The sequence below is a fragment of the Serratia sp. NA_13 genome, from assembly GCF_052691735.1.
In genome coordinates this window covers 399,685-456,435 of sequence record NZ_JBQZFV010000002.1, presented here as the reverse complement: position 1 = coordinate 456,435, position 56,751 = coordinate 399,685, and the positions used below count along the sequence as shown (strand labels likewise).

Sequence of the window (56,751 nt, the reverse complement as noted above, 5' to 3'; positions counted from 1 at the left end):
ATCAAACAATACCGGGTCGGCCACATGCCATTTCAGTTGACTGATCACCTGCTGTTTACGGATGTGCCGGTAATAACCGCGAATATCCGTTCGGTAGACAAAAGCGTATTCTCCGCCGGCCAGGGCTACCCGTACTTCCGCCGCCGAAACCACGCTACCGCCATGCCCGCGCAAGTGCATGCAACGAGCGGGTTTTGGCAACAGCGGCTCCACCAATAACGCGGCCCACTTCAATATCAGCGCATCCTGCGCACACCACTGCACCCAACTGCGGCCACCCCGCCGCAACACCTGCATCGGTGCCAGGCGATAACGCCCGTTTTGCAGTTGCTGCCAGAGCTGTTCCCCTTGCTGCGCCCAGTGAAAGCGCAAATGCCAGATGTCGGCATTGGGCGGCGCATGGCGGCGACGTTGGCACAGCCAGCGCCAGGCGGCTTGCCATGCCGCCGCGTGGTTATTCATATTCCAGGCTAAAGGTCGCCACCGCGCTGAACGGCCCGCGTTCGATGGCTTTATGCTTCAGCGCGTCCGGTTCACCCTGCACGTAGGCCTGCGCCGTCAGAATGTTGGCCCCGCTCACCAATGCCTGCGCCTTGCCTTGCCGGTTAATCGGCAACGGCTCGCCCTGCGGGGTCTCCATGCCGATGGCGATGCCGCTGGCCTGGCTGGCACCGTTCAGTGCCAGCAGCCCCGGCAGCGCCGCGCTTTCCGTGCCGCTGAAGGTCACCCGGACCGTTTTACCCAAACTGAGATCGCACTGCGCCAGATGCAGCTTGAACGGCTGGCCGGGGGTACGGGTGTTCATATACAGGTACTTGTCGATCACCGTGTCAAAATCCAGCACCACCGTTTCATCACCCGGCGGGATCACACAGGGTTCCGCCACCAGCGCGCCGTGCAGGCGCATATTCTCCGCCGCGAGGCTCCATTGGCTGCACAGCAGCAGTGCCGCCGTTGCGCACCAGGCCACCTTGTTAACCATGGCTATTCTCCGGCTCATTGGTACACCGCCAGCAGGGTAGCCGTCGCTTCAAACGCCCCTTCTTTCAGCGCTGCACCCGGTCGCTTGACCGGCACCGCCGCAAGCGTTGGCGGCGCGTTCAGCTTGATGGGGATCGGCTTATTGAGGGTAAATCGCTTGCCGTTTTGCAGCAGGCGGATAGCCAGGTCATCCATGTTGCTCTCAACTGCCGCCTCGTCGTAATCCGCCGGGGTACCAACCACTTCCAGCGTCATATTCCATGCCCCGGCACCGGGGCTGCAGGTGATCCGGTAGTTCACCGGTTGCAGATAGTTAACGCCATCCACTTTGGTCACCCCGACACGGTTGCCGAAATTCACATCTACCTCGCCGCCGTCGTTGATGGTGCACGGCGGCGGTTCGATCAGGGTGCCGGAAAATTTCATGTTGTCCGCCGCCACGGCCGGGCCGCCGAGGGCCATTAACAGAAAAATGCTGCCATATCGCGCCATTGCCTCAGCCCCTTTCACTGGTATTCCACCTTCATGGTCGCCCCGGCGGAGAAAGCCCCGCCGCTCAACGTCGCCCCGGCCTGTTTGACCGGCACCGCCTCAAACGTTGGCAGATTAGGGTAGGTAAAATTCACCCAGGTGTTGATCGGCTGCCGATTGCCGTTGCGCAGCAGCGCCACCCCCAGAGCGTCCTTGTTGGTTTTCAGCACCTCGGCGTCAAAGCCGGCACCGGTCCCTTGAATTTGCAGTTTCATCGCGTTTTTCGGCGCGTTTTTACACTCCACCGAGTACACCACCGGCTGTTTCTTGTAGCTGCCGTCGATGCGGGTGGTCATGACGTCGTTGCCGAAACTCACTTCAATCAGGTTATTGTTGTTAATCACGCACGGCGGTGGCGCGACGATGGTCACCGTCACCTTGATGGTGGTGCTGGCCGCCTGTGCCAGCGGACCGTACAACGACACCAACATCACCAGCCCGCAGCCAGGCAAATACCGTTTTAACCTTGCTTTCATGCCCATTCCCTTAGTCATAGCTGAGCTGGAAATCCACCACCGCCGCATAGGCGCCGGGCAGCAACGGCGCACGGGTGCGCTCTGGTGTAATGCGGTAGTTCAGCGTGTTTTGCCCCACCGCCAGCGCCAACGGCGCGCCCCGGCTGCCGAGGCGGATATCCCTGCCGCGCTCATCACTCATGCGCAACGCCAGCCCGGAAGCGCCGTGCACCTTCACCAGTTCCGGGTTGTCGGCATCCGCCGGGGCGATAAAACTGACCGATACCGCCGGCTGCTGGGCGCTCCACAGCAGGTTGCCGGTACGCTGATCCCGGTTGGCGGCCGGGCCGCGCAGGCAGTCGCGCAGTTGCAGCTGCACATTTACCGGCACGCCACGATCGCCCACCTTCGCCAGTTGCGCAGTAGCCGTATTGCCCAGTTGCACCGCCTGATACGCGCTTGCCATCTCCAGCCGGCAGGCGCTTTCGGTCAGTTCGCCGCGCACATGCAGCACGCCGTGGGCACCTTCCACCTGCCCGTTGTCCGCTGCCAGGGCTGACGGCATCAGCCACAGCATCGCGCAGACGCACAATGGCACCATCAGTGCCGCTGCGGTAATCACCAGGGCATATAACCATTCATAGCGGTGGTAACCGCCGCCGTTCCATCGCCGGGATGTTGTTCGCATCGCTTATCCACCTGTTGTGTCAGTGAGCCTTACTTGCTGCCCGCCACCGCCTGGCAGCTTGCACCGTTACAGTTAAAACTCAGTTGCGGGCGGCCGCCGTAGTCGTTGACGTAAGTCAGCACCGGCGCGTTACCCAACGCAGAGGCGGCGACCTTCAGTGGCGCACTGCCCTTGGGCGCTACCATCAGCGGTTCGAAGCCCGGTGCGCTGGCACCGCCTTTTTTGCTACTGGCGTCAACCAGCGTCACGTAATACGGCGTCGGGTTATTCACCTGGTAGCTGTCGCCCTGTTTGGTCAGGGTCAGTTTTTCCTGCCACGGCGCGCTGGCTTCCGGATTGGCTACCGCAATCGCCTTCGGCCGGTAAAACAGCTTAATGCGGGTTTGCAGCGCCAGTTGCAGCGTATTCGGCTTGTCGCTCTTCGGCGGGATCTCGCGCAGGTTGAAGTAGAACAGCGTTTCGCGATCCTGCGGCAGCGTATTGGCGGCCGGCAACCCCTGCACCTTCACCTGGCTTTTGGCCCCCGGCTCCAGGCGTTGCACCGGCGGCAATACCGTCAATGGGCTGGTGATTTTTTTGCCGTTGGCGTCTTCGATCCAGCCCTGCGCCAGGTAAGGCAGCTGCTTGTTCTCGTTGCTGATGCTCATGCTCACCGACTTGTCGCCACCGCTGAAGATCACCCGGGTGCGGTCCAGCGCGATGGCGGCCGATGCCTGTTGGGCGCACAGCAGGCCCGCCAGGCCGCCGGCAATTAATGTCACTAGATTATTGGTTTTCATTGCTCTCTACTCTTTAACAGTGTTTAACGCCTTGCCGTTGGCCATCGGGCCGCAAGGCAGTAACAGATTGGTTAATTGGCTGGGCGACAGCGTCGGCGGCAGGGTAAAGCCGCACTGCGATGCGCCGCCCCAGCTCACGCTCATGGCTTCCCCGGCGTTGATGCCGCTCAGGTACACTTCGCCGTTGTCATTGATGATGCCCACCTCCTGCCGCTTGCCGTTGCGCACCGTGGCGCCAAACGGCGGGGCAGAACCGTCCGCCAGCCGCACTACCGCCATCGCTTTCTCGCCGGCGATCACCTCGAAGTGCCGGTAGCCGATGGCGCCTTCGGTCAGGGTGGCCTGCGCCACGCTCTGGCTGACTTCGGCGTTTTCCGGCAACGTGTTCAGATCGATACTGAACTGGTTGCGGTAGTAACTGCCGACGTCCACCACCACCGCTTTGCCGAAGGCGTTGGTCAGGGTCGGTGAGCTGTAACCGCGGATCGGGATCCCCGGCACGCCGTCGGTATCCAGCAACATGCGGGTGCCGCCACTGATGCTGCTGCGGTGCAACGCCGCCCCTTTCAGGGTGGCGGTCGCGCCGCCCTGCATCGACAGCCCCAGCGAGCTGTACTGCCCGGCCTGGTAGCTGGCGCTGGCGTTCACCTGGCTGAGATCGCCGCTGTGGCTGTAGTAGCCGCTGGCGGTCGCGCCGCTGCGCGCAGTGCCGGCGCTCACCTGGTAGGTGTCGCGCTCATTGAGCCGGTCGTAATACCCCACCTGATGGCTGTTATCGTTGCGGTTGTAACTGCCGCTATAGCTCAGCGAGCCGTTGCTGCCCCACGGCAGCGACAGCGACAGGTACATGCCGTCGTCGTTGGTGCCGTTATATTTATTGCGGTAACCGGTCAGCGACAGGCTGATATTCCGGAAGCGCCCCAGGTCGAAATAGCGCGACAGCGTCAGGTTGTAACGGTCATTCGCCGGTCTGTCCCAGTAGGTCTGGTGGTTGTAGTTGAGATAGGCACTCAACCCCAGATCGCGGAACTGCTGGTTAAAGGTGATGGTGTACATCTCCTTGCTGCTGTTGGTTCGCGTACCGTCGCGGCGCGCATCCAGGTATTCGCCCATCGACATATAGTTGCGCTCCGAGAAGCGGTAGCCGGCAAAGGTCACCTGGCTGTCGTAGTCGTCAAAGCGCTTGGAATAGCTCAGGCGGTATGAGCCGCCGCTCAACGTGCCCTGTTGCGGCAGGTTGGCGCGCGACTGGGTGGCGTCGAAAGACAGTGCGCCGAACATCATCAGGTCGCGCCCCACGCCCAGCGCCAGCGCGTTGTAATCGCCGCCCGCCACGCCGCCGCCGTACAGCGACCAGCCGTTGCTCACGCCCCAGGAAAACTCGCCGGTGCCGAACATCGGCCCGTCGCTGTGGTGCTCCCAGTCCGCCGGCCGACCGGCCGCCACTTTGTAACGTACCGAGCCGGGCCGGGTCAGGTACGGGATGCTGGCGGTGTCCATCTTGAACTCCTGCACGCTGCCGTCCTGCTCTTCCACCCGCACGTCCAGCTGGCCGCTGACCGCGTCGTTGATGTCCTGAATGCGGAACGGCCCCGCCGCCACCTGGGTCTCGTACAACACGCGCCCTTGCTGGCGAATAATCACCTTGGCGTTGCTGCGCGCCACCCCGGTCACCTCCGGTGCATAGCCGCGCAGGTTGGGCGGCAGCATGTTGTCGTCGGTCACCAGGCTGGCACCGGCAAAACGCACGCTGTCGAAGATGTCGGAGTTTAAATAGTCCTCGCCCATCGTCAGCCTGGCGCCCAGCTTCGGCAGTGCGCGGTAGGCGTAGTAACGGCTCCAGTCCCAACTGGTGCGGGTCGGCTCGCCCGAGCCGCCCTGGTGATCCAGCCGCGATTGCCAGTCGGCCCGCAGGCGCCAGGCCCCCAGGTTGCCGCCCAACGTGCCGTTGCCGCTGAGGTTATAGCTCTGTGTGCCCTGCTTTTGCTGGCGCTGGCTTTGCGCATTCAGGTTGTAATCAAACAGCACACCCGGGATCCCCTCGTCCCAGCGCGAAGGCGGGTCCCAGTTTTCTGCGGTATATTCCAGATACGCCTGCGGAATATTCAGGTACAGTGCCGCCGCGCCTAAATCGCCGCGCACGTCCATCCCCTCCAGGCTATGGGGATCCAGACACTGATTTTGGTGCCACCAGGTCAATTTGAGTAATGCCGATTCTTTTAACCCCAGTTGTTCAACCAACTGCGGGGTGATGCAGGCTTCACTGCCTTTGGCATCGTCGTCCGGCGGGTAATACGCCACCGGCTGATCGGTTAATGTCTGTTTATTAATATGCACGGCAAACAGATAATCGCCGGGCATAATAAAGTTGCCGCGAGAAAACTGTTCCAGGTCAATATTGGCGCGGTCCGTCACATCCAGTACGTCAGTATTGAATTCAATATCAGCAGCTGCGGCGCAGGCAGCATTCCCCGCCAGAATAAAGGCGATCAACAGCCCCAAAATTCGCGGTCGTATTTTCCCTATACAGCCATATGACGGAGTAGTTGACATCCGCAGACCCTTATCAATAATTATTTAATTCGCAGTTACCGCATTCAGGCAGGTTTAGTAATAATCCATTTTAAAGCGCACGGTGGAATAATAACTCCCGGCCTTCATTGCCTGATTATTTCCCATCAACCGCAGGCCATAATTAAATGCCATGGTGCCGGGTTGAATTTCATTTTTTTCCATAGGTATACCCGGTGTGGCGACATTCCCTCGCGTATCGGATATTTGCAGAGCAATGCCTTTTGCGTTGCCATCAACACCAAATAACCCGGCATCTTCTCTGCCGTCAAAGGTCACGGTAAAATATCGCCAGTCATCCAGCGCAGGGTTGAATTTCTCTAACGTGCAATTCACCAGTTTAATAGTAAACTCATGCAACTCGCCCTGGCCGTCACGAATAATCTGGCTGACGGGCAATGTCGCCATAGTAATAGTTTGGTCTACACTTTCGGTATCAATGGCGCAGGCGGAGGCGATAATCCTGCCATTCAGGGTAACCTCGCCACGCCCCTGATTGGCAGAGTGCACCAAAGAGGAACACAGCAACAGATTAACGAACACCGCACTGTGCAATATCCTTTTGCCATGCTGTAAATGCATACCCTCTCCCCACATAACACGTTAATATACCCGTCATACTTCAAGTTGCAGGTGTGTTGGCTGCCTTTACTCACCCGAATCACTTACTTGAGTAAGCTCATCGGGATTCGCTCAGTTGCCGCCTTCCTGCAACTCGAACTATTTAGGGTATAAGCAGCATGCGGGTAGCCCCGCATGCAATTAACTGTGCGAATTAATCGCCGTGGGCTTATTGGTACGCCAGGGTAAAGTCAGCAACAGAGTTGAATTCGCCCGGGGTGATGGCAGCCGATGCGCCGTCGCCCTGCAGGTGTGCGCTGAAGCGCAGGGTAGCCTGGCCGTCTTCAATTTTTTGCGCCTTGCTGGCTTTGGTCAACGGCAGCAGTTTACCGTCGAGGTCGTTGATGGCGATGCTGGCACCGCGTGCAGTACCTTTCATTGCCAACAGGCCAGGCGCTGCTTCAGACTCGGTACCGCTGAAAGTGGTGGTCACGTCTTTAGCGGTTTGCACATCACAACCGACCAGCTTGATCAGGATATCCTGCGGCACAGACTTGCCACCGTTTTTCAGCTGTGCAGAGGCGATAGCGCCCAGCTTCACGGTCTGATCCAGGCTACCTGGTTCGATAGAGCAAGGTGCATCAATGATAGAACCTTTAAAGGTCACGGTACCGGAACCCTGGTTTGCGGCGTTAGCCATAGAGATAGTGCCCAGAGTCATTACGGCTGCCAGCATGATTTTGTTCAGTTTCATTGTGTTAATTCCATATATACAATTAGTTTAATAAAGAAAGAGTCCTTGTGCTTACGCAGCCACTCTTTATTTGTTCACGTTCACCACTACAGAGAATCTTGCTATCCCCCTGTTTTGGCGATGTGAAAATGATACCCCCGCCAGAAACCAAACAGCAAAATAAACTAAATAATTTAATATTTACAATATTAAAACCTACAAAAATGCTATTAATTATATTTTTGCACTGAAAATTATCAAGATAATGGAAGTAACCAGATTATTGAACCAGCATAAAAACAGTAAATTATCACCCTTGGAAAAATCTTATGACTTAAATAAGATTTTTCTTGAAAATCAAGTCATCTTCGTTAGGATGTTGGCTAACAACAACACCTGCCAATCCACATAAAACTTATAAATATGAAATACATAATAAATAAAATCGTTGTTTTTAACTCTGAAGAACTGACATTGTTTCTTTATGAGAACAACCAGGTTGTCACCAGACTGACTAAACCGGCAAGCCGGTTATTGCTGGAACTCATACAGAACAACAAGAAAAACATTACCCGGGATGATCTCCTGGAAAGGGTATGGACCACCTATGGTTTCACCGCTTCCAATGCCGGATTAAATAATTACATTAGCGAACTGCGTAAGGCATTCGCACTTTTGGGGCTAGTGAATGAAATTATCGTGACCATTCCTAAACTGGGGTTTCGCTTTGAAGCCGATATTGTTCTTGCAGAAGCCATGTTGCTGCCCTCAGAACCGATGGACAACCAGGGAGACAGCCCCAATAACGAAGTAGAAGTAGAAGTAGAAGTAGAAGTAGAAGAAAAAATGATTGAAAAAGAGGGTTCAAAAAAACGCTTTTACCTTCGCTCATTTACAAAAAGCAAAAAAATCACCGTCTTTATAGTGCTGGCCGTGGGGGCATTACTGATAGCAATACTGATATCCAGGTATAAAGAACACCATAATTACGCCCCCTACACTAAGGTGTCTGAGCTGGGTAACTGTGATATTTACGTTATTGGCCATGCTGAAACAGATGCTAGCCATACACAAAAAGTAATAGACGTGCTAAATGATAAAAATATTGATTGCGCAAGCAGTGAGAAGGACGTTTATTACTCAGAAGACAGATTTGATAGAAAATTACAAAGAGCTGAGCTGATTTCAGTTTGCAGTAAAAACAACGAAAACCATTATGATAATTGCTTAAACCTTAAAATACAGAGAGACGTATTAAAATGAAAAAGATGCTCATAGCCTTTAATGCTATTCTGTTTTTAGTATTTTTTTCATCATCTATTCGCGCCGATGAATTGTTTAAGTGCGCATCACAATACCAAATGCTGATAGAAAGAGATAACGACTTCACCTCATTTATTGGACGGGTGAATTTTTTTCTAACAGATGATACGGAAGGCTTTTTCAACATCATTGGTACGGTTAAAACGAGAGAACATAGCTACTGGCTCTCCAGAAGTAGCTACTTCTCGCTTTCGCCTAATGAAACCAATAAGGTTAAAACCGTGAAAATAACTAAAGTAGTCAAACACTCCATAGACACGACCCCAGAAGACATCTGGTCAAGGGATATCTTGATCGACTCACCTGGCGTTGATTTTCATATAGAAATAGCGCACTTGAAAGATAATGCGATTTTGATAAAAACCATTAATACCCCGCATCTTATTTGTGCAAAAAAATAATAATTCCTGCCAATGAAATAAATTATCACGGGTTATCATCAGGGTAACCCGCCGCTTTTCTCACTTCAGCGGCAAATTACCCGGGCGATATCTTTTGAATTATTCAAGGTGCGCACTTCGCCGAACAGGTCGGTGGCCTCGGCATACTCTTTGCGTAAATACCCCAGCCACTGCTTGATACGCGCCACGTGATAAAGGCCAGTGTCGCCCTGCTTTTCCAGATGAACGTATTTTTGCAGCAGCTGCACCACCTGCGGCCACGGCATGCGCGGTTCGTTGTACTTCACTACCCGGCTCAGGTTCGGCACGTTAAGCGCGCCGCGCCCCAGCATCACCGCATCACAGCCAGTGGTTTGCAAGCAATCTTGCGCGCTTTGATAGTCCCAGATTTCGCCGTTGGCGATCACCGGAATGGTCAGCCGCTTGCGGATCTCGCCAATAGCCGCCCAGTTGATGCGCTCGGCCTTGTAGCCGTCCTCTTTGGTACGGCCATGCACCGCCAGCTCGGTAGCGCCCGCCTGTTGCACCGCGTCGGCGATTTCAAAACTGCGGCTGTCGCTGTCCCAACCCAGGCGCACTTTTACCGTCACCGGCAGATGATCCGGCACCGCCGCACGCATCGCTTTCGCGCCCTGGTAAATCAGCTCCGGGTCTTTCAGCAAGGTCGCCCCGCCGCCGCTGCCGTTGACCAGCTTGGACGGGCAGCCGCAGTTGAGATCGACACCATAAGAACCCAGCTCGACCGCACGGGCGGCGTTTTCCCCCAGCCACTGCGGATGCTGGCCCAACAGCTGGATGCGCACCAGCGTGCCGGACGGGGTGCGGCTGGCGTGGTGCAGTTCGGGGCACAGGCGATAGAAAGATTTGGCCGGCAGCAGTTGGTCAACCACGCGCAGGAATTCGGTGATGCACAGGTCGTAGTCGTTCACTTCGGTGAGCAGCTCGCGCACCAAAGAATCGAGAACGCCCTCCATCGGAGCCAATAATACGCGCATGATTACCCCAGCTAAAAAAGACGCGCAATGATACGGGGGAATGCCGGTATCAGACAAGCGCACGGGGGAATAAACCCTGCATATTTGAAGCTGCATCTTTATTGGCTTCCTGCACTTACCCCGGTCACGTACTACCTGTACGCTCCCAGGGATGCGCTTAGTTGCCGCCGCGATGCAACTCCAATTATTTTGGGATTCAAACCGCGCTAGCCTAACCTGCGCAGGGGCTGCCCGGCGAGAAACGCCTCGATGTCCTCAATCGCCTCGCGGAAGTAGATACGGTAGTTGTCATCGGCCACGTAACCCAGGTGCGGCGTCGCCAGCACGTTGGGCAAACGGCGGAAGATATCGTCCATCGGCAAGGGTTCAACCTCGAACACGTCCAGCCCGGCACCGGCGATCCTTTGTTGTTGCAGAGCTTCTATCAATGCTGCCTGATCGACAATCGCCGCGCGCGAGGTGTTGATCAGATACGCGGAAGGCTTCATCGCGGCCAGTTCATCGCGCCCCACCAGCCCGCGGCTGCGTTCGCTCAGCACCAAATGGACGGAGACAAAATCGCTCTGCTCAAACAGCGCCAGTTTCGACTCGGCCAGCGCAACGCCCTGTTGCCCGGCTCTTTCCGCCGTCAGGTTCTGGCTCCAGGCCAGCACCCGCATGCCGAACGCCTGCGCCACCTTGGCCATCTGGCTGCCAATCTTGCCCAGCCCCAGCAGGCCCAGCGTTTTGCCTTGCAGGGTGACGCCAAGCGCCTGTTGCCAGGGGCCGTTATTACGCAACCCGGTGTTTTCCGCCACCGTGTGCTTTGCCAACCCCAGCAGCAGCGCCCAGGTCAGCTCCATCGGCGCGGCCGAACCGCTGGCGGTGCCGCAAACCACAATGCCACGCTGTTCGGCGGCGGCCAGATCGATAGACGCGTTACGCATACCGGAAGTGATCAGCAGTTTTAACTTCGGCAAACGGGCCAACAGCGTGGCGGTGATCGGCGTGCGCTCGCGCATGATCACCAGCATGTCGCAGTCTTGCAGGTGCACCGCCAGTTCCGCCTCATCGGTAAAGTGCTGGCTCATGGCGAACACCTCGACCCGCCCGGCTAGCGTCGACCAGTCCGCCATGGTGAGCGCCACCTGCTGATAATCATCAAGAATTGCGCACTTCAGTTTCATCACCGGCTCCAGATAAATTGAGTTACCCCGTCTATCCTAGTACGAAAATTCACTTCCGCCAGACATAAAAAAAGCCACCTATAAAGGTGGCCTGATAGCGTCTTGCAACAGGCGATATTATTCGCCCGGTTTGCGGCTGCGCGGACGGCGTGCCGGAGCACCTGAACGCGGTTTGCCATCACTCTGAGGGCGAGCACTACCGCCGCCACGGTTTTCACGTTGGCCGCTATGGCCACCGCCGTTACCGCTGCGTTGACCGCCGCCGTTGCCGCGTCCGCCACCCTGACGACCGTTGATGATCGGCTCCGCCTTGATGCTTGGGTCCGGCTCGTAGCCTGGCAGGGCAATACGCGGGATTTCACGTTTGAGCAGGCGCTCGATGTCGCGCAGCAGTTTGTGTTCATCCACACAGACCAACGAGATAGCCTCACCGGTACGCTCTGCACGGCCGGTACGGCCGATGCGGTGCACGTAATCTTCCGGCACGTTAGGCAGCTCGTAGTTCACCACGTGTGGCAGTTGGTCGATGTCCAGACCGCGCGCCGCGATATCGGTAGCCACCAGCACGCGGATTTTGCCGTCTTTAAAATCGGCCAATGCACGGGTACGTGCGCCCTGGCTTTTATTACCGTGGATCGCTGCGGCAGTGATGCCGTCTTTGTTCAGCTGCTCGGCCAGGTGGTTGGCGCCGTGCTTGGTGCGGTTGAACACCAATACTTGCTTCCAGTCACCTTCACCGATCATCTGCGACAGCAGTTCCCGCTTACGCTTCTTGTCGACGAAGTGCACGCTTTGTTCGATCTGCTCGGACGCGGTGTTGCGGCGCGCCACTTCCACCGATGCCGGGTTGTGCAGCAGCTTGTTCGCCAACGCTTTGATGTCGTCGGAGAAGGTCGCTGAGAACAGCAGGTTCTGACGCTTGGCAGGCAGCTTGGCCAGCACGCGGCGGATATCATGGATAAAGCCCATATCCAGCATGCGGTCAGCTTCGTCCAGCACCAGAATTTCAATTTTGGACAGATCAACCGCGTTCTGGTGTTCCAGATCCAGCAGGCGACCCGGTGTTGCCACCAGAATGTCGACGCCGCCGCGCAGTTTCATCATCTGCGGGTTGATGCTCACGCCGCCAAACACCACCAGCGAACGCAGGCGCAGGTGTTTGCTGTAAGCTTCGACGTTTTCGCCGATCTGCGCCGCCAGTTCACGGGTTGGCGTCAGGATCAACGCACGTACCGGGCGACGGCCTTTGATCGGATGATCATGCTTACTCAGCAGCTGTAACAGCGGCAGGGTAAAGCCAGCGGTTTTACCGGTACCGGTCTGGGCGCTGGCCATCAGGTCACGACCTTCCAATACGACAGGAATAGCCTGGCGCTGAATTGGCGTAGGTTCGCGATAGCCCTGTTCTTCAACAGCGCGCAGAATTTCAGCACTTAAGCCGAGGGTTTCAAATGACATAAAGAGAAAAACTCCAGATCCCCCCTAACCTAACAGTGTTCGGTGCAGTTTCCTGGGAGGATTATCAGACGGGACATTTTGCATGACCACGAGGGATTGGCACAAACTGCAGTGCACCAAGCGGGCGAGTGTAGCAGAAGTCGAACAAGAAAAGGCAAATTAAGTGACTCAGAGCACAATATGCCGAAAATTCAGCCGAATCCGAAAAGGTACCCTTAAATAAACCGCGGTTACTGATTGCATTTCGTGCAATCTGACATAAAGTTAATCATATGATTGATTAGCTTTTGCGAGCGCCATCAATGCCAAATAATCAGACTGCCGGCCGGGCACGGGGTGAGCAAGCGCGTCAGCAGTTGATTGCCGCCGCCATCGAAATGTTCGGTGAATACGGTATTCAGGGTGCCACCACCCGCGATATTGCCCAGCGCGCCGGGCACAATATCGCCGCCATCACCTACTACTTCAATTCCAAAGAGGGCCTGTATCTGGCAGTCGCCCAGTGGATTGCCGATTTTATCCAGCAGGCGTTTCGCCCACTGGCCGAAGAGATTGACCGCTTCTGGCAATGCCCCGAAGTTGAACGTCTGCCGGAACACTACCTCGAACACCTGAAACGCGGCCTGCTGGCGTTCAGCGACCTGATGACCCAACCGCAGACGCTGAACCTGAGCAAAATCATGTCGCGCGAGCAGCTCTCCCCCACCGATGCTTACCCGTTGATCCACCAGCAGGTGGTGGCACCGCTGCATAACAAGCTTTGCCGCCTGTTGGCGGCCTACACCGGCATCGATCCGCATTCGACCAAAATTGTGCTGCATACCCACGCGCTGATCGGCGAAGTGCTGTCGTTTCGCATCGCGCGGGAAACCGTGCGTCGGCAGGCTGGCTGGCAGCAGATAGGTGCGGCCGAAGCGGCGCAAATCAGCGATGTGCTGGCGGAACACATAGATCTTCTGGTTAATGGGCTGCGCCAGCGTTATGGCGCGTAAACCCTGCGTATTTCAAGCTACGGCGTTGTTGACTTCGTGCACTCCCCCCAGTCACTTACTTGAGCAAGCTCCTGGGGACTCACGCACTTGTCGCCTAGCCGTAACGTGAAATTCATTGGGTTTAATCTTTATAGGCAGGAGTGTTATGAACAAGAAACGCAGTGCCCTCATTGTGGCGACTATCGTGCTGATCGCCGCGGCCGGTTACGGCTTTTGGTATTACCAACAGCAACAAGACCAGCCGCTGACGCTGTACGGTAACGTGGATATTCGCACGGTGAATTTGGGCTTCCGCGTCGATGGACGGTTGGCGTCGCTGACGGTGGATGAAGGCGATATCCTGCAACCGGGACAATTGCTCGGCAAACTGGACGACGCTCCTTATCTCAACGCGCTACAGCAGGCGCAGGCTAACGTCGGTAGCGCCAAAGCCAAGCTGGCGCTGCTGATGGCCGGTTACCGCGCAGAAGAAATTGCCCAGGTACGTTCGGAAATGGCGCAACGCCTGTCCGCCTTTAGCTATGCCGAAAGTTTCCTCAAGCGCCAACAGGGCCTGTGGGCAAAGAATGCCACCTCTGCCGACGCACTGGAAGATGCCCGCACCTCACGCAATCAGGCGCAGGCCAACCTGCAGGCCTCGAAAGACAAGCTGTCACAATACCTCAGCGGCAACCGCCCGCAGGAGATAGAAGAAGCCAAAGCCAATCTGGCGCAAAATGAAGCCGCGCTGGCGCAGGCGCAGTTGAACTTGCATGACACCATTCTGGTTTCCCCCTCGGCCGGCACGGTGCTAACGCGCGCAATCGAGCCCGGCACCATGCTCAGCGCCGGCGGCACGGTGTTTACGCTTTCGCTGACTCGCCCGGTGTGGGTGCGCGCCTACGTGAACGAATCCAGCCTGGGTAAAGCTGTGCCGGGTGCCGAACTGGAAATTTATACCGATGGCAGGCCGAACAAGCCTTACCATGGCAAAATCGGCTTTGTGTCGCCGACCGCCGAATTTACGCCGAAAAGCGTCGAAACCCCGGACCTGCGCACCGATTTGGTGTACCGCCTGCGAGTGATCGTCACCAACGCCGATGACGCGTTGCGCCAGGGCATGCCGGTCACCGTTCGTTTTGCCAAACCTTGAGGGCCGGTGATGGAACAGGTCATTGAACTGGAGGCGTTGGAAAAACGTTTCCCGTCGTTGGCAAAACCCGCGGTCGCCAGCCTGACCACCCGCCTGACCAGTGGTGCGGTCACCGGGCTGGTTGGCCCGGACGGCGCCGGCAAAACCACGCTGCTGCGCATGCTGGCCGGGTTGCTGAAACCCAGTAGCGGTACGCTGCGCGTCGCCGGGTTGGAGCCGATCGCGCAAGATCGTCAACTGCACGCCATCCTCGGCTACATGCCGCAAAAGTTCGGGCTGTATGAAGATCTGACGGTCATGGAAAACCTGACGCTGTATGCCGATCTGCGCGGCGTCACCGGCGATCTGCGTAAACAGACTTTCGAGCGGCTGCTGACCTTCACCGATCTCACTCGCTTTACCACCCGCCTCGCGGGCAAACTTTCCGGCGGCATGAAGCAAAAACTCGGGCTGGCCTGCACGCTGGTGGGCCAACCGCAGGTGCTGCTGCTGGATGAGCCTGGGGTCGGTGTCGATCCGATCTCGCGCCGCGAGCTGTGGCGCATGGTGCATGAGCTGGCCAACGACGGCATGCTGATCCTGTGGAGCACCTCCTATCTTGACGAGGCCGAGCAGTGTCGCGAAGTGCTGCTGCTCAATGAAGGCGAATTGCTGTTCAGCGGCGCGCCTAAAGATCTGACTCAGCGCATGGCCGGGCGCACGGTGCTGATTGCACCCCCCGCCGGCAGCCACCGCGCCCTGCTGCAACGGGCGATCTGCCTGCCTTCGGTCACCGACTGCGCTCTCCAGGGGAAATACCTGCGGCTGATCCTCAAGCAAGGCGAAGACCATCGGCAGGTAATGCAGCAATTGGATCTGCCGGATGCCGAATTGAGCGAAGCGGATCCTCGCTTTGAAGATGCTTTTATCGACCTGCTCGGCGGCGGGCCAAACAGTAAATCGGCGCTGGCGGAGATCATGCCGACCGTCGAGGGTGAAAGCTCGCAAACGGTGATTGAAGCGCAGGGGTTGACCAAGAAATTCGGCGATTTCGCCGCCACCGACCACGTGGACTTCAAGGTGCATCGCGGGGAAATTTTCGGCCTGCTCGGCCCGAACGGCGCCGGCAAATCCACCACCTTCAAAATGATGTGCGGGTTGCTGGTACCCACCGAAGGCAAGGCGCTGGTGCTGGATATGGATCTGAAAACCAGCTCCGGCAAGGCGCGCCAGCGTCTGGGCTATATGGCGCAGAAATTCTCGCTGTACGGCAACCTGACGGTGGCGCAGAACCTGAAGTTTTTCTCCGGCGTTTATGGCCTGAGCGGCAAGGCGCAGCGCGATAAAATCAGCGAGATGTCCAACGCCTTCAACTTTGGCCCAATCCTCAGCCAAACGCCGGACTCGCTGCCACTGGGCTTCAAACAGCGGCTGGCGCTGGCCTGCGCCCTGATGCACGAGCCGGATATTCTGTTTCTCGACGAACCGACCTCGGGCGTCGATCCACTGACCCGGCGCGAGTTCTGGTTGCACATCAACGGCATGGTGGATAAAGGCGTGACGGTAATGGTCACCACCCACTTTATGGATGAGGCGGAATACTGCGACCGCATCGGGCTGGTGTATCGCGGCAAGATTATCAAAGCTGGCACGCCGGACGAGCTCAAGCACCAGGTCGCCAGCAGCGATAACCCCAACCCATCTATGGAACAGGCGTTTATCGAACTGGTGCAGAGTTACGATCAGGAGGAGCAGCCATGAGCGAAAAAATAGCCACCCGCGACGACAGTGGTTTTTCCTGGCGGCGGTTGCGCGCACTGTGCCTGAAAGAGACGCGGCAAATCCTGCGCGATCCGAGCAGCGGGCTGATCGCCTTTGTCATTCCACTGATGCTGCTGTTTATCTTTGGCTACGGCATCAATCTGGACTCCAGCAAGCTGCGGCTGGGCATCCTGATGGAACAACAGAGCGAAGAGGCGCGTGATTTGGCCAATGCTTTTGCTGGTTCGCCCTATATCGAACCAACCATCAGCGACAACCGTCAGCAGCTGATCCAACTGATGCAGGCCGGACGCATTCGCGGGCTGGTGGTGATCCCCAACGATTTTGCCCAACGTATGGCGCGGCCGCACGACAGCGCACCGATTCAAATTATTACCGACGGCAGCGAGCCAAACACCGCCAACTTTGTTCAGGGCTATACCCAGGGGGTATGGCAAGTCTGGCAGCAGCAACGCGCCACCGATCGCGGACACGAGGAAAAACCCTTAATCGACGTGCAAATGCGCTATTGGTTCAACCCGGCGGCCATCAGCCGACACTACATCATTCCTGGTGCCATCACCATTATCATGACGGTGATCGGCGCTATCCTCACCTCCCTGGTAATTGCCCGCGAGTGGGAACGCGGCACCATGGAGGCACTGCTTTCCACCCAGGTAACACGCGCCGAGCTGCTGCTGTCCAAACTGGTGCCCTACTATTTCCTCGGCATGATCGCCATGGTGTTGTGCATGGCAGTGTCGGTGTGGGTACTCGGCGTGCCCTATCGCGGTTCGCTGCTGATTTTATTCGTCATTAGCAGCCTGTTCCTGGCCAGTACGCTCGGCATGGGGCTGCTGATTTCCACCATTACCCGCAACCAGTTCAACGCGGCGATGGTGGCGCTGAACGCCGCCTTTCTGCCATCAATCATGCTGTCCGGTTTTATCTTCCAGATCGACAGCATGCCGGCCATCGTGCGCGCCGTAACCTATATCATTCCGGCACGCTATTTCGTCAGCACGCTGCAAACGCTGTTCCTGGCGGGCAATATCGGCACGGTGCTGATGATTAACCTGCTGTTCCTGATCGCTTCGGCGGTGGTGTTTATCGGCCTGACGGCCTGGAAAACCCAGCGGCGGCTGGATTAAGAGGAAAGACGATGTTTCACCGTCTCTGGACGTTAATCATAAAAGAAATGCAGTCGCTGCTGCGCGATCCGCAGACCCGTGCCATCCTGATTATGCCGGTTATCCTACAGGTGCTGCTGTTCCCGTTCGCCGCCACGCTGGAGGTGACCAACGCCACCATCGCGGTCTACAGCGAAGACAGCGGCCACGCCTCGGTCGAACTGACCCAGCGCTTTGCCAAAGCGAAAGCCTTCTCGCATGTGCTGCTGTTGCGCAGCCCGCAAGAAATACAAACCACCATCGACAACCAAAAAGCGCTGCTGGTGATCCGCTTCCCGGCCCAGTTCTCGCGTGATATCGCGAGCGGCAATACGGCCCCGCTGCAACTGTTGCTCGACGGACGCAACTCCAACAGCGCACAAATCGCCGCCAACTATGTGCAGCAAATTGTGCAGGACTATCAAAATGAGCTGATCGGTAACCGTGCCAAACCCAACAACAGCGAACTGGTGGTGCGCAACTGGTATAACCCGAATCTGGATTACAAATGGTTCGTGGTGCCGTCGCTGATCGCCATGATCACCACCATCGGCGTGTTGATTGTCACCGCGTTGTCGGTAGCGCGTGAACGCGAACAGGGTACGCTGGAGCAGCTGCTGGTGTCACCGTTGACCACCTGGCAGATTTTTATCGGTAAAGCGGTTCCGGCGCTGATTGTCGCCACTTTCCAGGCCAGCGTCGTGTTGCTGATCGGTATCTTTATCTATCAGATCCCATTCGCCGGTTCGCTGCTGCTGTTCTACGGCACCATGCTAATTTACGGATTGTCTTTGGTGGGGTTCGGCCTGCTGATTTCGTCGCTGTGCGCCACCCAGCAGCAGGCGTTTATCGGCGTATTCGTATTTATGATGCCGGCGATCCTGCTTTCCGGTTATGTCTCGCCGGTGGAGAACATGCCGGTGTGGCTGCAAAACCTCACCTGGGCCAATCCCATTCGCCACTTCACCGACATCACCAAACAGATCTACCTGAAGGACGCCAGTTTCAGCATCATCTGGCATAGCCTGTGGCCGCTACTGGCGATCACCGCCACCACCGGCAGCGCCGCTTACGCCATGTTCCGCCGCAAAATTGCATAAAAAAAGGGGTTCAGTACATTTGAACTGAACCCCCATTGTCTAACACTGAGTTTAACCGTCGCGAGACCAAGCTATTGGTCAACGCCCGCAGCGCAGAAAGCGCAGTTGACACAGAGTCAATGAGCATTTCGAGCAGCGTACGGTGGGCAAGAGCGCCGTGTCGCAGCCCGGTTAAAACAGTGTTAGCGGCGGTTGCCGAAAATGCGCAGTAACATCAGGAACAGGTTGATGAAATCAAGATACAGCGTCAGCGCGCCGACAATGGCGTACTTGCGGAAGCTGTCTTTGTCATCGGCGTTCAACTGTTCGCCCATCGCTTTCAGTTTTTGGGTGTCGTACGCCGTCAGGCCAACAAACACCACCACCCCGATGTAGGTAATCGCCCACATCAGCGCGGAGCTTTTCAGCCAGATATTGACCAGCGAAGCCAGTACGATACCGATCAGCGCCATAAACAGCATGCTGCCGAAACCGCTCAAATCACGCTTGGTGGTATAACCGTACAGGCTCATCGCACCGAACATACCGGCGGTGACCACAAAGGTGCTGGCAATCGAGCTGTAGGTATAGGCGATGAAAATACTGGAAAGCGTCAATCCGGTCAGCGCCGAATACAACATAAACAGCGCGGTAGCTACCGTACCGTTGAGGCGGTTGACCATGCCGGAAATCACAAACACCAACCCCAACTGCACGATAATCAGACCGAAGAAAGTGATCTGGCTGGAGAAGATAAAGTTAAGGATCGCGGGCGTGTTGGCAGCGTACCAGGATACAAACGCCGTCAAGAGCATGCCACAGGTCATCCAGCCATATACCTGCGCCATATAAGCCTGAATGCCGCTGTTGGCACGTTCGACGATTGAACCATTAGAGCGTGGATATCGGTCCATGACGGTTACCTTTTATATGTGAAACAAGATTTGAATCCCCGTATACCCGTCGCCTTTCAAGCAACAGCGTTGTTACCTGCTTACAAGGCCCATCCATGGACCTTGCCCTTTCAGGGCCGCTTCAAGCAGCGTTCAAATCTGTTCCCGACAGATTTGTCGCTCACCTCAGTTACTTACTGAATAAGCGCCTGAGGATGAGCGAGCTGGGTGCCTAGCCGTAACGTGAAACTCATAGGGTATCCAAGGGATCTACCTGCTGTAAGCGTACCACAGAAAGTCTAAGTCGGAAGTTGCAAAGGTATTGATTTGTTTCTGCTGTTTACCGGTTATTTAACCGCTTTATGCCAGCGTTCCGCCGCCTGACGATCGCTATCGCGTGCGTCAACCCAGCGGTCGCCCTGCCCAACGGCTTCGCGTTTCCAGAACGGGGCGCGGGTTTTCAGGTAGTCCATGATGAACTCGCTGGCTTCAAATGCCATGCTGCGATGGGCGCTGGTTACGCCGACAAACACAATCTCATCACCAGGAAACAGCTCACCCACGCGGTGGATCACCGTCGCGCGCTGCAATGGCCAGCGGCTGCGTGCTTCGTCCACGATTTCCGCCAGCGCTTTTTCGGTCATGCCTGGGTAGTGTTCCAGCGTCAGCGCACTGACGTTATCACCCAGATTATGGTTACGCACCTTGCCGGTAAAGGTCACCACGGCACCGTCGTCGTCGCACTGCGCCAGCCACTGGTATTCTTCGCCAACGTTGAACGGCGCTTCCCCCACGCGGATACGGGTATTTTCCACCATTAACCTCCGGTTACCGGTGGAAAGAAAGCGACTTCATCACCGGCACGCAGCGGATGTTCGGCCGCCACCAGGGATTGGTTCACCGCCGTCAGCAACTTGCCAGACTCCAGTGCCAGCGCCCAGCGATCGCCGCGTTCGCACAGCGCCTTACGCAGCGCCTCTACCGTTGGGTAGTCCGCCGGCATTGACAGATCGCCAGTGCCGACCAACTCGCGCACCTGGGCAAAAAACAGAATGTTAATCATAGCTCCACCTTAAAATCACCGGATTTACCACCGCTTTTCGCCAGCAGCCGCACCGGGCCGATCACCATGTCTTTTTGTACCGCCTTGCACATGTCGTAAATGGTTAACGCGGCCACCGAAGCGGCGGTCAGCGCTTCCATTTCGACGCCGGTCTTGCCGGTCAACCGGCAGCAGGTTTCAATCCGCACCCGGCTGTGTTCCGGCTGCGCCTCCAACTGCACTTCAACCTTGCTCAGCATCAGCGGGTGACACAGCGGGATCAGCTCCCAGGTGCGTTTCGCCGCCTGAATACCGGCAATGCGCGCCGTAGCAAACACATCGCCCTTGTGATGGCTGCCATCGATAATCATCGCCAGCGTGGTCGGCAACATCTCAACGAAGGCCTCGGCGCGCGCCTCGCGCACCGTCTCTGCCTTGGCGGAAACGTCAACCATATGGGCTTCGCCCGCGGCGTTAATGTGAGTCAGCTGCGTCATAGTTTCTATTTCTTCAAATGTGGCAGGAAGTTGCACGGGCGGTGACGCGCGTCCAACTGCTCTTCAATAATGCGTTCCCAGGCGGTGCGGCAGGCGCGAGTCGAGCCCGGCATGGCAAAAATCACAGTCTGGTTGGCCATGCCGGCCAATGCGCGCGACTGGAGAGTGGCGGTGCCAATCTCTTCGTAGGACACCATGCGGAACAGTTCACCGAACCCTTCCACTTCACGATCGAACAGCGGCAACAGCGCTTCCGGGGTGTTGTCCCTGGCGGTAAAACCGGTGCCCCCGGTGATCAGCACGGCCTGAACCTGTTCGTCGGCGATCCACGCGGAGAGGCGTGCACGGATTTGATATTTATCGTCTTTGACGATGGCGCGATCCACCACCTGATGCCCGGCTTCAAGCGCCGCTTCCTGCAGATACTGGCCCGAGGTGTCTTCCGCTTCACCGCGACTGTCCGAAACGGTCAGAATAGCGATATGCGCCGGAATGAATTCACTGCTGGCATGACTCATTGCTTACTCCCGTGCAATTGGAAAAATTTATCCGCCGATAAACGACAGATTCTGCGTGATGCCACTGTTGCCCTGGTGCAGGAAGTGGGTTTGCTTTTTGGTCCGCAGTCCACCCTGAATGCGATCTTTCAACTCTTCAAGCTGGCCGTCATTCACCAGCAGATCGCGCAGGTTAATACCCTGCTCACCGAACAGGCACAGGTGCAGATTACCGATGGCGGAAACCCGCAGTCGGTTGCAGCTGGCGCAGAAATCTTTTTCGTACGGCATGATTAAACCCACTTCGCCCTGGTAATCCGGGTGGCTGAACACCTGCGCCGGGCCGTCGCTGCGGCCGCGCGGTTGCAGTTGCCAACCTTGCTGTTCCAGTTGCGAACGGATCACTTCGCCAGACACGTGGTGTTTGCGGAACAGGTCGCCACCCTCGCCGGTTTCCATCAGTTCGATAAAACGCAGTTGGATCGGACGGTCTTTTATCCAGTGCAGGAAAGCGCCCAGTTGCTGATGGTTAACGTCACGCATCAGCACCGCATTGACCTTGACCTTGCTGAACCCGGCGGTAAAGGCGGCATCGATGCCCTCCATCACCTGGCGGAATTTGTCCTGGCCGGTAATGGCGTGAAATTGACGGGGGTCCAGACTGTCGACGCTGACGTTAATCGCCGTCAGGCCGGCGTCACGCCAGGCGGCAACGTCGCGCGCCAGACGGTAGCCATTGGTGGTCACGGCAAGCTGGCGAACGGCCGGGTTTTCACGCACGGCGGCAATGATCTCGGTAAAATCGCGACGCAGCGAAGGCTCACCGCCGGTCAGGCGCACCTTTTCGGTGCCCAGCTCGGCGAAGGCACGGCTAACCCGGCGGATCTCATCGAGTGACAAGAAGGTTTTCGGACTGCCGTTAGGGCGATAGCCATCCGGCAGGCAATAGGTGCAACGAAAGTTACACACGTCGGTGATCGACAGGCGCAAGTAATAGAACTTGCGCTCATAAGCATCAATGAGTTGCGGCACCATAACACCTTCCAAAGTCGGGAGATGCGAGCGTTTCCACTCTGCACCCTGGTGGCTGACTTCGCCACGGCCCAAGCGCCATATTGTTCTCAAGAACAACGTAGGCCCAGAGGCTAGGAGTTTTGGTTTCAGTTCCCGCAGACTGAGTAGCCGGAACGAAACCGTGGTTTTCATCAGAATTCTAGCGCTAAACAAAGGCGATAGCCAACGCCCAATCTCGCTATATATTTTTGTATACAGCGTTTTTACGCGCTTCCAAATCAGGTAAACCATGATAAACGTCCTTTACGCAGACGAATTGACCAGAATCACGCAAATCACACTCTTTTTCGCGTTTTTACGCCAAATCCGCTACTTTATGCGGGCAGTTAAGCCCCTTTGTAAGGAAATTTATGCGTAATCGTACCCTGGCCGATCTCGATCGGGTGGTGGCATTAGGTGGTGGCCATGGTCTTGGCCGCGTGATGTCTTCCCTGTCGTCTTTAGGATCCCGTTTAACCGGTATTGTCACCACCACCGATAACGGCGGTTCCACTGGCCGTATTCGCCGCTCGGAAGGCGGCATTGCCTGGGGCGATACCCGTAACTGTTTGAATCAGTTGATCACCGAACCGAGCGTGGCCTCGGCGATGTTCGAGTACCGCTTTAGCGGCAATGGCGAACTCTCGGGGCATAACCTCGGTAACCTGATGCTGAAGGCGTTGGATCATCTCAGCGTGCGCCCACTGGAAGCGATCAATTTGGTACGCAGCTTGCTGAAGGTCGACGCGGCGCTGATCCCAATGTCTGAGCAGCCGGTGGATCTGATGGCACACGACCATGAAGGCAACCACGTCTATGGTGAAGTGAACGTCGATCAACTGACTGACATGCCGCAGGAACTGATGCTGTCACCGCGCGTCAACGCCACGCGAGAGGCGCTGGATGCCATTGCGCAGGCCGATGTGATCCTGATTGGGCCAGGCAGCTTCCTGACCAGCCTCATGCCGCTGCTGCTGCTCGATGACCTGACGCAGGCCTTGCGCCGCAGCAGCGCCAATATGATTTATATCGGCAATCTGGGGCGCGAACTGAGCGTCGCGGCAGCCGCCTTGACGCTGAAGAACAAGCTGGAGCTGATGGAGGAGAAAATTGGCCGCCAGATGATCGACGCGCTGATTGTTGGTCCGGCGGTCGATGCCAGCGAAGTACAGGATCGGGTAGTGATTAAACAACCGCTGGAAGCGGCGGATATCCCTTACCGCCACGACCGTCAGTTGCTACGCCAGGCGCTGGATCAGGCATTGATCGAGCTGGGTGCCCGCGGTTAAGGCTTTACTGGCCGCCGCGCAACCACGGATTATCGCTGGCGGCCTTCTCGACCATATCGATATAAAGATCTTCTACCTGCTTGCGCGCCCACGGCGTGCGGCGCAGAAATTTCAGGCTGGATTTAATGCTGGGATCGCTGCTGAAGCAGTTGATGCGAATGCGTTCGGCCAGCCCTGACCAGCCGTAGTTCTCCACCAGTTTATTCAAAAGTTGTTCCAGAGTGACGCCGTGCATCGGGTCTTTGGACTGGTGTTGGGTCATGTGTGGCTCGCAGTAGTCAAATGGCCACACACCATAATCAGCTTTGGCGGAGGCGACAAGAAATTTATACCCTTTGTCTTTCAAACTGCAGCGTTGTTGGCTGCAACTCGAAATCCATTGGGTATTTCCTTGAAACACCCTCTGGTGTCTCTGTGCCTTAAGAAATGGCGATAAACTGCTCACGCAACTGGTGTATCTCGTCACGCAAGCCCGCCGCCAACTCGAACTCCAGGTTCTGTGCGTGGGTATACATCTGCGCTTCCAGCTCGCGGATTTTTTGATCCAGGGCTTTTGGCGTGAGGTTTTGGTATTGCCCGACGTTTTCCGCCGCCTTGCCCTTCCCTCGGCCCTTGCCGCGATTGCCCGGTTTGCCCAACTGCAGAACATCGGAAACTTTCTTGTTCAGGCCCTGCGGTACAATGCCATTTTCTTCGTTGAACGCCTGCTGTTTGGCGCGACGGCGTTCGGTCTCGCTAATCGCCCTGGCCATAGAGTCGGTAATTCTGTCACCGTAGAGGATCGCTTTACCATTGAGATTACGTGCCGCACGGCCAATGGTCTGGATTAACGAACGTTCGGAGCGCAGGAAGCCTTCTTTATCCGCGTCCAGAATCGCCACCAGCGACACCTCAGGCATGTCCAGCCCCTCACGCAACAGGTTGATACCCACCAGCACGTCAAACTCGCCCAGGCGCAGATCACGAATGATTTCGACCCGTTCCACGGTATCGATGTCCGAGTGCAGATAACGTACCCGTTCGCCGTGCTCTTCGAGATATTCGGTCAGGTCTTCCGCCATGCGTTTGGTCAGGGTAGTGACCAGTACGCGCTCGTTGATTGCCACCCGCTTGCGAATTTCAGACAGCAGGTCATCCACCTGAGTGGTCACCGGCCTGACTTCTATTAGTGGATCCAGCAAGCCGGTAGGGCGCACCACCTGATCGATAATATCGTCGCCGGACTTCTCCAGCTCATATTTGCCCGGCGTGGCAGACACGTAGATCGTCTGTGGTGCTAATGCCTCGAACTCTTCAAAACGCATCGGACGGTTGTCCAGCGCCGACGGCAGGCGGAAACCGTATTCCACCAGCGTCTCTTTACGCGAACGGTCGCCCTTGTACATAGCGCCGATTTGCGGAATGGTGACGTGGGATTCATCTACCACCAGCAGGCCATCCGCCGGTAAATAATCAAACAGCGTCGGCGGTGGCTCACCCTCTTTACGTCCGGACAGGTAGCGCGAGTAGTTTTCAATGCCGGAGCAGTAGCCCAGTTCGTTCATCATCTCCAGATCAAACTGGGTGCGCTGCGTCAGACGCTGTTCTTCCAGCAGCTTGTTATTGGCCAACAGCACCTTGCGCCGTTCGGCCAGATCCACTTTGATCTCTTCCATCGCCTGCAGGATCCGCTCACGCGGCGTCACGTAGTGCGACTTCGGATAAATAGTGAAGCGCTGCACCACCTGCTCGATCTGCCCAGTCAAAGGATCAAACAGCGAAAGCCGCTCGACCTCTTCATCAAACAGTTCAATGCGCAGCGCCAGTTCGTCAGACTCAGCCGGGAAGACGTCGATCACCTCGCCACGCACGCGGAAGGTCGCTCGCTGGAAGGCCTGATCGTTACGGGCATATTGCAGCTCCGCCAAACGGCGCAGGATCGAACGCTGATCGATGATCATGCCCTTGGTCAGGTGCAGCATCATCTTCAGATACAGATCAGGATCGCCCAGACCGTAGATCGCCGATACCGATGCCACCACGATCACATCGCGGCGCTCCAGCAAGGCTTTCGTCGCGGAAAGACGCATTTGTTCGATGTGTTCGTTCACCGCGGCGTCTTTTTCGATAAAGGTGTCGGAGCTGGGTACGTAGGCTTCCGGTTGGTAGTAGTCGTAGTAAGAAACAAAATACTCGACCGCATTCTCGGGAAAGAACTCTTTCATTTCGCCGTACAACTGCGCCGCCAGCGTTTTGTTAGGTGCCAGCACCATAGTGGGCCGGTTCAGATCGGCTATCACATTGGCGACGGTAAATGTCTTGCCCGAACCGGTGACGCCCAGCAGCGTCTGGTGTGCCAGACCGTCTTCCAGGCCCTCTTCCAGTTTGCTGATGGCCTGCGGCTGATCGCCGGCCGGCTTGAATTCGGAATGCAGTTTGAAAACTTTACTCATGGACTTGGCTACCCTGTGGAGATGTGCGCGCTCAGGCGGCCATAGAGCTAATGCTCGATGAATGGCCTCTAATTATGGAAAGCCCCGGCGATTTTTGCCAGTGCCCATGATACTGGATATAAAACCAGCTTCAAGCGATTCGTCGCTTTAGCGTGCGTCAAATCAGGCTGAATGCACCGTAGGGGTTACAGCCGCGTGACATTTTTATTGTCAATAACAGATTTATCCCCAAAATCCGTCACGAATTAACTTATTGATAGCACTGCGGCCAAAAATCATACATAGAAACTTCATCGATACATCAGCCGCTTGATTTTAGTTAATATATTGATAATTAATAATTTTATAAAAAAGACGAGATTGCGGACAAAGCGAACACAACCCGCGTCCGCTCTCGCTTTAAACCGGTTTTCTAAATCTAATGCACAAGGTTATCCACAGGAATAGTGGATAACTCTCACCACCCCGCCCCGGCTGGGAGTTGCAGAAAGAACGCTTTTTGCCGTTTCTGCCCGCCAAGATGGCTTTTTTAGTTATTTTTTCACAATAATATCGCTTTGGTTATGCCGATTAATGCTAAAAAGCCCCATTGCCAAAAACGGATTTATCTCATTGTTGCCGTCACCTGATGCATCTTGCTGCAACCGGCGAAATAGTTTGCACCATAAGCATTCTTCGCAGCACTGGAAGAGTGCAAAAATTGTCCGCGTTAACTTTCCCCGCTATTTTCACTTGGTCCGCCATACCTGCCCTGGCGCGCAAAACCGTTAACAAGGCAATAACAATCCTGTTTTCCGCGGTTTTATAAAGTTGGCCCAAGGGTTGCATTACCTTTGGGCGGCAAAAGTACGTTCGGGATAAATATCCGGGCCGTAATGGCGGAATGATCCGCTGTCATTTCGCGGCACGACGGGAGTAACACAACCGCTCTTTACTCGATAAAGACTAAAGAGCGCGGACAAGCCGAAAATAACTGCGATTTTTGCCTATGTGTCACTTGTTTTACCCGAATTTAAACTGCCTGGTAAAAGGCAGTCATTCAGCACTTTATTCTGGACATTAAAACACTCGGGAAAGAAACCGCTACTGCGAAAACGGTAGTAAGGAGTGGAATACGATTCTTTGAGGAGAATGCTAGATGTTGAGTTTAAGGTCAGTGAATCAGTTTTACGGGCAAACCCATACCCTGTGGGACATCAATCTGGAGTTGCCGCGCGGCCAGTGCACAGTGCTGATCGGTCGTAACGGCGTGGGCAAGACCACGCTGGTGAACTGCATCATGGGCCATTTGCCGGTGGTCAGTGGCAGCATGACCTGGCAGTTGGCGGATGAACCACCACAAAACCTGCTGCAACAACCGGTGGAAACCCGCACCGCGCTAGGGATCAGCTATGTGCCGCAAGGGCGGCAAATCTTTTCGCAGCTCAGCGTAGAGGAAAACCTGCAGGTAGCGCTGATGGCCGGCCGCGATAAAAACCGCCGCATTCCGCCTTTAATTTATCACCTGTTCCCCAACCTGAGAGAGATGCGCAGCCGCAGAGCCGGGGATTTGTGTGACGGCGAACAACAACAACTAGCGATTGGTCGCGCCCTGGTGTTGGAGCCTGAGTTGTTGATCCTCGATGAACCCACCAGCGGTGTACAGCCAACGATCGCCGCAGATATCGGCAACGTGATCCGCAAGCTTAACCGCGAGCTGGGTATGACCATCCTGCTGGTGGAGCACAAGCTGCCGTTTGTTCGTCGGGTGGCGGACCGTTTCTGTCTGATGGATCAGGGACGCAGCGTAGCAGATGGCACGCTGGAACAGTTGGACGAGGAATTGATTAATGCCTATCTGGCAGTTTGAGGCTGTGAACTGGGGGACAATGCTTCCCCCCGTTCATTTATAAAACGCTTAAATCCAGATAGTGCCCCAAAGTCTGCCGTTCGGGTTCGGCCAGATGGGGGATTTCACCGAGCAAAGGCGCAGGCAGCATACGGCGCAGCGTGGCCAGATATTCCTGATGGCGACGGCCCGGAAGGCTGACGTCATTGGCGATCCAACCAACCAACGACAATCCCGCCTGTTTGATAGCCTGTGCAGTCAGCAGCGCATGGTTAATGCAACCCAGCTTGATGCCCACCACCAAAATCACCGGCAGTTGCTCCTGCTGTACCCAGTCGGCAAAAGTATGCTGTTCCGAAAGCGGCGTAAACCACCCCCCGGCGCCTTCGACCAGCAGCCAATCGGCCTTTTGCTCCAGATGGCGTAGCCCGGCGGAAAGCTGGGCCAGTTCTATCGGCAGCCCTTCATCGGCGCTGACAATATGCGGTGAAGTCGGTTCGGCGAAAACGTAAGGGTTTACCTCCTGGTAACTTAGCGCAACCGAGCCGTTAGCCTGGAGCGCCAGCGCATCGCCGTTGCGCAAGCCTTCGGCGGTCATCTCGCTGCCGGAAGCCACCGGTTTATAACCTACAGTACGGTAGCCTGCCAGATTGGCGGCCTGCAACAAGGCACTGCTGGCCACGGTTTTACCCACTTCGGTATCGGTGCCGGTGACAAACCAACGCTTAATCACGATAAATCACTCCATAAACCAAATGATAACTGAGCGGAAACTGCCCGCGCTGGCGGGGGTAAGCCGCCTGCAAGGCCGCAAGCCGTCGGCGTGACAGCAGCCCGGCATCACGCCCTTGGTGCAAATGGGTCGCCCCAATCCCCTTGAGCGATCGCATCAGCGCCATCACATCCGGGTAATTCAGAGTTTGCCACTCCACTTCCAACTGGTGACGGTAGTCGGCGCAGGCGGCGCTAATCTGCGTCAGCGGCAGAAAATCATTCACATGACGCTCGCCGTCCACCTGCTGCCAGGCGTCGCCCAGTTCGCCCAGCGATCCTTGTGCCAACGTAGAAAACAGGATCACCCCGCCGGGCCGGGTGACCCGATATAGCTCCGACAGCGCTCGCGGCAGGTCGCTGCACCATTGCACCACCAGGCTGCTGAAGCTGATATCCACGGCGGCGTCGGGCAAGGGCACATTCTCAATATCCCCCAGCAGATAATGATCCGCCGCCTGCTGCTGACGGGCAAATGCCAGCATGCCCGGTGCCAGATCCAGTGCAGTAACCTGTTTGCCAAGTTCACGCCAGCAGCGGCTAAAGTGACCAGTACCACAGCCCGCATCCAGCAGTTGCGCGCCAGGGTGCTCCAATCCGATCCCCAGCAAGCGCTCACCAACATCCCGCTGCAGTACCGCAGCCGCGTCATAGCTGCTCGCGGCACGGCTGAAGGCCGAGGCCACCGCCTGCTTATTAACTGATTCATACGCTGACATCATGCAATACCTCCAGCAGACGATCGATATCCTGCGGCTGATGCGTCGCCGTCAGGGTAATACGCAAGCGCGCACCGCCCGGCGGCACCGTTGGCGGGCGGATAGCGCTCACCCACAGGCCCTGTTCGCGCAGGCTTTGCGCCAGATCAAGAGCTCGTTGGTTATCGCCCACCAGCAAAGGTTGAATGGCGGTAACCGACTCCGTCAGGGTCAGCGACAACTGGGCCGCCCCCTGGCGGAAACGCTGAATGTTATCCTGCAGTCGGGCGCGCAATTCATCGCCCTGCCGGATGCAATGCAACGCCGCCTGCAATGCACAGGCCTGCGCCGGTGGCATCGCGGTGCTGTAAATCAAATGGCGGGCAAACTGCAGCAAATATTCAGCGAGGGATTCATCGCACAGTACCGCCGCGCCGCTGAGGCCAAAAGCTTTGCCAAAAGTAACCACCAACAGTTCAGGCCGGACGCCCTGCTGCCAGCAACTGCCGCGCCCCTGCTCACCGTGCACGCCAATGCCGTGCGCGTCATCAACCATCAACCAGGCACCCGCCGCGCGGGTCAAACGGTGCAGCTCCGCCAGTGGCGCACTGTCACCGTCCATGCTGAACACCCCTTCGGTCACCGCCAACATTTGGCCGTCGCAGGGTTTGGCCAGTAAATCAGCCAGCGCCTGTGGCTGATTATGACGAAAACGACGCAGTTGGGCCGGTGAGTGAGCTGCGGCCTCCAGCAAAGAAGCATGGCTGAGTCGATCGGCTAAAATGCGATCCTCTGCCTGCATCAGGGCCGCCAGCAGCGCCTGGTTGGCGGCATAGCCAGAGATAAACAGTAATGCACGCGGGTAGCCAAGCCAGTCTGCCAGTTGCTGTTCCAGCACCTGATGTGCCGTAGAAAAACCGGTAACATGGCCAGAGCCACCACTACCGACACCGTACTGCTGCGCGCCCTGCTGCCAGGCCGCAATCACCTGGGCATTCTGACTCAGGCCCAAGTAGTCATTGCCGGAAAAATTCAGGTACTGCTCGCCATTAAGCTGAATATGGCGACCATTGCCGCCCTGATTCACCTGGCGACGGCGGTAAGCGGCGCTCTGCTGCCGCTCCTCCAGCGCTTGTTCAATGCGTTGTTGCCAGCTCATTACAGTGCCGCGTTGTAAAACTCAGCGGTATCCGCCTGCATCAACTGCGCAGCCAGCGCCTGTTGCTGCTGGTTGTCGCCGTGTTCGGTTTCGGTCTGCTGCGGGTTCAGGCCCAGTTTGCGGAACAGTTGCAGATCTTTGTCTTCTTCCGGGTTTGGCGTAGTCAGCAGTTTGCAGCCATAGAAGATGGAGTTGGCACCGGCCATAAAGCACATCGCCTGAGTTTGCTCGTTCATCTGCTCACGGCCGGCGGACAGGCGCACGTAAGAAGCCGGCATCATGATGCGTGCCACCGCAATGGTGCGGATGAAATCAAAGGGATCGACGTCTTCGTTATCTGCCAGCGGCGTGCCTTTGACCTTCACCAGCATGTTGATCGGTACGCTCTCCGGCGGCGTCGGCAGATTGGCCAACTGCACCAGCAGCCCGGCGCGGTCACGCACCGTTTCACCCAGCCCGACAATGCCGCCGGAACAGACTTTAATGCCCGCTCCGCGCACCTTACCCAGGGTATCCAGACGCTCCTGATAGCTACGGGTGGTGATGATGTTGCCGTAGAATTCCGGCGAAGTATCCAGGTTGTGGTTGTAGTAATCCAGCCCGGCATCCGCCAGCCGTTCCGCCTGCGTGCCATCAAGCGTGCCCAGCGTCATGCAGGTTTCCATGCCCATCGCCTTCACCCCTTGCACCATCTGCTGCAGGTAAGGCATATCGCGCTCGTGCGGGTTTTTCCACGCCGCCCCCATGCAGAAACGGGTCGATCCATTCGCCTTGGCCTTACGCGCCGACTCCAGCACCTGCTCCACCTGCATCAATCGCTCCGACTCCAGGCCGGTTTTATAGCGCGAACTTTGCGGGCAGTACTTGCAGTCTTCCGGGCATGCGCCGGTTTTGATTGATAACAGCGTGCTCACCTGCACCTGACGCGGGTCAAAGTGGCGGCGGTGAACCGTCTGGGCTTCAAACAACAGTTCAAGCAAAGGTTTATCAAACAGGGTCTGGGCAAGACCCACCGTCCAGTGAATGCGATCGGCCATCACGGCGTCTCCAAAAATGAAAAAAGTGTCGTCAGTTTAGATATTGTGGATATACTGTCAACCATTACGAATATGATTTGGTTTACAATTATGTCTATCACTGCCTCTGACCTTGAATTCGATCAGCGCCATATCTGGCACCCATACACTTCCATGAGCCACCCGTTGCCCTGCTACCCGGTAGAAGCCGCCTGCGGGGTTGAATTACAACTGGCCGATGGTCGGCGTCTGATTGACGGCATGTCCTCCTGGTGGGCGGCCATTCACGGTTATAACCACCCGCAACTGAACCAGGCCGCCACGCAACAGTTGGAAAAGATGTCGCACGTGATGTTTGGGGGCATTACCCATCCCGCCGCCATCGCTCTGTGCCGTAAACTGATAGCGATGACACCGGAGGCGCTGCAATGCGTATTCCTGGCAGATTCCGGCTCCGTGGCTGTAGAGGTGTCGCTGAAGATGGCGCTGCAATACTGGCAGGCACGCGGGGAGCGGCGGCAACGGATCCTGACCCTGCGGCACGGCTATCACGGTGATACCTTCGGTGCCATGTCAGTGTGCGACCCGGACAACTCGATGCATAGCCTGTATCAGGGTTACCTGGCACCGCACCTGTTCGCTACCGCGCCGCAGTGCGGTTTCGAGCAGGCCTGGGATGAAAGCGATGTCGCGCCGTTCGCCGCGCTGCTGGAACAGCATGCCGGGGAAGTGGCGGCGGTGATCCTCGAACCGGTGGTTCAGGGGGCGGGCGGCATGCGCATTTACCACCCGACCTATCTCAAGCGGGTGCGTGAACTCTGCGATCGTCATCAGGTGCTGCTGATTGCCGATGAAATTGCCACCGGCTTTGGTCGCACCGGCAAGCTTTTTGCCTGTGAACATGCCGACATGGTGCCGGATATTCTGTGCCTGGGCAAGGCGCTGACCGGCGGTTATATGACGCTGTCTGCCACCCTGACCACGCGCCACGTGGCGGAAACCATCAGCAACGGTGCCGCCGGTTGCTTTATGCATGGGCCTACCTTTATGGGCAACCCGTTGGCCTGCGCGGTGGCCAACGCCAGCCTGTCGCTGTTGGCAGAAAACCGCTGGCAACAGCAGGTCGCCGCTATCGAAAGCCAGTTGAAACAGCAACTGTTGCCGCTGAAGGCACTGCCAAAGGTGGCTGATGTGCGGGTGTTAGGGGCGATCGGCGTAGTCGAAATGCGCGAGCCGGTAGATGTGGCGCAACTACAGCGTGGTTTTGTCGAGCGCGGCGTGTGGATCCGGCCCTTCGGCAAACTGATTTATTTAATGCCGCCGTACATCATTGAAGCCGAGCAGCTCAGCCGTTTGACCGCCGCCGTAACGGCCGCGGTAGAGTAATAGCTTACCAATGCTGGTCCAGATAACGGGCCAGCCACACCAGGCATCCCACCCACAGCAAAATAATCATCGCCGCCGCCATCCGGCCGGTTGGATTATCAATGCGTCGTTGTGCTTTCTCGCGAAACTCCACCATCAACGGTTTGGGGATCAGCCACACCGCCAGCATAATGCCCAGCGGCACGATAATCACATCGTCCAGATAGCCCAATACCGGAACAAAATCCGGGATCAAATCTATCGGCGATACCGCATAACCCGCAACCAGCAGAGCGACCAATTTGGCATACCAGGGTGTGCGCCGGTCGCGAGCAGCCAGCCACAATGCATAAATGTCGCGCTTGACACCCCTGGCCCACCGGCGCAGCCAGCCAAACCACGGCGTGCGTTTTTTGAATGAAATCATGATTACTTTATATCGAACTGTGAATGATAATTATCGCGAATGTAGCTTCGCAGTTAATTATGGTAACTCATAGATCAGGCTACTGGCGAGATACAATGCAGCTTGTGTTGTTCCGGCAAAACAGTCTAGCTTAGGGGCTCTGCTTTTACCGACAACAGGGAATCACCATGACTTTTCGTTTGTACAGCAATGAGTTGCAGGACGGCGCAAAAATGCCGGAGCGTCAGGTGTTTAACGGCATGGGCTATCACGGTAATAATCTGTCACCCCATCTGGCCTGGGATGGCGTGCCGGAAGGCACCAAGAGTTTCGTGATTTCGGTATACGATCCCGATGCCCCAACCGGCTCCGGCTGGTGGCACTGGGTGGTGGCCAATATCCCGGCGGCAACGCGTGAACTGCCGGCCGGTGCAGGCTCCGGCAAAGGCGGTTTACCGGCCGGTGCTATTGAGACCCGCACCGACTTTGGTTCTGCCGGTTACGGCGGCGCGGCCCCACCGCAGGGCGAAAGTCACCGCTATCACTTCACCGTGCATGCGCTGGACGTAGAGAGCATTGAGGTGGATGAAGGCTCCAGCGGCGCACTGGTTGGTTTTAACGTGCACTTCCATAGCCTCGGCAGCGCTACGCTGACGGTGAAATACAGCTGATTTTTTGGCAAAAAAAGGGGCGAATGTCTTCGCCCCCAAGTTTTACTTAGCCAAAATACTTACCCACATCGGGCCCTTGCCTACCGGGTACCGTGCCAATGTGGTCAGCTTGCCGCTGGCCTGATCAATCTCATACACCCCAATATGACCGGACTTCTGGCCGGATGAAATCAGGAAGCGACCACTGTGGTCGATATTGAAGCCGCGCGGCTGCTCTTCGGTCGGATGATAACCCACCACCGATAAGGTGCTGCCATCTTCGGACACGCTGAAAATAGTCAGGATACTCGCGGTGCGGTCACTGGTGTACAGGTAGCGGCCGTTCGGCGTGATATGAATATCCGCCGCCCAGCGGGTGCCATTGAAATCAGCCGGCATGATATCCAGCGTTTGCACCAGAGTATATTTGCCGCCGTTTTCGCTGATGGCAAGCACGTCTACCGTTCCATCCAACTCATTGACGCAGTACGCATATTTGTCGTTATGGTGGAATGCCATATGACGTGGGCCGGCACCACTGGCAGTCGCCACCGCTTCCTGGCTGTGTGGCGTCAGTTCGCCTTGCAAGTCCAGATTAAACAGGCGGATGCGATCTTCTTTCAGACAGGGGACTAGCAACAGTTGATTGGTCGGGTCGATATTGGCCGAGTGCGGAGCGGTCAAACCGTCGATCTGCTGGATAGGCGCTACCACCACGCCGTCATGGCCGATAGGGCTGACGCTGGCGCAGTTGCCGCTGTAAGAAGCGGAAAACAGATAGCGCCCCTGCAAATCGGTAGAAATATGGGTCGGACTGCCAGGCAAGGGAGCCATACCGGCCTGTTGCAATCTGCCGTCCAACTCAATGCGATAGCTGACAATACCGAAAGCCGGGCGCACACCCACGTACAGATGCGTTCTGTCCGGGTGGATCGCCATCGGTTGCACCTGGCCCGGGGCCTCGACGGTTTGCAGCAGCTCTAACGCACCCGCGTCGCTTAACTGCCACACGTGAATTTGTTGGCTTTCCGGGCTGGCGACATAAACGATTTGCTTCATGTATTCTCCTTGAACAGGGTAAAAGAGAAACCGGTTTCAGGTTTTTCGGTTTCCCCTAGCTTACCTCACATCCGTGACGCGTTGCAGATGAAATCTGTGCGGTTTTATCCGTCGCTTATCCGGTGTACTATCGGTTTAATTTTGTTGCTAACGATAATGAGATCCCTATGAGCTACCGCGTCATTGCCCTCGATCTGGATGGCACCTTGCTGGACAACCAAAAACGCATTTTACCGCAGTCGCTGGCAGCCCTGGCCCAGGCGCGCGCCGCCGGCATCAAGGTAGTGGTAGTCACCGGTCGCCATCATGTGGCGATCCACCCGTTCTATCAGGCGCTGGAGATAGACACTCCGGCAATCTGCTGTAACGGCACCTATTTGTATGACTTCCAGCAGAAAAAAGTGCTGGCGGCCGATCCGCTGGAAAAAGATCAGGCCAAGCTGGTGTTGCAGATGCTGAAACAAAGCGGCATTCATGGCCTGATGTACGTAGACGACGCCATGCTGTATCAGGAGCCGAGCGGTCACGTCACCCGTTCATTGGCCTGGTCCGAAACCCTGCCGCCGGCGCAACGCCCAACGCTGTTGCAGGTTAACAGCCTGGTTCAGGCGGCCGATGATGCGCAGTCGATCTGGAAGTTCGCCACCTCGCACGCCGATATTCCTGCGCTGCGTAGCTTCGCCGAAACGGTAGAAAAAGAGCTGGGGCTGGCCTGCGAATGGTCGTGGCACGATCAGGTCGATATTGCCAAAGGCGGTAACAGCAAAGGAAAACGCCTGCAGCAATGGGTAGAGTCGCAGGGTTTAAGCATGAGCCAGGTGGTGGCCTTCGGGGATAACTACAACGATCTCAGCATGCTGGAAGCGGTAGGCCTGGGCGTCGCGATGGGCAATGCCGATGACGCCATCAAACAACGTGCCGATCTGGTGATTGCCGATCACCTGCAGCCGGGTATTGCCGAAGTCATCCGCACTCGAGTTTTGGGTCAGTAATGCCATTGCCCTCCCCACCGGGAGGGCCGAATTCAACGCGCTTCGCGGCTGATCGACACGCTTTTCACCTGCGCATACAGCCACTGCCCCGGCCGGATCGCCAGTTCGTCTCGCGCCCACGGCGTAATCCGCGCCCACAGTACGCTTTCTCCTACCGCCAGCTTCACCTCCACCTGCCCGTCAACCTCCAGGCACTCGGTCACCCTGGCCGGCAAGACGTTGCGGATACTGCTGTTGACCGGCGGTTGCAACGCCAGCGAAACATCGGCGGCGTTGATACGGATACGCAGTTGGGCACCCAGGGCGGCGTCGACACCGCTGACCCACAAACGTTGATCACCCAGTGCCAGCGCCGTCATCGCATAACGCGTGTGATGTTCAATCACGCTGACGCGTAACACGCTGCTCTGATCCTCTCGCTGCAACCAGGGCCGCAATGCGCTGCTGGCCCACACTTCTTCCAGCCCGCCGAACGCTCTCACCTGGCCGCTATCGAGCACCACCACCTGTTCCGCCAGGCGCAGAATTTCGTCCATGCTGTGGCTGACGTAGAGAATGGGGATATTAACGTCCTGCGCCAAGCGTTCCAGATAGGGCAACAGTTCGCGCTTGCGTGGCATGTCCAGCGAGGCCAGCGGCTCGTCCATTAACAGCAACTCCGGCGCGGTCAGCAAGGCGCGACCAATCGCCACCCGCTGTTTTTCACCGCCAGACAGCGTCAACGGTAGACGATTAAGCAACGGACCGATGCCCAGCAGCTCGACAATACTGTCGAACTGCGCGCGCATACCGGCCGCCATACCGTATTGCAGGTTGCCGCGCACCCGGTAATGCGGGAACAGACGCGCGTCCTGAAACACGTAGCCAATGCGGCGTTTTTCCGGCGGCAGGCACAGGCCACGCTCGGTATCCACCAGCGTGCGGCCATTGAGCACGATACGCCCCTGCTGTAAGCGGGTCAGGCCACCGATGGCATTGATTAGTGAGGTTTTACCGGCGCCGGACAGGCCAAAAATCGCGGTAATGCCCTGAGCAGGCAGCTCGGCGCGCACGTTGAGGTTCAGATCGCCAAGGCGTTGGGAAAAATCCAGCTCCAGCATTTATACACCCATCCGTTTGCGTCCCCAGCGGGCCAGCCACTCGGAAACCATCAGTGAAACCAGTGACAGCACAATGGCAATCACGCACAGGCGTGCGGCGGCAGATTCCGCCCCCGGCGTTTCAATCAGGGTATACATTGCCGACGGGATGGTACGCGTCTCGCCGGGAATATTGGAAACAAAGGTAATGGTAGCGCCGAACTCACCCAGCGAACGGGCAAAACCCAGCACTACGCCAACGATCAATCCCGGTAGCGAGAGCGGCAAGGTAATGGTAAAAAATACCCGCCATGGGTTGGCACCAAGACTACGGGCCGCCTGTTCCAGACGAGTATCTACCGCCTCCAGCGCCAGCCGGATGGCGCGTACCATCAACGGAAACGCCATCACTGCGGAAGCCAGTGCGGCACCGCGCCAGCTAAAGCTGAAACTGAAACCGAACAAGTGGTACAGCCATTCACCGACCGCCCCGCGCCGCCCCATGGAGATCAGCAATAAATAGCCCACCACCACCGGCGGCAGCACCAGCGGCAGGTGAATAATACCGTCCAGGAGCGACTTGCCGGGAAACTGACAGCGGACCAACACCCAGGCCATCAGAATGCCAAAAGGTAAACTGAACACCACTGCAACGGAGGACACTTTCAGGCTCAGCTCAACCGCCTGCCACTCGTACTCACTCAAAATCATTTACGCGGGGAGAATCCATAATGTTTGAAAATAGCCGCCGCTTCCGGGCTCTTCAGGTAGCTGTAGAACGCGCTGGCGGCCGGTGTTTGATGACCTTTCACGATGGCCATCGGGTATTCAACCGGTTTGTGACTGTCTTCCGGGAAGATGGCCACTACGCTGACTTTATCACTGGCTACCGCGTCTGAGCCATAAACAATGCCCAGCGGCGCTTCACCACGCTCCACCAACGTCATGGCACTGCGTACGTTGTTGGCACGTGCCAGTTTAGGCTCCAGGGCAGTCCAGGCCCCCAGATTTTGCAGTGCTTCCTTGGCATAGATACCGGCCGGTACGTGATCCGGGTCGCCTACCGACAGGCGGCCACCATTGAGCAGCTTCGTCCAGTCAGTCTGCTTATCGAGCGTAATTTTAGCCTGTTTGGCATCTTTGGCAGCGATCAGCACCAATTCGTTACCCAGTAAGGTATAGCGGGTGTCTTTGACCATCTGCTGTTTGTCGATGGCATAATCCATCCACTGCTGATCGGCGGAGATGAACAAATCGGCCGGAGCGCCCTGCTCTATCTGGCGTGCCAGCGTGGAAGAAGAAGCGAATGAGGAGACGACCTGAACATCCTTGCCCTTCTGGTACTCCGTTGCGATGTCCTGCAAGGCGTTAGTCAACGACGCCGCTGCAAAAACGGTCACTTTTTCCGCCGCAGAAGCCTGCATAACCATACCGGACATCAATACGATACCGCCGACCCACTTGGTCCATTGCTGTTTCATTGTTTTCTCCGCAAGTTAACGTGCATTATCACCCTTCGTTATATAAAAAATAATATAACGTCACACAGAAGCTTGTCATGCGGTTTATCGGCACAGTGGGAGATAACTTGAGAAATACCCGCCGAACCACGCCGGCGGGTATATACCCGTCATCTTTCAAGCTGCAGCGTTGTTATCTGCACTTGCTCACCCCAGGGACGATCTCGAGTAAGTACCTGGAGATGGGCAAGCTGGCCGCCTAGCTGCAACTTGAAAGCTATAGAGTATAGAAGAGAGGTGGTACTAGGTGCGGTTCTCTTTAGCATGGCCCGCTTTGGAGAAGACGTTGAACACCTCGCCCAAACCGTAGATCAAACCGAGAATGATGGCCATGACAATTGGCACCATCACTACGGCAAACAGCAAACTTATCAATAAATCCATCATGATAGCCTCACTTAACTGCCATTGAGCGGTAATTAACACCGCTATCTGTGTTTTACTTTAAACCAAAATACACACTAAAACGTGGTTATTTTAAAGACAGGGCGAAATTTGTAACCGGCCAAACGTGCCATTTGGCGCTTTGCCCACAAATCAGCGACAATAACCCTTTTGCAGCCGACAGGACGTGTTATGCAGGCCGAAATTCTTCTTACTCTAAAACTCCAGCAAAAACTGTTCGCCGATCCGCGCCGTATCGCGCTGCTTAAGCAGGTCCGACACACCGGCTCCATCAGTCAGGGGGCTAAATTGGCAGGCATCAGCTATAAGAGTGCCTGGGACGCGATTAACGAAATGAACCAATTGGCAGAGCAGACAGTGGTGGAACGCGCTACCGGCGGCAAAGGCGGCGGCGGTGCCCAGGTAACCCATTATGGTGAGCGGCTGATCCAGCTTTACGATCTGCTGGGGCAGATTCAGCAAAAAGCCTTCGACGTACTGCAGCAAGACAACCTGCCTCTCGACAGCCTGCTGGCGGCCATCTCACGTTTTTCGCTGCAAACCAGCGCGCGCAACCAATTTTTCGGTACGGTGATCGAACGCGACCATCAGCAAGTGCAGCAACATCTGGATATTTTACTTAATGACGGCAAAACCCGCCTCAGCGCAGCCATTACCCAACAAAGCGCCGATCGGCTGCAGCTCTCGCCCGGCAAGGAAGTGCTGGCGCTGATTAAAGCGCCGTGGGTAAAGCTGAGCACCGATCCGGCACTGGCCGGCGCGGCAGACAACTCACTGTCAGGCATGGTGGCCAGTATCCAGCCAGGTGCCGATCACAGCGAAGTTTTGGTCAGGCTAACCGGGGGCGAAATCCTGTGCTCCACCCTGACCACCCCGGAGTTACAGCAGCTTAAACTGCAGCCCGGCAGCGCGGTATACGCCTTGTTTAACGCCGATCGGGTGATTGTCGCCACGTTGTGTTAAACGCAACGTAACGTTGCATTTTTGCCGATTGACATCACCCCGCAATGCGCCTATTTCTAAACAAAATAATTGCATAAAAAGGAACAGGTGATGTCGTCGTTGCACATTTCGCAAGGTTCATTCCGCTTAAGCGATACCCGCACCCTGACGCTGGATACGCTGGATATTCAGGCTGGCGACAGCTGGGCCTTTGTCGGCGCCAACGGCAGCGGTAAATCAGCCCTGGCTCGCGCACTGGCCGATGAGCTGGTGTTATTGAGCGGCGAGCGGCGCAGCGATTTCCGCCATGCGGTGCGTATATCTTTCGAGCAGTTGCAAAAACTGGTCAGCGACGAATGGCAACGCAACAACACCGACCTGCTTAGCCCTGGCGAAGAAGATACCGGCCGCACCGTGGCGGAAATCATTCAGGAAGAACTCAAGGACCCAGCCCGCTGCGCGCAGTTGGCCGAACAGTTCGGTATTACCCCGCTGCTGTCACGCCGCTTCAAATATCTTTCTACCGGCGAAACCCGCAAAACCTTGCTGTGTCGGGCGCTGATGCCGCAACCCGACCTGCTGATCCTTGATGAGCCTTTTGACGGGCTGGATGTCAATTCGCGTGCGCAATTGGCGGCGCTATTGAGCGACCTTTCGGGGCATGGCTATACCCTGGTGCTGGTACTCAACCGTTTTGACGAAGTACCGGATTTTATCCGTCAGGTGGGCGTCTTGGCAGACTGTACTTTGGCAAGCCAGGGAACGCGGCAGCAGGTGATGGCAGACGCACTGGTCGCTCAACTGGCACACAGTGAAAACCTGGATGGCCTGTCGCTGCCGGAAACCGAGGATCCGGCGCAAAAAACCACGCTGCCAGCAGACCAACCATTAATCACCCTGCGCGATGGCGTGGTCAGCTATAACGATCAACAGATCCTCAATCATCTCGACTGGCAGGTTAACCCCGGTGAGCACTGGCAGATCGTCGGCCCGAACGGCGCCGGTAAATCCACCCTGCTCAGCCTGATCACCGGCGATCATCCTCAAGGATACAGTAACGATCTCACCCTGTTCGGCCGCCGTCGCGGCAGCGGGGAAACCATCTGGGATATCAAACGCCATATCGGCTACGTCAGCAGCAGCCTGCACCTGGACTACCGCGTCAGCGCCAGCGTGCGTACCGTCATCCTGTCCGGTTTCTTCGATTCGATTGGCATTTATCAGGCAGTGTCCGATCGCCAGCGGCAATTGGCCGACCAATGGTTGGCACTGCTGGGACTGGGCGGCTCAAAGAGTGAAGTCCCGTTCCACAGCCTGTCCTGGGGCCAGCAGCGGTTAGCATTGATTGCCCGCGCGCTGGTCAAGCACCCGGCGCTGCTGATACTCGACGAACCGCTACAGGGGTTGGATCCGCTCAATCGCCAGTTGGTGCGCCGTTTTGTCGACGTGTTGATCGGCCAGGGCGCAACCCAGCTGTTGTTTGTTTCGCACCATGCAGAGGACGCGCCACAGAGTATTACCCACCGCCTGAGCTTTGTGCCTGACGGCGACGGCTACCGCTACCAACGCGATACACTAATCTGAAAAATCCGGATGGGTGGCTTTACCACTCATCCGACGACATATCCGGCAACACTTCCCCGGTAACACATCACATTTGGCCTTTTATCATAAGGGGAAAGGATTCGTTTCTGGAGACACTATGTCCGCCGCACTGATTATTATCGATCTTATCGACGATCTGATTGGCCCCAAAGGACGTGCAAATCATTGCCGTGAACAGGCGATCGCGCAAAATCTGATCGCCAACACCAATGCCGCGGCGGCTTACGCTCGGGTACGAAAAATTCCGGTGATTTGGGTGCGCATCGGCTTTGCCGATGACTATCACGATATTCCCGCCCACTCTCCGCTGTTCAACCACCTAAAACAGATCGGTGCGCTGCGTTTAAGCAACCCGGGTTGCCAGTGGGATAAGGATTTGCAGGTCTTACCGGCAGATTTTCAGTTCGAAAAGAACGGAGTTTGCGCCTTTGCCGGTAACAATTTGTTAGCCTGGCTGCAGCAGCATCACTGCCATCATTTGTTGCTGGGCGGCGTCAGTACCCCGTTGGCAATAGAGAGTACCGCCAGACAGGCGCACGACGCGGGTTTTCAGGTCAGCATCTTGCAGGACTTGTGCGCCGCACCGACTCTGGAGATGCACCAGCAGAGTCTGGATATTCTGCAAAATCTGGCGGAAATCACTCGTTCATCGGCCTGGATGAAGGGCTGAACGCACTATTTGACCCACTGCCCAGACCACCAGGTTGTATCTCCCCCTTGTGCGTGGCGCCGTCGCAGACCCGAAGGGCTGAGGCCATTTGAACGCGCACCTGTGTTACGAGTTGCTTATTTGGCCCACCAAACCTCACGACTCGGGCCTTGCTGCGCGTTTAAATGACCGCCAGCGGCGCTCACGCTCAAAGGGGTGATGCAACCTATTGTCATTTCACTATGCTACTATCCAAAATAGTGCCCAACTCACCGATCATTAGCACACCGATAAAGCAATGATTGCCTTCGGTAATGGGCACCGTGTACATTTTTTTAAGGGACATAGTTATGTGGGGCGTACTGGCTACGGCGTTATTCTTTTTGCCATTTAACCGGCTTATTGCCTGGGTAATTCTGGCAGCATCGGCAGGAATGGGGATGTACCATGGGGTACTGACCCCACTCAGCCTGGCGTGTTTATTAGGTATTGTCGCTCTTGCAGGATTGCGACACCATTTTCGTGCTCAGCGTAATCTGGCGGTTGCACTCGAAGTGCTGGTGGTCGCAAGCTGTGTGGCGCTATTCCTGCATTGGGTGCCTGGGTTCCATAACCAGTTGATGATTGACGGTGATAAAGCCGGCCCATTGAGCGCGCCGTTTACCATGTATTACAACTTCGACAAGGCGCTGGTACCTTTCCTGCTGTTTGCCTGTTTGCCTACGTTGTTTACCGCGCAAACCGGTAAAAGCGCGAGCAAATCCGGTTGGATCGCGCTGATTATCAGCGTCCCGGCCTTGCTGCTGTTGGCGGTGGCGCTCGGCGGCCTGAAGGTTGAACTGCATGCCCCAGCCTGGATCCTGGCGTTTGTCATGGCCAACCTGTTCTTTGTCTGTATGGCCGAAGAAGCCCTGTTCCGTGGCTATCTGCAGCAACGTCTTAGCCAATGGCTGGGTGCCTGGCCGGCATTGATTATCGCGGCACTGATCTTCGGCGCAGCGCATCTGGCCGGCGGTATGCTGATGGTGGCTTTCGCTACGCTTGCCGGACTGATTTACGGGATTGCGTGGATGTGGAGCGGCCGTCTGTGGGTGCCGATTCTGTTCCACTTCGGGCTTAATCTGACCCATCTGCTGCTGTTCACTTATCCGCTGTACCAGCATCCCTGATCCTCAGAACCGGCAGGTCACCCCCTGCCGGTGAAAACGCTATCACTTCTTTCTGACTGTTATTTCACTCCCCTATTGTTCCTACTGTATTGGTGGTACTTCTGGTTGTGCCATGCTGTGTAAACGATTCCATTTTTCGCTCTGGATCACCTTTTTACTCCAAAGGGCATGCTATATTTTTGGCCATAGTTATCCATTTACCTGAGTTAAAGGTGCGTTAGCGGTATATGAAAGCGATTACAATCAGCCGTAGCGACCAAGAAAAAGGAACCGTCATGACGGATTTTAATCCCATCGATCATCCCCATCGCCGCTACAACCCGCTGACCGGTCAATGGGTATTGGTATCACCGCACCGCGCCAAACGTCCCTGGCAGGGCCAGCAGGAAGCCGCACAGCTTGAAACACTGCCCCAGCACGATCCGAACTGCTTCCTCTGCCCGGGGAATACCCGCGTCACCGGTGATAAAAACCCGGATTATCAAAACACCTATGTGTTCACCAATGACTTTGCCGCGCTGATGACGGACACCCCGCTAGCGCCGGAGAGTCAGGATCCGTTAATGCGTTGCCAAAGTGCGCGCGGCACCAGTCGGGTGCTCTGCTTCTCCCCCGATCATAGCAAAACCCTGCCGGAGCTAACGCTGCCAGCCCTGGAAAGCGTGATCGCCGCCTGGCAGGAACAGACCGCCGATTTGGGACGCAGCTATCCGTGGGTGCAGGTATTTGAAAATAAAGGCGCGGCGATGGGCTGCTCCAACCCACATCCGCATGGTCAGGTTTGGGCCAACAGTTTCCTGCCCAATGAAGCTGAACATGAGGATCGCCTGCAGCGCGAGTATTTCCAGCAGCACCAATCCCCAATGCTGTTGGACTACGTGCAGCGCGAGCAGGCTGACGGCAGCCGCACGATGGTGGAAACCGAGCACTGGCTGGCGGTCGTTCCTTACTGGGCCGCCTGGCCGTTTGAGACGCTGTTATTGCCAAAAACCGCAGTGCAACGCATTACCGATCTCAGCGCCGCACAGAGCAGCGATTTGGCGCTGGCGCTGAAAAAGCTCACCAGCCGCTACGACAACCTTTTCCAATGTTCCTTCCCCTACTCCATGGGCTGGCACGGCGCGCCGTTCAATGATGCGGATAACCGCCACTGGCAGCTGCATGCCCACTTCTATCCGCCACTGCTGCGTTCCGCCACGGTGCGTAAATTTATGGTGGGGTATGAGTTGCTGGCGGAAACCCAGCGTGATCTGACTGCAGAACAGGCCGCAGAACGTCTGCGTGCCGTTAGCGATATTCATTACCGTGAAGCCGGAGCCAAAAAATGAGTTTGAAGAACCTTACCCATACCCTGTTTACCGAACGTTTTGGCTACGCGCCCACGCTGACTATTCAGGCCCCTGGCCGGGTGAATTTGATCGGCGAACACACCGACTATAACGACGGTTTTGTGCTGCCGTGCGCCATTGACTATCAGACGGTGATCGCCTGCGCCAAACGCGACGATCGTCAGATCCGGGTAATCGCTGCCGATTACGAAGGCCAGCAGGATCAATTCTCGCTCGACAGCCCGATCGTCAGCCATCCGAATCAACGTTGGTCCGATTATGTACGCGGAGTAATCAAACACCTGCAGCAGCGTAACGCCGATTTTGGCGGCGCGGATCTGGTGATTTCCGGCAATGTGCCACAGGGCGCCGGCCTCAGTTCTTCCGCCTCACTGGAAGTTGCCGTTGGCCAGGCCATGCAGGCGCTGTATGCCCTGCAGCTCGATGGCGTAGCACTGGCGCTCAATGGTCAGGAAGCGGAGAACCAGTTCGTCGGCTGTAACTGCGGGATTATGGATCAGTTGATTTCCGCTCTCGGCGAGAAAGACCATGCGTTGCTGATCGATTGCCGCTCACTGGAGACCCGGGCGGTATCGGTGCCGGAAGATATTGCCGTGGTGATTATCAATTCCAATGTGAAACGCGGATTGGTGGACAGCGAATACAACACTCGTCGCGAGCAGTGTGAAGAGGCCGCACGCTTCTTCGGCGTCAAGGCGCTGCGCGACGTCAGCCCGGATCTGTTTTTCCGGATCCAGCATGAACTGGATCCGATCGTTGCCAAACGAGCGCGCCACGTGATCAGCGAAAACGATCGAACCCTGGCCGCAGCCGATGCGCTGGCCGCCGGTGATATGAAACTGATGGGCAAATTGATGGCGGAGTCACACGCCTCAATGCGCGATGACTTTGAAATTACCGTACCACCGATTGATCGGCTGGTAGAGATCGTTAAAGCGGTTATTGGCGATCGCGGCGGTGTACGCATGACCGGCGGCGGCTTTGGCGGCTGTATCGTGGCCTTGATGCCGCTGGCGCTGGTGGAGTCGGTCCGCGAAACCGTGGCGCACGAATATCCGTTGCAGACCAACGGGCTGAAAGAAACCTTTTATGTCTGCAAAGCATCAGAAGGGGCCGGAACATGCTAAGCGACAGCCAGACGCTGGCTCCGGACGGCCAGCCTTACCAGTTGACCCAATTGAAAAACGCCGGCGGAATGACGGTCACGCTGATGGATTGGGGCGCTACCTGGCTTTCCGCCGTGCTACCGCTGAAATCAGGCAAAACGCGTGAACTGCTGCTGGGTTGCCAGACACCGGCGGATTACCTGCAGCAGGCAGCCTATCTGGGGGCTACCGTCGGCCGCTATGCCAACCGTATAGCTAACGCCAGCCTGTTGATTGATGGCAAGCCGCATCCGCTGGCGGCCAATCAGGGGGAACACCAATTACACGGCGGGCCGGAAGGCTTCAACACCCGTCGCTGGCGGATTGTTCAACAGGATGAACAGCAGGTGAGCTACGCGCTGCATTCGCCAGACGGCGACCAGGGTTTTCCCGGTAACCTCGACGTGCAGGTCAACTACCGCCTCACCGCCGATAATCGCCTGGAAATCAGCTATCAGGCACGCACCGACTGCGCCTGTCCGGTTAATCTGACCAACCACGCCTACTTCAACCTGGACGGTGCCGGCACCGATGCCCGCCACCAGCGGCTGCAGCTGTTTGCCAACCGCTATCTGCCGGTCGACAGCGAGGGTATCCCCAGCGCCTCCCTTACTCCGGTGGAAGGCAGTGGTATGGACTTCCGTCGCCCGAAAACCCTGCTGCAGGATTTTTTGAGCGATCGCGACCAGCAACGGGTAAAAGGCTACGACCACGCCTATCTGCTACACCGTACCTGTGGCGCACTCGATTGCCCGGCAGCCCACCTGTGGTCGGCCGATGGCCAGGTGCAAATGAGCGTGTTCACCAGCGCACCGGCGTTGCAGCTCTACAGCGGCAATTATCTGGGCGGTACTCCGGCGCGTGACGGCGGCAGCTATGCCAATTACGCCGGTGTGGCGCTGGAAAGCGAGTTTTTGCCGGACAGCCCAAACCATCCGGAGTGGCCGCAACCCAACTGTTGGTTGCAGCCAGGGCAGCAATATCTCAGTGCCACCCATTATCAGTTTTATCCTATTTGACCCGCTACGCCCCTTGCCACGCGGCCAGGGGCCGTTTGTTATAAATGCTTACCTTTTTACCCTTCCGCCCCACAGGCGACTGCCTTTCCTTATTCCAAAGTGAGCACTAGAATCAGGCTACGGTGATAAGCACAACACCTTGTGCAAGGTCACAATTTTCGGCCACCCCGGCCGGTCAATAGCTGAAGGAACACCTATGCGTCTGATTACTGCACTTCCATTACTGGCAGGTTTACTGCTGAGCACCAACCTGATGGCTGCCGACACTGCGGCAAAAACGCCATCCCCGGCGCAGGCTGCACAACAGAAACGCATGACCGATTGTAATCAACAGGCCACCAGCAAAACGCTGAAAGGTGCAGACCGCTCTACCTTTATGAGCACCTGCCTGAAATCTGAAGGCACCACTGCGACCAAAACCCTGACCCCGCAGCAGCAGAAAATGAAAAACTGTAACGCCGACGCCAAGACCAAAAGCCTGACGGGCGACGCACGTAAAACCTTTATGAGCAATTGCCTGAAAAAATCGGCCTGATCCCCCTGCTCCTATGGCACGGCTGAATTCCCTTTAGCCGTGCTGCACTCCCAACCGGCGTCCGCCTGATCGATTCAGCTTTTCCTCGGCACAGCACTTACTTTGCGGCAAGAAATTGGCTATGGTTAAACACTATCGATTGCCGAGCCACCGGCCGCGGCAATATAATGATTTTCGTTATCATTGAAATGTCAGATTATTAAGGAGTTAAGCTATGGCTGTAACTAAGCTGGTTCTGGTGCGTCACGGCGAAAGCCAGTGGAACAACGAAAACCGCTTCACCGGTTGGTATGATGTTGATTTGTCCGAGAAAGGCCGCACCGAAGCGAAAGCTGCAGGCGAACTGTTGAAAAACGAAGGTTTCGCTTTTGACTTTGCTTACACTTCCGTACTCAAGCGTGCTATCCACACCCTGTGGAACATTCTGGACGAACTGGATCAAGCCTGGCTGCCGACTGAAAAATCCTGGAAGCTGAACGAACGTCACTACGGCGCGTTGCAGGGTCTGAACAAGGCTGAAACCGCAGAAAAATACGGTGACGAGCAGGTTAAGCAATGGCGTCGCGGCTTCGCCGTTACCCCACCAGAGCTGACCAAAGATGACGAGCGCTACCCAGGCCACGACCCACGTTACTCCGCGCTGACCGAGCAAGAGCTGCCACTGACCGAAAGCCTGGCGCTGACCATCGATCGCGTGATCCCTTACTGGGATGAAGAAATCCTGCCACGCATCAAAAGTGGCGAGCGCGTTATCGTTGCTGCTCACGGCAACTCCCTGCGTGCGCTGGTGAAATACCTGGATAACCTGAGCGAAGACGAGATCCTCGAACTGAACATCCCAACCGGCGTGCCGTTGGTGTATGAGTTCGACGAGAACTTCAAGCCAATCAAACGTTACTATCTGGGCAATGCCGACGAGATCGCTGCTAAAGCGGCCGCCGTGGCAAACCAGGGTAAAGCGAAGTAATTTTCGCCCGTTGATCCCGGTTTGGCCGGTAATGCAGATCGCTTAAGAATGTTTGAACGATCCCGGCAGTAAAAGACAATCCGGAGTCAGCCCCCTGACTCCGGATTTTTTTATGTCTGAATTCGATGCAGTTACAGGGGCTAGCCCCCTATTCGGAGCAATGACCAGTAATTCAATCCGGCAAGTTTCGCAGCCTATAAACATGCGGATCGAGAGTATCAAGCACAGATAGCCAATATGAAAAACATAAGTTTGATGGCATTCTGCTGAGAGGTTAAGAGAATAGCGATTATAAACGTTATGGCCTTCTGTCCGGAAACGGCCAAAAATCCGAATCTACGCATGGAGAATTGAACAACATTTACACTGCAGTCGGTCATGACCTATTATCCATGGATAAAAGGATCGCAATGGACGACGTACAAGGAATGTATCACCATGTCAGCACTAGAGTTTCCCTGCACTATATTCAAAACCCAAAAACGAATGGACGACTATGGCGCGGAGGATATGCGCTGCGGTGATTTAAGCGAATCACAGTTAAAAAATACATTTAATCTGGCCGATATCTCGGCCAGGGTTAATCCGTTCACCTTGACGAAAATCACCCCATTCAGTCAGCCACAATCGCTGGCGCGTGGTTCCCATGGAGAGGACGAGAAAATTACCCGTGAGGCATTCTGTTTGATGAATTCCGTCACCTCTCGCAGCCTTTCTCCGTATACGGTCCCTATAAACCGCTGATCGAAAAGATGATCACCCATATGCAGAATGGCAAGGGTTCACCCTTCACCAGTACGCATCTGGATGCGGCTTTGAAGGAGCATATTCTTAGTGACAATTCTAAAAATAGTACACGACTTTTGTTAGGAACTGCTTTTGACAGAAATATAGACTGGGAGAATAGATGTTATCCGTTAGATAATAATGGTAGATTAACGGATGCTGTATCCTTTGGACGATTACCTAAATTTGACAGATTCCAGGATAATTTTAATTGCATGAGAATTACTGTCCACGACACCTGGGCAACACATATCACCATAAAATCACTACAGATTGATAATGACCGCTACCGAGCCATGGTTCATTACAAGGTACAGGATCATTTCGGCCTGGACGGTGATGACATTTCAAAATCGAAATTTAACCGGCTTCGTTTTTTCCGTATCTGGTTTGTACTCCAGCGATATCGTCAATTTGGTTTTAAACCCTTTATGACCAATATGGAAGCCACTGTAGAAATTACCGGGGGACGGAATGAAGGAAAAAAATAAAAAAATCCTAGCGGTGCTATCACTGATTGGTTTCGTTCTGCTTAGTTATTTATTCTGGTTATCATCACGTCCAGTAGAAATCATATCCATCCATCAGAGAAATAACTATAGTTCTGTTTTAGTAAGAAACTTTCCTTTTACCGATAAAGGAAAGATAAACTGGTGGCTAAAAAATAAAGGGATATTGAAAGAGAAATATAACATACCCAAACCTGCTTCGGATGGTTTTTACACAGTAATATTTTGGGACTTTGGTGAAGGGTATCAGGAAGAAGATAAGTATGACAGGTTATGTTTTGAGGATATGAAAACACAGAAAAATTGCATTGATAAAAATGCAATTTTCTCTGTGGATCATAGTAGAAACATGGGTACTACCTTTGTTGTATATGATGGCAGCGATTATCGTTTAAACCACAATGATGAAATAGTAAAAATACAACACAAATAAAATTTAATTTATCGTATAGAGGCAGTAAGAGAATTCTCATTTTTCCCGTTTACGCCAGGCGCTACTCCGCCGGAGAGAAAAATGGCACAGCCTGCCCTCCCTTTCGGTACGCCGACAGGGAGAATTGCTCAACATTTACACTGCAGTCGGTCATGACCTAGTATCCATGGATAAGGACTGCAATGGACGACGACACAAGGAATGTATCACCATGTCAGCACTAGAGTTTCCCTGCACTATATTCAAAACCCAAAAACGAATGGACGACTATGGCGCGGAGGATATGCGCTGCGGTGATTTAAACGAATCACAGTTAAAAAATACATTTAATCTAGCCGACATCTCAGCCAGGGTTAATCCGTTCACCTTGACGAAAATCACCCCGTTCAGCCAGCCGCAATCGCTGGCGCGTGGTTCCCGTGGAGAGGACGAGAAAATTACCCGTGAGGCGTGCGCCAAAATTCTGTTTGATGAATTCCGTCACCTCTCGCAGCCTTTCTCCGTATACGGTCCCTACAAGCCGCTGATCGAAAAGATGATCACCCATATGCAGAATGGCAAGGGTTCACCCTTCACCAGTACGCATCTGGATGCGGCTTTGAAGGAGCATATTTTGAGTGACAGATCGCCAGATAATAGCTCACGCTTATTATTGGGTAAATCTTTAAGCCAAAATATAGACTGGGAAAATAAATGTTATCCAATAGAAAATAAAAATGAACTAAACAATGCTATCCTTGGAGGAAAGTTACCTAAATTTGATAGATTCCAGGATAATTTTAACGGCATGGGCATCACTGTTCACGACACTTGGGCAACACATATCACCATAAAGTCACTACAGATTGATAATGACCGCTACCGTGCGATTGTGCATTACAAAGTACAGGATCACTTCGGCCTGGACGGTGACGATATTTCAAACTCTAAATTTAACCGGCTTCGTTTTTTCCGCATCTGGTTTGTGCTTCAGCGATACAATATGTTTGGATTTAAACCCTTTATGACCAATATGGAAGCCACTGTAGAGATTACCGGAGCGAGCAATGAAAGTTAAAAATAAGAAAACTATCTGCACACTACTCCTGATCGGCTTCGCTCTGATTTTTTATTTTATCTGGTTATCTAATCGTAAAATTGAAATAGTAGATATCCATCAGAGGAACAATTACAGTGATGTGCTAGTAACAAATTTCCCTTTCACTGACAAAGGTAAAATAAACTGGTGGATAGAAAATAAAGATAGATTAAACACCATGTATAACATACCAAAAGCAGCACCTTATGGTTTATTCACTATAGTATTTTGGGACTTCGGCGAAGGTTATAAAGAAGAAGGAAAGTATGACCGAATGTGTTTCGATGATATGAAAACCAAATTTAACTGCATTGATAAAAATAGAGTCTTCTCAGTTGAGAATAACCTAAGCAATGATACTTTATTTACCGTACATGATGGAATATATCGCATGAAAAAAGATGGGAGAATTATGAAAATTTATCATAAATAAGTCTGTTATCCTCCCGAAGTGAAGGAGGAGAAATTCCCTTCACTTCTGTAATGCCACCATAGCCAAGTATGATAAATATGTAAACCACTGTAGATATTACCGGAGCGCGCAATGAAAGTTCAAAATAAGAAAACTCTTTGTACACTACTCCTGATTATCTGCACATTGCTCGGTTACGTCCTCTGGTTGTCACTGCGTCCTGTAAAAATTGTGGCTGTCCATAAAGATGGGGAATTCAGCTCAGTTTTAGTTAAAAACTTCCCTTTTACCGATAAAGGAAAGATAAACTGGTGGTTAAATAACAAAGAAATGTTAAAAGAGAAATATAAAACCCCAGAACCTGCATCAGATGGATTCTTTTCTATCACCTTTTGGGATTTTGGTGAAGGTTATAAAGAAGAAGGCAAGTATGACGGACGATGTTTTGATGATATGAAAAAATTTAAATGTATTGGTGAGAATTTTATTATCATGGTGAGATAAAATAAAAATACTGGTATGTCTTTTATCCTGGATAGCGGAAAATACCATATAAAAGAAAATGAGGAAATAATAAAGAGCAAACCTGAATAAAAACCATCTCTGACATAGTAATAGCAAGAAAATACCCTTCACTCCCGACTTGCGTCAATTATCCATGCGCCCATAGCCAAGTATCAAGAAGGCTATCACGCTTTACCCCCTGACCTCCTTCCGGTAACCCGCCAATGGAAAATTGCAGAAGTGCATGGGTGGTAGTAAGTTACCGACGCCGGGTTTATCAAGTAACAGTGGGTTAACGCATAAATCGCTAACCCACTGTTTATTTGAATAATATGCAAATTATACGCTGTTTGGCAAAAACCGCGTATTGATGACGCAAGCGGCTTTCATCGGATAAAGGAAGCACTTCCCGACAGACATCGGGTCGACTTAAGCAAAACCGCCGGCCCCTCAAAATTCGTCTTGCAAAACAGGTGGCCCATAGATTCCATAGAGATTCCGCAAACTGAGCCCTGTTTTATCAGGCGCGACGCGCCTTAACCGCTTCCGCCAGTTCGCGCAGAACGGTTTCCGTGTCTTCCCAGCCGATGCAGGCGTCGGTGACGCTCTTGCCGTAGACCAGCGGATCGCCGCTTTCCAGGTTCTGGTTGCCTTCCACCAGATGGCTTTCAATCATCACGCCCATAATCGCCTTCTCACCACCGGCAATCTGTTGGCAGACGTCTGCGTTCACTTCCAGCTGCTTTTTGAACTGCTTGCTGCTGTTGGCGTGGCTGAAGTCGATCATCACCTGTGCAGACAGACCCGCTTTGACCAGGCCTTCTTTGACTTCTTTCACGTGTGCCGCGCTGTAGTTCGGCTCTTTGCCGCCGCGCAGAATGATGTGACAGTCGCCGTTACCACTGGTGTTAACAATGGCCGAATGGCCCCATTTGGTAACCGACAAGAAACAGTGCGGCGCGCTGGCGGCATTGATGGCATCAATCGCCACCTTGATGGTGCCGTCGGTGCCATTTTTGAAGCCAACCGGGCAAGACAGGCCGGAAGACAGCTCACGGTGCACCTGGGATTCGGTAGTACGTGCGCCGATCGCGCCCCAGCTCATCAGATCCGCCAGATACTGCGGGGTGATCATGTCGAGGAATTCACCGGCAGCCGGCAGGCCAGAGTCATTGATATCCAGCAGCAGCTTACGAGCCAAACGCAGGCCGTCGTTGATCTGGAAGCTGTTATCCATCTGCGGATCGTTAATCAGACCTTTCCAGCCAACGGTAGTACGCGGTTTTTCAAAATAAACGCGCATTACCACTTCCAGCTCGCCGCTCAGTTCCTGACGCAACGCCAGTAAACGACCAGCGTACTCTTTGGCGGCCTTGGTATCGTGGATCGAGCAAGGGCCGATCACCACCAGCAGGCGATCGTCGCTGCCACGTAGGATCTGATGAATGGCATTGCGTGCCTGTGACACCGTCTCTGCTGCACGTTCAGTGGCTGGAAACTTTTCTAACAGGGCCACCGGTGGCAGGAGTTCCTTAATTTCTTTAATGCGTAAATCGTCATTTAGGTAGTTCATCACTTTTCCATTCGGTATCGAGAGGCGTTATTTCGCAGAGCGTAGATCAGACCAATTTAGCCTGTGAGGATAACGCTGTAAATCACCTTTGCCGCCTGCAGAATGAACGTCCGGATTAACAGTAGATTATGCTGTTTCATCGGGAGAGCACAGTGGCTCCTTTTTGGTTATGCTAGCGGCCAGGATCCGTTACCCGAGCCAAACCATGCCCTCATTGTTATTAGTTGATGACCACCCGGTGGTTCATGTCGCACTGGAAGCGGCGCTAATCAAGTCCTCCCGCCCTTACCACCTGCAGGCGGTCCAGGATGACGTACAGGCGTTGACCCAGTTGGCCGCAGCCGACTTTGCACTGGTGATCCTCGATATCGGCCTGCCGCAAGTGGACGGCCTGCAGTTGCTGAAAAAAATTCGCCGCCATTACCCACAGCAGTCGATCCTGATTTATACCGCCCAGGAAGAAGAGATTTATGCCCGTATGGCCTATGCGGCCGGCGCCAACGGCTTTGTCCACAAGGGCAACCGACTGGAACAGCTGGTGCAGGCCATTGAAACCGTGCTGGGCGGCGAGTTGAGCTTTCCTGCTGCGGCGATAGCGGAAGACACCCAGCCGACAGAAGGTTCGTTGCTGACGCCAAAAGAACTGCAGGTTCTCGGGTTGCTCAGCAAAGGGTTATCCAATCTGCAAATTGCCGAGATGCTGAGCATCAGCAACAAGACCGTCAGCACCCACAAAAAGAATATTTTGCGCAAGACTGGCGCCAGCAACCTGCTGGAGCTGGTGGCGGTATTTAAAGAGCTGACGCCATGATGCGTGGGCTGCTGTTGCTGTTAACCCTGCTGCTCAGCCTCGGCAACGTCGCACAGGCGGCGCAGCCGGTACGTTATCAGTTGGTCAGCAACCTGAATATCCCGCTCGATATGCTGATCGCCAGTGAGAAAAACCCCTGGCGCGATACCACCTTGCATGTCGGCATTATCAGTGAAAACACCAGTCCCTATAACATCATTGTGGATGACGATTTTTACGGTTTGAACGCCGACTATCTTTTTTACGTTCAGCAGGTTACCGGCATTCACTTTCAGATTTACGGCTTTGCCGATCTGGCCCAGCTTGAGCAGGCGCTGCATGACGGTACTATCGATCTGGTGTATGGCATTCCGCAGAATGAAGCGCTGCACAGCCTGAAGATTTCGCAGCCTTATTACGTCAGTAATTTGCGTGTGCTGCGGGACCGCAGCAACGATCGTCAGGTGATGCTCAACTCCAGCAATGCTCGGGTGGCGATCAGCACCCTGACCGATATGCAGGCTGGTCATGCGTTGCAGGCGGTGTCCTCGCACGTGCAGCGGTACGACAACAATCTGCAGGCGGTGTATGCCTTGCTCAACGGCAGCAGCGACTACTTTATTGCCGACGAAGCCAGCGCCAGTTTTATTATTGACCAGTTACAGCTCGGTCAGCTTTATCAGATTGAAAGTACCGTTAACCTCGGAAATTTGTCATTCGTATTTGCCTCCGCCAACCCGACGCTGATCGAGACGCTCAACCTGGCCATCGCCGATACCCCGATGGAGTATATGAACGCCCTTCAGAGCCGCTGGAGCAAAAAGATCCCCAGTTATCTCGATACCGGCAATGCCGATCTGACCCAGATGGAAAAAAACTGGGTAGCGACCCATCCCACCGTTTATTACGCCGCCATCGAGAATAATTTTCCGTTCGCCTACCGCGGTTCCGGCGGACAGGCGCGCGGATACGCCATCGATATTCTGAATATCGTCGCGCAGAACACCGGGCTACGCTTTATGCCACTTTGGGCACGCAACGCCGAGCAGGCCGACCAACTGGTGCAATCCGGGCAGGCCAGTTTCCGAACCGCCCTGCCGTTGGCACGCAGTGTTAAAGCACACTACAGCGCCAGTATGCCGATCCACCGTTCGCTGTGGGGAGTTTATGTTGGTCAGCAGGCCAACGGCATTTCCACCTGGAGCGATTTGGCCGGTAAACGCATCGGCGTGCTGCAGGGTGATCTGGCGCAAAGCCTGGTTCCGGCCAACAAAGAGTTGATCCGTTTTGCCGACAGCAAGACCATGTATGACGCCCTGGCCAACGGCCAACTGGATGCGCTGGTGGATAATGTGATCTCGGCAAACTTCGTCGCCCTGTCACGTTATTCCGGCGCGATAAAGCTGGCGTTCGCGGCCAATAACATCGCCTATCCGGTGGCATTCGGCGTACGGCAGGATCAGCCGCTGCTGTTGGCTATTCTCGATAAAAATCTGATGCAAATCCCGTCTGAAACGCTGCAATCGCTGCGTGATGAATGGATTGTCGATCGCAGCAACCTGATTGATGCCGTAAATGAAAACCGCATGCAGCCGCAAACCACCTGGCTGCTGGCGCTGTTGGCGGCGGCGATCCTGCTGCTGCTGGGGCTGACCCTGCGCCGCTTCATCCTGCAACGTCGGGAAAAACGTGAGCGTGAGGTCATCGAACAGGCTCGTCAGCATGCCGAAGCCGAGAACCGGATGAAGAGCAAGTTTCTGGCCACCGTCAGCCATGAACTGCGCACGCCAATGCACGCCATTCTCGGCCTGCTGGAACTGGAGCTCAAACGCCAGCCTACGCCGGAGGGCTTGCCGGTGATTTACAGTTCGGCGTCGTCTT

At 55.3% G+C, this 56,751-nt stretch carries 57 protein-coding genes, 2 pseudogenes and 1 riboswitch (2 of these 60 cut by a window edge); of the genes and pseudogenes, 28 read left to right on the top strand and 31 right to left on the bottom strand.

Annotation, left to right across the window (positions count from 1 at the left end; all coding sequences use genetic code 11):
- The 9 genes from ACUTSU_RS05745 to ACUTSU_RS05705 form a co-directional block, all read right to left on the bottom strand.
- Positions 1–462, bottom strand: the start of a protein-coding gene (locus tag ACUTSU_RS05745; protein WP_445649896.1) for a reverse transcriptase domain-containing protein. 516 nt of this gene lie to the left of the window's left edge; the window shows 462 of its 978 coding nt (coding positions 1–462); it begins with the start codon at positions 460–462; its stop codon lies off the left edge, out of view.
- Positions 455–982, bottom strand: a complete 528-nt coding sequence (locus ACUTSU_RS05740) for a fimbrial protein (RefSeq protein ID WP_445649895.1) — start codon at positions 980–982, stop codon at positions 455–457. Before ACUTSU_RS05740 ends, ACUTSU_RS05745 begins: the two co-directional genes overlap by 8 nt.
- 14 nt (positions 983–996) lie before the next feature.
- Positions 997–1,473, bottom strand: a complete 477-nt coding sequence (locus ACUTSU_RS05735; protein WP_445649894.1) for a fimbrial protein — start codon at positions 1,471–1,473, stop codon at positions 997–999.
- A gap of 14 nt (positions 1,474–1,487) precedes the next feature.
- Entirely contained in the window at positions 1,488–1,988 is a 501-nt protein-coding gene (locus ACUTSU_RS05730; RefSeq protein WP_445649893.1) for a fimbrial protein, read from the bottom strand.
- A 10-nt stretch (positions 1,989–1,998) separates the two neighbouring features.
- Positions 1,999–2,655, bottom strand: coding sequence for a fimbrial protein (locus tag ACUTSU_RS05725; RefSeq protein ID WP_445649892.1), 657 nt, complete (start codon positions 2,653–2,655; stop codon positions 1,999–2,001).
- A gap of 29 nt (positions 2,656–2,684) precedes the next feature.
- Complete coding sequence (locus tag ACUTSU_RS05720; RefSeq protein ID WP_445653868.1) at positions 2,685–3,434, bottom strand: fimbria/pilus periplasmic chaperone; 750 nt, start codon at positions 3,432–3,434, stop codon at positions 2,685–2,687.
- A gap of 6 nt (positions 3,435–3,440) precedes the next feature.
- Positions 3,441–5,987 carry an outer membrane usher protein gene (locus ACUTSU_RS05715; protein ID WP_445649890.1) on the bottom strand — a complete coding sequence of 849 codons (2,547 nt, stop codon included), beginning with the start codon at positions 5,985–5,987 and terminating at the stop codon, positions 3,441–3,443.
- A 54-nt stretch (positions 5,988–6,041) separates the two neighbouring features.
- Positions 6,042–6,587, bottom strand: a complete 546-nt coding sequence (locus ACUTSU_RS05710; protein ID WP_445649889.1) for a fimbrial protein — start codon at positions 6,585–6,587, stop codon at positions 6,042–6,044.
- Positions 6,588–6,795: 208 nt separating this feature from the next.
- Positions 6,796–7,320, bottom strand: coding sequence for a fimbrial protein (locus ACUTSU_RS05705; protein WP_445649888.1), 525 nt, complete (start codon positions 7,318–7,320; stop codon positions 6,796–6,798).
- A 402-nt stretch (positions 7,321–7,722) separates the two neighbouring features.
- Between ACUTSU_RS05705 and ACUTSU_RS05700 the strand changes: the two genes are divergently transcribed.
- Positions 7,723–8,562: a winged helix-turn-helix domain-containing protein gene (locus ACUTSU_RS05700; RefSeq protein WP_445653867.1), complete on the top strand. Its 840-nt coding sequence runs from the start codon at positions 7,723–7,725 to the stop codon at positions 8,560–8,562.
- Entirely contained in the window at positions 8,559–9,023 is a 465-nt protein-coding gene (locus ACUTSU_RS05695) for a FidL-like protein (protein ID WP_445649886.1), read from the top strand. Before ACUTSU_RS05700 ends, ACUTSU_RS05695 begins: the two co-directional genes overlap by 4 nt.
- A gap of 65 nt (positions 9,024–9,088) precedes the next feature.
- Here ACUTSU_RS05695 and dusC read toward each other — a convergent pair whose 3' ends face one another.
- From dusC to rhlE, 3 genes are all read right to left on the bottom strand, one after another.
- Positions 9,089–10,018 carry a tRNA dihydrouridine(16) synthase DusC gene (gene dusC / locus ACUTSU_RS05690; RefSeq protein ID WP_445653866.1) on the bottom strand — a complete coding sequence of 310 codons (930 nt, stop codon included), beginning with the start codon at positions 10,016–10,018 and terminating at the stop codon, positions 9,089–9,091.
- A gap of 206 nt (positions 10,019–10,224) precedes the next feature.
- The gene (locus ACUTSU_RS05685) at positions 10,225–11,184 is read right to left on the bottom strand and encodes a D-2-hydroxyacid dehydrogenase family protein (protein ID WP_445653865.1); all 960 of its coding nucleotides are present in this window, start codon (positions 11,182–11,184) and stop codon (positions 10,225–10,227) included.
- Positions 11,185–11,301: 117 nt separating this feature from the next.
- Positions 11,302–12,642 (bottom strand): ATP-dependent RNA helicase RhlE, encoded by a 1,341-nt coding sequence (rhlE, locus tag ACUTSU_RS05680; RefSeq protein ID WP_445649883.1) that lies wholly within the window; start codon positions 12,640–12,642, stop codon positions 11,302–11,304.
- Between the two features lie 302 nt (positions 12,643–12,944).
- On the opposite strand from rhlE, the gene cecR reads away from it, so the two are divergent.
- From cecR to ACUTSU_RS05655, 5 genes are all read left to right on the top strand, one after another.
- A complete protein-coding gene (gene cecR / locus ACUTSU_RS05675) occupies positions 12,945–13,634 on the top strand; it encodes a transcriptional regulator CecR (RefSeq protein ID WP_445649882.1) in 690 nt (229 codons plus the stop codon).
- Between the two features lie 145 nt (positions 13,635–13,779).
- Entirely contained in the window at positions 13,780–14,766 is a 987-nt protein-coding gene (gene hlyD / locus ACUTSU_RS05670; protein WP_445653864.1) for a secretion protein HlyD, read from the top strand.
- Positions 14,767–14,775: 9 nt separating this feature from the next.
- Positions 14,776–16,506, top strand: a complete 1,731-nt coding sequence (locus tag ACUTSU_RS05665; RefSeq protein WP_445653863.1) for an ATP-binding cassette domain-containing protein — start codon at positions 14,776–14,778, stop codon at positions 16,504–16,506.
- The gene (locus ACUTSU_RS05660; RefSeq protein WP_261412655.1) at positions 16,503–17,657 is read left to right on the top strand and encodes an ABC transporter permease; all 1,155 of its coding nucleotides are present in this window, start codon (positions 16,503–16,505) and stop codon (positions 17,655–17,657) included. Before ACUTSU_RS05665 ends, ACUTSU_RS05660 begins: the two co-directional genes overlap by 4 nt.
- Positions 17,658–17,668: 11 nt before the next feature.
- Complete coding sequence (locus ACUTSU_RS05655; RefSeq protein ID WP_445649879.1) at positions 17,669–18,775, top strand: ABC transporter permease; 1,107 nt, start codon at positions 17,669–17,671, stop codon at positions 18,773–18,775.
- Between the two features lie 182 nt (positions 18,776–18,957).
- Here ACUTSU_RS05655 and ACUTSU_RS05650 read toward each other — a convergent pair whose 3' ends face one another.
- The 6 genes from ACUTSU_RS05650 to moaA all read right to left on the bottom strand — a co-directional run bounded on the left by ACUTSU_RS05650 (position 18,958) and on the right by moaA (position 22,715).
- Positions 18,958–19,668: a Bax inhibitor-1/YccA family protein gene (locus ACUTSU_RS05650; protein WP_153857640.1), complete on the bottom strand. Its 711-nt coding sequence runs from the start codon at positions 19,666–19,668 to the stop codon at positions 18,958–18,960.
- A 326-nt stretch (positions 19,669–19,994) separates the two neighbouring features.
- Complete coding sequence (moaE, locus tag ACUTSU_RS05645; protein ID WP_174353495.1) at positions 19,995–20,462, bottom strand: molybdopterin synthase catalytic subunit MoaE; 468 nt, start codon at positions 20,460–20,462, stop codon at positions 19,995–19,997.
- A 2-nt stretch (positions 20,463–20,464) separates the two neighbouring features.
- Positions 20,465–20,710 carry a molybdopterin synthase sulfur carrier subunit gene (gene moaD, locus ACUTSU_RS05640; protein ID WP_012005757.1) on the bottom strand — a complete coding sequence of 82 codons (246 nt, stop codon included), beginning with the start codon at positions 20,708–20,710 and terminating at the stop codon, positions 20,465–20,467.
- Complete coding sequence (gene moaC / locus ACUTSU_RS05635) at positions 20,707–21,186, bottom strand: cyclic pyranopterin monophosphate synthase MoaC (RefSeq protein ID WP_126481028.1); 480 nt, start codon at positions 21,184–21,186, stop codon at positions 20,707–20,709. Before moaC ends, moaD begins: the two co-directional genes overlap by 4 nt.
- A 5-nt stretch (positions 21,187–21,191) precedes the next feature.
- Positions 21,192–21,704 carry a molybdenum cofactor biosynthesis protein B gene (moaB, locus tag ACUTSU_RS05630; RefSeq protein ID WP_445649877.1) on the bottom strand — a complete coding sequence of 171 codons (513 nt, stop codon included), beginning with the start codon at positions 21,702–21,704 and terminating at the stop codon, positions 21,192–21,194.
- Between the two features lie 27 nt (positions 21,705–21,731).
- A complete protein-coding gene (gene moaA, locus ACUTSU_RS05625; protein WP_012005754.1) occupies positions 21,732–22,715 on the bottom strand; it encodes a GTP 3',8-cyclase MoaA in 984 nt (327 codons plus the stop codon).
- A riboswitch (molybdenum cofactor riboswitch) is annotated at positions 22,705–22,847 on the bottom strand. It overlaps the preceding gene by 11 nt.
- A gap of 260 nt (positions 22,848–23,107) precedes the next feature.
- Here moaA and yvcK point away from each other — a divergent pair.
- Positions 23,108–24,025, top strand: a complete 918-nt coding sequence (gene yvcK / locus ACUTSU_RS05620; RefSeq protein ID WP_445649876.1) for a uridine diphosphate-N-acetylglucosamine-binding protein YvcK — start codon at positions 23,108–23,110, stop codon at positions 24,023–24,025.
- A gap of 4 nt (positions 24,026–24,029) precedes the next feature.
- Here the strand turns inward: yvcK and ACUTSU_RS05615 are convergent, their stop codons facing one another.
- Together ACUTSU_RS05615 and uvrB are read right to left on the bottom strand one after the other, a co-directional pair.
- Positions 24,030–24,287 carry a VF530 family protein gene (locus ACUTSU_RS05615; RefSeq protein WP_445649875.1) on the bottom strand — a complete coding sequence of 86 codons (258 nt, stop codon included), beginning with the start codon at positions 24,285–24,287 and terminating at the stop codon, positions 24,030–24,032.
- A gap of 157 nt (positions 24,288–24,444) precedes the next feature.
- Positions 24,445–26,457 (bottom strand): excinuclease ABC subunit UvrB, encoded by a 2,013-nt coding sequence (gene uvrB / locus ACUTSU_RS05610; protein WP_445649874.1) that lies wholly within the window; start codon positions 26,455–26,457, stop codon positions 24,445–24,447.
- A 1,138-nt stretch (positions 26,458–27,595) separates the two neighbouring features.
- Between uvrB and ACUTSU_RS05605 the strand changes: the two genes are divergently transcribed.
- Entirely contained in the window at positions 27,596–28,306 is a 711-nt protein-coding gene (locus ACUTSU_RS05605) for an ATP-binding cassette domain-containing protein (RefSeq protein WP_261107629.1), read from the top strand.
- Between the two features lie 37 nt (positions 28,307–28,343).
- On the opposite strand, the gene bioD is transcribed toward ACUTSU_RS05605, so the two are convergent.
- Genes bioD through bioB form a run of 4 tightly spaced genes read right to left on the bottom strand, consistent with a single transcriptional unit; the run spans position 28,344 to position 31,950 of the window.
- Positions 28,344–29,018, bottom strand: a complete 675-nt coding sequence (bioD, locus tag ACUTSU_RS05600) for a dethiobiotin synthase (RefSeq protein WP_445653862.1) — start codon at positions 29,016–29,018, stop codon at positions 28,344–28,346.
- Complete coding sequence (gene bioC, locus ACUTSU_RS05595) at positions 29,011–29,778, bottom strand: malonyl-ACP O-methyltransferase BioC (RefSeq protein WP_445653861.1); 768 nt, start codon at positions 29,776–29,778, stop codon at positions 29,011–29,013. The genes bioD and bioC overlap by 8 nt, the downstream gene beginning before the upstream one ends.
- Positions 29,762–30,913, bottom strand: coding sequence for an 8-amino-7-oxononanoate synthase (gene bioF, locus ACUTSU_RS05590; protein WP_445649871.1), 1,152 nt, complete (start codon positions 30,911–30,913; stop codon positions 29,762–29,764). The genes bioC and bioF overlap by 17 nt, the downstream gene beginning before the upstream one ends.
- The gene (gene bioB / locus ACUTSU_RS05585) at positions 30,913–31,950 is read right to left on the bottom strand and encodes a biotin synthase BioB (protein WP_445649870.1); all 1,038 of its coding nucleotides are present in this window, start codon (positions 31,948–31,950) and stop codon (positions 30,913–30,915) included. Before bioB ends, bioF begins: the two co-directional genes overlap by 1 nt.
- Positions 31,951–32,040: 90 nt before the next feature.
- Between bioB and bioA the strand changes: the two genes are divergently transcribed.
- Positions 32,041–33,315, top strand: coding sequence for an adenosylmethionine--8-amino-7-oxononanoate transaminase (bioA, locus tag ACUTSU_RS05580; RefSeq protein WP_445653860.1), 1,275 nt, complete (start codon positions 32,041–32,043; stop codon positions 33,313–33,315).
- A 4-nt stretch (positions 33,316–33,319) separates the two neighbouring features.
- Here bioA and ACUTSU_RS05575 read toward each other — a convergent pair whose 3' ends face one another.
- Positions 33,320–33,721 (bottom strand): YkvA family protein, encoded by a 402-nt coding sequence (locus ACUTSU_RS05575; protein ID WP_445649868.1) that lies wholly within the window; start codon positions 33,719–33,721, stop codon positions 33,320–33,322.
- A gap of 167 nt (positions 33,722–33,888) precedes the next feature.
- Here ACUTSU_RS05575 and ACUTSU_RS05570 point away from each other — a divergent pair, with 167 nt between their 5' ends.
- Entirely contained in the window at positions 33,889–34,371 is a 483-nt protein-coding gene (locus ACUTSU_RS05570; RefSeq protein ID WP_445649867.1) for a kinase inhibitor, read from the top strand.
- Positions 34,372–34,413: 42 nt separating this feature from the next.
- Here ACUTSU_RS05570 and pgl read toward each other — a convergent pair whose 3' ends face one another.
- Positions 34,414–35,409 (bottom strand): 6-phosphogluconolactonase, encoded by a 996-nt coding sequence (gene pgl / locus ACUTSU_RS05565; RefSeq protein WP_445649866.1) that lies wholly within the window; start codon positions 35,407–35,409, stop codon positions 34,414–34,416.
- Positions 35,410–35,576: 167 nt separating this feature from the next.
- Here pgl and ACUTSU_RS05560 point away from each other — a divergent pair, with 167 nt between their 5' ends.
- Positions 35,577–36,401: a pyridoxal phosphatase gene (locus tag ACUTSU_RS05560; RefSeq protein WP_445653859.1), complete on the top strand. Its 825-nt coding sequence runs from the start codon at positions 35,577–35,579 to the stop codon at positions 36,399–36,401.
- 32 nt (positions 36,402–36,433) lie between these two features.
- On the opposite strand, the gene modC is transcribed toward ACUTSU_RS05560, so the two are convergent.
- From modC to ACUTSU_RS05540, 4 genes are all read right to left on the bottom strand, one after another.
- Complete coding sequence (modC, locus tag ACUTSU_RS05555) at positions 36,434–37,501, bottom strand: molybdenum ABC transporter ATP-binding protein ModC (protein WP_445649864.1); 1,068 nt, start codon at positions 37,499–37,501, stop codon at positions 36,434–36,436.
- The gene (gene modB, locus ACUTSU_RS05550) at positions 37,502–38,191 is read right to left on the bottom strand and encodes a molybdate ABC transporter permease subunit (RefSeq protein ID WP_445653858.1); all 690 of its coding nucleotides are present in this window, start codon (positions 38,189–38,191) and stop codon (positions 37,502–37,504) included.
- Entirely contained in the window at positions 38,188–38,961 is a 774-nt protein-coding gene (gene modA / locus ACUTSU_RS05545) for a molybdate ABC transporter substrate-binding protein (protein WP_445649862.1), read from the bottom strand. Before modA ends, modB begins: the two co-directional genes overlap by 4 nt.
- 282 nt (positions 38,962–39,243) lie before the next feature.
- Entirely contained in the window at positions 39,244–39,387 is a 144-nt protein-coding gene (locus ACUTSU_RS05540) for an AcrZ family multidrug efflux pump-associated protein (protein WP_445649861.1), read from the bottom strand.
- A 189-nt stretch (positions 39,388–39,576) separates the two neighbouring features.
- Between ACUTSU_RS05540 and modE the strand changes: the two genes are divergently transcribed.
- The 14 genes and pseudogenes from modE to ACUTSU_RS05470 all read left to right on the top strand — a co-directional run bounded on the left by modE (position 39,577) and on the right by ACUTSU_RS05470 (position 52,597).
- Positions 39,577–40,368 carry a molybdenum-dependent transcriptional regulator gene (gene modE, locus ACUTSU_RS05535; RefSeq protein WP_445649860.1) on the top strand — a complete coding sequence of 264 codons (792 nt, stop codon included), beginning with the start codon at positions 39,577–39,579 and terminating at the stop codon, positions 40,366–40,368.
- Positions 40,369–40,458: 90 nt separating this feature from the next.
- Positions 40,459–41,931 (top strand): molybdate ABC transporter ATP-binding protein ModF, encoded by a 1,473-nt coding sequence (gene modF, locus ACUTSU_RS05530; protein ID WP_445653857.1) that lies wholly within the window; start codon positions 40,459–40,461, stop codon positions 41,929–41,931.
- Positions 41,932–42,049: 118 nt separating this feature from the next.
- Positions 42,050–42,622 (top strand): cysteine hydrolase family protein, encoded by a 573-nt coding sequence (locus tag ACUTSU_RS05525; protein ID WP_445653856.1) that lies wholly within the window; start codon positions 42,050–42,052, stop codon positions 42,620–42,622.
- Between the two features lie 329 nt (positions 42,623–42,951).
- Positions 42,952–43,770, top strand: coding sequence for a CPBP family intramembrane glutamic endopeptidase (locus tag ACUTSU_RS05520; RefSeq protein ID WP_261090049.1), 819 nt, complete (start codon positions 42,952–42,954; stop codon positions 43,768–43,770).
- A gap of 275 nt (positions 43,771–44,045) precedes the next feature.
- On the top strand, positions 44,046–45,098 hold the full coding sequence (galT, locus tag ACUTSU_RS05515; RefSeq protein ID WP_445649857.1) for a galactose-1-phosphate uridylyltransferase: 1,053 nt from the start codon (positions 44,046–44,048) through the stop codon (positions 45,096–45,098).
- Positions 45,095–46,246, top strand: coding sequence for a galactokinase (gene galK, locus ACUTSU_RS05510; RefSeq protein WP_445649856.1), 1,152 nt, complete (start codon positions 45,095–45,097; stop codon positions 46,244–46,246). Before galT ends, galK begins: the two co-directional genes overlap by 4 nt.
- The gene (galM, locus tag ACUTSU_RS05505) at positions 46,240–47,283 is read left to right on the top strand and encodes a galactose-1-epimerase (RefSeq protein ID WP_445649855.1); all 1,044 of its coding nucleotides are present in this window, start codon (positions 46,240–46,242) and stop codon (positions 47,281–47,283) included. Before galK ends, galM begins: the two co-directional genes overlap by 7 nt.
- 196 nt (positions 47,284–47,479) lie before the next feature.
- Entirely contained in the window at positions 47,480–47,818 is a 339-nt protein-coding gene (locus ACUTSU_RS05500; protein ID WP_445649854.1) for a PsiF family protein, read from the top strand.
- 214 nt (positions 47,819–48,032) lie between these two features.
- On the top strand, positions 48,033–48,785 hold the full coding sequence (gpmA, locus tag ACUTSU_RS05495; protein ID WP_012005722.1) for a 2,3-diphosphoglycerate-dependent phosphoglycerate mutase: 753 nt from the start codon (positions 48,033–48,035) through the stop codon (positions 48,783–48,785).
- 438 nt (positions 48,786–49,223) lie between these two features.
- Positions 49,224–50,062 (top strand): annotated as a pseudogene (locus ACUTSU_RS05490) (YPO3983 family protein).
- Entirely contained in the window at positions 50,046–50,513 is a 468-nt protein-coding gene (locus tag ACUTSU_RS05485) for a DUF943 family protein (RefSeq protein ID WP_445653855.1), read from the top strand. The pseudogene ACUTSU_RS05490 and the gene ACUTSU_RS05485 overlap by 17 nt, the downstream one beginning before the upstream one ends.
- 211 nt (positions 50,514–50,724) lie before the next feature.
- A complete protein-coding gene (locus tag ACUTSU_RS05480; protein ID WP_445653854.1) occupies positions 50,725–51,570 on the top strand; it encodes a YPO3983 family protein in 846 nt (281 codons plus the stop codon).
- Complete coding sequence (locus ACUTSU_RS05475) at positions 51,560–52,024, top strand: DUF943 family protein (RefSeq protein WP_445649853.1); 465 nt, start codon at positions 51,560–51,562, stop codon at positions 52,022–52,024. Before ACUTSU_RS05480 ends, ACUTSU_RS05475 begins: the two co-directional genes overlap by 11 nt.
- A 111-nt stretch (positions 52,025–52,135) precedes the next feature.
- Positions 52,136–52,597 (top strand): annotated as a pseudogene (locus ACUTSU_RS05470) (DUF943 family protein).
- 430 nt (positions 52,598–53,027) lie between these two features.
- On the opposite strand, the gene aroG reads toward ACUTSU_RS05470, so the two are convergent.
- Positions 53,028–54,080 (bottom strand): 3-deoxy-7-phosphoheptulonate synthase AroG, encoded by a 1,053-nt coding sequence (aroG, locus tag ACUTSU_RS05465; protein ID WP_445649851.1) that lies wholly within the window; start codon positions 54,078–54,080, stop codon positions 53,028–53,030.
- A 205-nt stretch (positions 54,081–54,285) separates the two neighbouring features.
- Between aroG and ACUTSU_RS05460 the strand changes: the two genes are divergently transcribed.
- Both ACUTSU_RS05460 and ACUTSU_RS05455 read left to right on the top strand, forming a co-directional pair.
- Complete coding sequence (locus ACUTSU_RS05460; protein ID WP_445649850.1) at positions 54,286–54,891, top strand: response regulator; 606 nt, start codon at positions 54,286–54,288, stop codon at positions 54,889–54,891.
- A protein-coding gene (locus ACUTSU_RS05455) for an ATP-binding protein (protein ID WP_445653853.1) crosses the window boundary here: on the top strand, positions 54,888–56,751 show its 5' portion. 1,349 nt of this gene lie beyond the right edge of the window; only the first 1,864 of its 3,213 coding nucleotides appear in the window; it begins with the start codon at positions 54,888–54,890; its stop codon lies beyond the right edge, outside the window. The genes ACUTSU_RS05460 and ACUTSU_RS05455 overlap by 4 nt, the downstream gene beginning before the upstream one ends.

Coding starts and splice junctions, on each gene's coding strand:
- galK (WP_445649856.1), top strand. CDS start 45,095: ATGAGTTTGAAGAACCTTACCCATACCCTGTTTACCGAACGTTTTGGC.
- ACUTSU_RS05570 (WP_445649867.1), top strand. CDS start 33,889: ATGACTTTTCGTTTGTACAGCAATGAGTTGCAGGACGGCGCAAAAATG.
- ACUTSU_RS05710 (WP_445649889.1), bottom strand. CDS start 6,587: ATGCATTTACAGCATGGCAAAAGGATATTGCACAGTGCGGTGTTCGTT.
- cecR (WP_445649882.1), top strand. CDS start 12,945: ATGCCAAATAATCAGACTGCCGGCCGGGCACGGGGTGAGCAAGCGCGT.
- ACUTSU_RS05500 (WP_445649854.1), top strand. CDS start 47,480: ATGCGTCTGATTACTGCACTTCCATTACTGGCAGGTTTACTGCTGAGC.
- hlyD (WP_445653864.1), top strand. CDS start 13,780: ATGAACAAGAAACGCAGTGCCCTCATTGTGGCGACTATCGTGCTGATC.
- ACUTSU_RS05485 (WP_445653855.1), top strand. CDS start 50,046: ATGAAGGAAAAAAATAAAAAAATCCTAGCGGTGCTATCACTGATTGGT.
- bioA (WP_445653860.1), top strand. CDS start 32,041: ATGTCTATCACTGCCTCTGACCTTGAATTCGATCAGCGCCATATCTGG.
- pgl (WP_445649866.1), bottom strand. CDS start 35,409: ATGAAGCAAATCGTTTATGTCGCCAGCCCGGAAAGCCAACAAATTCAC.
- ACUTSU_RS05720 (WP_445653868.1), bottom strand. CDS start 3,434: ATGAAAACCAATAATCTAGTGACATTAATTGCCGGCGGCCTGGCGGGC.
- ACUTSU_RS05725 (WP_445649892.1), bottom strand. CDS start 2,655: ATGCGAACAACATCCCGGCGATGGAACGGCGGCGGTTACCACCGCTAT.
- ACUTSU_RS05665 (WP_445653863.1), top strand. CDS start 14,776: ATGGAACAGGTCATTGAACTGGAGGCGTTGGAAAAACGTTTCCCGTCG.
- galT (WP_445649857.1), top strand. CDS start 44,046: ATGACGGATTTTAATCCCATCGATCATCCCCATCGCCGCTACAACCCG.
- modB (WP_445653858.1), bottom strand. CDS start 38,191: ATGATTTTGAGTGAGTACGAGTGGCAGGCGGTTGAGCTGAGCCTGAAA.
- ACUTSU_RS05715 (WP_445649890.1), bottom strand. CDS start 5,987: ATGTCAACTACTCCGTCATATGGCTGTATAGGGAAAATACGACCGCGA.
- rhlE (WP_445649883.1), bottom strand. CDS start 12,642: ATGTCATTTGAAACCCTCGGCTTAAGTGCTGAAATTCTGCGCGCTGTT.
- modC (WP_445649864.1), bottom strand. CDS start 37,501: ATGCTGGAGCTGGATTTTTCCCAACGCCTTGGCGATCTGAACCTCAAC.
- bioB (WP_445649870.1), bottom strand. CDS start 31,950: ATGGCCGATCGCATTCACTGGACGGTGGGTCTTGCCCAGACCCTGTTT.
- ACUTSU_RS05705 (WP_445649888.1), bottom strand. CDS start 7,320: ATGAAACTGAACAAAATCATGCTGGCAGCCGTAATGACTCTGGGCACT.
- ACUTSU_RS05685 (WP_445653865.1), bottom strand. CDS start 11,184: ATGAAACTGAAGTGCGCAATTCTTGATGATTATCAGCAGGTGGCGCTC.
- moaC (WP_126481028.1), bottom strand. CDS start 21,186: ATGACGCAGCTGACTCACATTAACGCCGCGGGCGAAGCCCATATGGTT.
- moaB (WP_445649877.1), bottom strand. CDS start 21,704: ATGAGTCATGCCAGCAGTGAATTCATTCCGGCGCATATCGCTATTCTG.
- ACUTSU_RS05730 (WP_445649893.1), bottom strand. CDS start 1,988: ATGAAAGCAAGGTTAAAACGGTATTTGCCTGGCTGCGGGCTGGTGATG.
- ACUTSU_RS05480 (WP_445653854.1), top strand. CDS start 50,725: ATGTCAGCACTAGAGTTTCCCTGCACTATATTCAAAACCCAAAAACGA.
- moaD (WP_012005757.1), bottom strand. CDS start 20,710: ATGATTAACATTCTGTTTTTTGCCCAGGTGCGCGAGTTGGTCGGCACT.
- ACUTSU_RS05655 (WP_445649879.1), top strand. CDS start 17,669: ATGTTTCACCGTCTCTGGACGTTAATCATAAAAGAAATGCAGTCGCTG.
- modF (WP_445653857.1), top strand. CDS start 40,459: ATGTCGTCGTTGCACATTTCGCAAGGTTCATTCCGCTTAAGCGATACC.
- ACUTSU_RS05615 (WP_445649875.1), bottom strand. CDS start 24,287: ATGACCCAACACCAGTCCAAAGACCCGATGCACGGCGTCACTCTGGAA.
- ACUTSU_RS05650 (WP_153857640.1), bottom strand. CDS start 19,668: ATGGACCGATATCCACGCTCTAATGGTTCAATCGTCGAACGTGCCAAC.
- ACUTSU_RS05560 (WP_445653859.1), top strand. CDS start 35,577: ATGAGCTACCGCGTCATTGCCCTCGATCTGGATGGCACCTTGCTGGAC.
- ACUTSU_RS05540 (WP_445649861.1), bottom strand. CDS start 39,387: ATGATGGATTTATTGATAAGTTTGCTGTTTGCCGTAGTGATGGTGCCA.
- ACUTSU_RS05740 (WP_445649895.1), bottom strand. CDS start 982: ATGGTTAACAAGGTGGCCTGGTGCGCAACGGCGGCACTGCTGCTGTGC.
- yvcK (WP_445649876.1), top strand. CDS start 23,108: ATGCGTAATCGTACCCTGGCCGATCTCGATCGGGTGGTGGCATTAGGT.
- bioC (WP_445653861.1), bottom strand. CDS start 29,778: ATGATGTCAGCGTATGAATCAGTTAATAAGCAGGCGGTGGCCTCGGCC.
- bioF (WP_445649871.1), bottom strand. CDS start 30,913: ATGAGCTGGCAACAACGCATTGAACAAGCGCTGGAGGAGCGGCAGCAG.
- ACUTSU_RS05525 (WP_445653856.1), top strand. CDS start 42,050: ATGTCCGCCGCACTGATTATTATCGATCTTATCGACGATCTGATTGGC.
- ACUTSU_RS05660 (WP_261412655.1), top strand. CDS start 16,503: ATGAGCGAAAAAATAGCCACCCGCGACGACAGTGGTTTTTCCTGGCGG.
- ACUTSU_RS05460 (WP_445649850.1), top strand. CDS start 54,286: ATGCCCTCATTGTTATTAGTTGATGACCACCCGGTGGTTCATGTCGCA.
- uvrB (WP_445649874.1), bottom strand. CDS start 26,457: ATGAGTAAAGTTTTCAAACTGCATTCCGAATTCAAGCCGGCCGGCGAT.
- modA (WP_445649862.1), bottom strand. CDS start 38,961: ATGAAACAGCAATGGACCAAGTGGGTCGGCGGTATCGTATTGATGTCC.
- ACUTSU_RS05735 (WP_445649894.1), bottom strand. CDS start 1,473: ATGGCGCGATATGGCAGCATTTTTCTGTTAATGGCCCTCGGCGGCCCG.
- ACUTSU_RS05475 (WP_445649853.1), top strand. CDS start 51,560: ATGAAAGTTAAAAATAAGAAAACTATCTGCACACTACTCCTGATCGGC.
- ACUTSU_RS05700 (WP_445653867.1), top strand. CDS start 7,723: ATGAAATACATAATAAATAAAATCGTTGTTTTTAACTCTGAAGAACTG.
- galM (WP_445649855.1), top strand. CDS start 46,240: ATGCTAAGCGACAGCCAGACGCTGGCTCCGGACGGCCAGCCTTACCAG.
- dusC (WP_445653866.1), bottom strand. CDS start 10,018: ATGCGCGTATTATTGGCTCCGATGGAGGGCGTTCTCGATTCTTTGGTG.
- aroG (WP_445649851.1), bottom strand. CDS start 54,080: ATGAACTACCTAAATGACGATTTACGCATTAAAGAAATTAAGGAACTC.
- modE (WP_445649860.1), top strand. CDS start 39,577: ATGCAGGCCGAAATTCTTCTTACTCTAAAACTCCAGCAAAAACTGTTC.
- ACUTSU_RS05695 (WP_445649886.1), top strand. CDS start 8,559: ATGAAAAAGATGCTCATAGCCTTTAATGCTATTCTGTTTTTAGTATTT.
- ACUTSU_RS05520 (WP_261090049.1), top strand. CDS start 42,952: ATGTGGGGCGTACTGGCTACGGCGTTATTCTTTTTGCCATTTAACCGG.
- gpmA (WP_012005722.1), top strand. CDS start 48,033: ATGGCTGTAACTAAGCTGGTTCTGGTGCGTCACGGCGAAAGCCAGTGG.
- ACUTSU_RS05575 (WP_445649868.1), bottom strand. CDS start 33,721: ATGATTTCATTCAAAAAACGCACGCCGTGGTTTGGCTGGCTGCGCCGG.
- ACUTSU_RS05605 (WP_261107629.1), top strand. CDS start 27,596: ATGTTGAGTTTAAGGTCAGTGAATCAGTTTTACGGGCAAACCCATACC.